The sequence below is a fragment of the Mycolicibacterium doricum genome (genome assembly GCF_010728155.1).
GTDB classification, from domain to species: Bacteria; Actinomycetota; Actinomycetes; order Mycobacteriales; family Mycobacteriaceae; genus Mycobacterium; species Mycobacterium doricum.
In genome coordinates this window covers 3877991-3935661 of record NZ_AP022605.1, presented here as the reverse complement: position 1 = coordinate 3935661, position 57671 = coordinate 3877991, and the positions used below count along the sequence as shown (strand labels likewise).

The 57671-nt window shown below is 65.4% G+C and carries 46 protein-coding genes, 3 tRNA genes and 2 pseudogenes (2 of these 51 running past the window's edge); 20 read left to right on the top strand and 31 right to left on the bottom strand.

Annotated features, from left to right (window positions below; all coding sequences use genetic code 11):
* Positions 1 to 1321 carry the 5' portion of a GAP1-N2 domain-containing protein gene (locus G6N07_RS19220; protein WP_085190682.1) on the bottom strand. The gene continues 1181 nt to the left of window position 1, outside the view, so the window shows 1321 of its 2502 coding nt (coding positions 1-1321); its start codon is at positions 1319 to 1321; its stop codon lies off the left edge, out of view.
* Entirely contained in the window at positions 1318 to 3360 is a 2043-nt protein-coding gene (locus G6N07_RS19215; RefSeq protein ID WP_085190738.1) for a SaeA-related protein, read from the bottom strand. Before G6N07_RS19215 ends, G6N07_RS19220 begins: the two co-directional genes overlap by 4 nt.
* Before the next feature lie 222 nt (positions 3361 to 3582).
* On the opposite strand from G6N07_RS19215, the gene G6N07_RS19210 reads away from it, so the two are divergent.
* The 3 genes from G6N07_RS19210 (at position 3583) to G6N07_RS19195 (ending at position 6491) form a co-directional block, all read left to right on the top strand.
* Positions 3583 to 3987: a TOBE domain-containing protein gene (locus tag G6N07_RS19210; RefSeq protein WP_085190684.1), complete on the top strand. Its 405-nt coding sequence runs from the start codon at positions 3583 to 3585 to the stop codon at positions 3985 to 3987.
* A complete protein-coding gene (modA, locus tag G6N07_RS19205) occupies positions 3984 to 4724 on the top strand; it encodes a molybdate ABC transporter substrate-binding protein (RefSeq protein ID WP_085190686.1) in 741 nt (246 codons plus the stop codon). Before G6N07_RS19210 ends, modA begins: the two co-directional genes overlap by 4 nt.
* Before the next feature lie 231 nt (positions 4725 to 4955).
* Positions 4956 to 6491 (top strand): cytochrome P450, encoded by a 1536-nt coding sequence (locus G6N07_RS19195; RefSeq protein ID WP_085190688.1) that lies wholly within the window; start codon positions 4956 to 4958, stop codon positions 6489 to 6491.
* A 51-nt stretch (positions 6492 to 6542) separates the two neighbouring features.
* Here G6N07_RS19195 and G6N07_RS20630 read toward each other — a convergent pair whose 3' ends face one another.
* Positions 6543 to 6932 (bottom strand): hypothetical protein, encoded by a 390-nt coding sequence (locus G6N07_RS20630; protein ID WP_208859789.1) that lies wholly within the window; start codon positions 6930 to 6932, stop codon positions 6543 to 6545.
* A 338-nt stretch (positions 6933 to 7270) separates the two neighbouring features.
* On the opposite strand from G6N07_RS20630, the gene G6N07_RS19185 reads away from it, so the two are divergent.
* Together G6N07_RS19185 and G6N07_RS19180 are read left to right on the top strand one after the other, a co-directional pair.
* Positions 7271 to 9094, top strand: coding sequence for an alpha/beta hydrolase (locus G6N07_RS19185; RefSeq protein WP_085190689.1), 1824 nt, complete (start codon positions 7271 to 7273; stop codon positions 9092 to 9094).
* Positions 9095 to 9167: 73 nt separating this feature from the next.
* Positions 9168 to 9617: a lipoprotein LppJ family protein gene (locus G6N07_RS19180; RefSeq protein WP_085190691.1), complete on the top strand. Its 450-nt coding sequence runs from the start codon at positions 9168 to 9170 to the stop codon at positions 9615 to 9617.
* 3 nt (positions 9618 to 9620) lie between these two features.
* Here G6N07_RS19180 and G6N07_RS19175 read toward each other — a convergent pair whose 3' ends face one another.
* The 6 genes and pseudogenes from G6N07_RS19175 to istA all read right to left on the bottom strand — a co-directional run bounded on the left by G6N07_RS19175 (position 9621) and on the right by istA (position 16843).
* Entirely contained in the window at positions 9621 to 9935 is a 315-nt protein-coding gene (locus G6N07_RS19175; protein WP_085190693.1) for a type VII secretion target, read from the bottom strand.
* A gap of 1059 nt (positions 9936 to 10994) precedes the next feature.
* Positions 10995 to 11567 carry a hypothetical protein gene (locus G6N07_RS19170; protein WP_085190695.1) on the bottom strand — a complete coding sequence of 191 codons (573 nt, stop codon included), beginning with the start codon at positions 11565 to 11567 and terminating at the stop codon, positions 10995 to 10997.
* Positions 11567 to 12724, bottom strand: a complete 1158-nt coding sequence (locus G6N07_RS19165) for a hypothetical protein (RefSeq protein WP_133055538.1) — start codon at positions 12722 to 12724, stop codon at positions 11567 to 11569. Before G6N07_RS19165 ends, G6N07_RS19170 begins: the two co-directional genes overlap by 1 nt.
* Positions 12725 to 12783: 59 nt before the next feature.
* A complete protein-coding gene (locus tag G6N07_RS19160) occupies positions 12784 to 13836 on the bottom strand; it encodes a hypothetical protein (RefSeq protein WP_133055539.1) in 1053 nt (350 codons plus the stop codon).
* Between the two features lie 583 nt (positions 13837 to 14419).
* Positions 14420 to 15217 (bottom strand): IS21-like element helper ATPase IstB, encoded by a 798-nt coding sequence (gene istB / locus G6N07_RS19155; protein WP_163784285.1) that lies wholly within the window; start codon positions 15215 to 15217, stop codon positions 14420 to 14422.
* Between the two features lies 1 nt (position 15218).
* A pseudogene (gene istA, locus G6N07_RS19150) lies at positions 15219 to 16843 on the bottom strand (IS21 family transposase).
* A 1468-nt stretch (positions 16844 to 18311) separates the two neighbouring features.
* Here istA and G6N07_RS19145 point away from each other — a divergent pair.
* Positions 18312 to 19058, top strand: a complete 747-nt coding sequence (locus tag G6N07_RS19145) for a DUF5131 family protein (protein WP_085192537.1) — start codon at positions 18312 to 18314, stop codon at positions 19056 to 19058.
* Here the strand turns inward: G6N07_RS19145 and tcmP are convergent.
* Positions 19055 to 20158 (bottom strand): three-Cys-motif partner protein TcmP, encoded by a 1104-nt coding sequence (gene tcmP / locus G6N07_RS19140; RefSeq protein ID WP_163784283.1) that lies wholly within the window; start codon positions 20156 to 20158, stop codon positions 19055 to 19057. The genes G6N07_RS19145 and tcmP overlap by 4 nt on opposite strands.
* A gap of 166 nt (positions 20159 to 20324) precedes the next feature.
* On the opposite strand from tcmP, the pseudogene G6N07_RS20625 reads away from it, so the two are divergent.
* Positions 20325 to 20750 (top strand): annotated as a pseudogene (locus tag G6N07_RS20625) (IS1634 family transposase); the annotation flags it as partial.
* Between the two features lie 37 nt (positions 20751 to 20787).
* Here the strand turns inward: G6N07_RS20625 and G6N07_RS19135 are convergent.
* The 3 genes from G6N07_RS19135 to G6N07_RS19125 all read right to left on the bottom strand — a co-directional run bounded on the left by G6N07_RS19135 (position 20788) and on the right by G6N07_RS19125 (position 25502).
* The gene (locus tag G6N07_RS19135; protein WP_372507554.1) at positions 20788 to 24144 is read right to left on the bottom strand and encodes an NACHT domain-containing protein; all 3357 of its coding nucleotides are present in this window, start codon (positions 24142 to 24144) and stop codon (positions 20788 to 20790) included.
* A gap of 151 nt (positions 24145 to 24295) precedes the next feature.
* Positions 24296 to 25222, bottom strand: coding sequence for an abortive infection family protein (locus tag G6N07_RS19130; protein ID WP_085192534.1), 927 nt, complete (start codon positions 25220 to 25222; stop codon positions 24296 to 24298).
* A 197-nt stretch (positions 25223 to 25419) separates the two neighbouring features.
* A tRNA-Leu gene (locus G6N07_RS19125) sits at positions 25420 to 25502 on the bottom strand.
* Positions 25503 to 25741: 239 nt separating this feature from the next.
* On the opposite strand from G6N07_RS19125, the gene G6N07_RS19120 reads away from it, so the two are divergent.
* From G6N07_RS19120 to pknB, 7 genes are all read left to right on the top strand, one after another.
* Entirely contained in the window at positions 25742 to 27145 is a 1404-nt protein-coding gene (locus G6N07_RS19120; protein WP_085192533.1) for an FHA domain-containing protein, read from the top strand.
* Positions 27146 to 27284: 139 nt separating this feature from the next.
* Complete coding sequence (locus tag G6N07_RS19115; protein ID WP_085192532.1) at positions 27285 to 27749, top strand: FHA domain-containing protein FhaB/FipA; 465 nt, start codon at positions 27285 to 27287, stop codon at positions 27747 to 27749.
* Positions 27746 to 29287 carry a PP2C family protein-serine/threonine phosphatase gene (locus G6N07_RS19110; protein WP_085192531.1) on the top strand — a complete coding sequence of 514 codons (1542 nt, stop codon included), beginning with the start codon at positions 27746 to 27748 and terminating at the stop codon, positions 29285 to 29287. Before G6N07_RS19115 ends, G6N07_RS19110 begins: the two co-directional genes overlap by 4 nt.
* On the top strand, positions 29284 to 30696 hold the full coding sequence (locus G6N07_RS19105; protein ID WP_085192530.1) for a peptidoglycan glycosyltransferase RodA: 1413 nt from the start codon (positions 29284 to 29286) through the stop codon (positions 30694 to 30696). Before G6N07_RS19110 ends, G6N07_RS19105 begins: the two co-directional genes overlap by 4 nt.
* Positions 30693 to 32168 carry a D,D-transpeptidase PbpA gene (pbpA, locus tag G6N07_RS19100; RefSeq protein ID WP_085192529.1) on the top strand — a complete coding sequence of 492 codons (1476 nt, stop codon included), beginning with the start codon at positions 30693 to 30695 and terminating at the stop codon, positions 32166 to 32168. The genes G6N07_RS19105 and pbpA overlap by 4 nt, the downstream gene beginning before the upstream one ends.
* Positions 32169 to 32199: 31 nt before the next feature.
* A complete protein-coding gene (locus G6N07_RS19095) occupies positions 32200 to 33531 on the top strand; it encodes a protein kinase domain-containing protein (protein WP_085192528.1) in 1332 nt (443 codons plus the stop codon).
* Positions 33528 to 35402, top strand: a complete 1875-nt coding sequence (gene pknB / locus G6N07_RS19090; RefSeq protein ID WP_085192527.1) for a Stk1 family PASTA domain-containing Ser/Thr kinase — start codon at positions 33528 to 33530, stop codon at positions 35400 to 35402. The genes G6N07_RS19095 and pknB overlap by 4 nt, the downstream gene beginning before the upstream one ends.
* Here pknB and G6N07_RS19085 read toward each other — a convergent pair.
* Positions 35380 to 36066: an aminodeoxychorismate/anthranilate synthase component II gene (locus tag G6N07_RS19085; protein WP_085192526.1), complete on the bottom strand. Its 687-nt coding sequence runs from the start codon at positions 36064 to 36066 to the stop codon at positions 35380 to 35382. The two genes, pknB and G6N07_RS19085, sit on opposite strands and share 23 nt — an antisense overlap.
* Positions 36067 to 36088: 22 nt before the next feature.
* The gene (locus tag G6N07_RS19080) at positions 36089 to 36925 is read right to left on the bottom strand and encodes a DUF881 domain-containing protein (protein WP_085192525.1); all 837 of its coding nucleotides are present in this window, start codon (positions 36923 to 36925) and stop codon (positions 36089 to 36091) included.
* A gap of 65 nt (positions 36926 to 36990) precedes the next feature.
* Here G6N07_RS19080 and crgA point away from each other — a divergent pair, with 65 nt between their 5' ends.
* Entirely contained in the window at positions 36991 to 37275 is a 285-nt protein-coding gene (gene crgA, locus G6N07_RS19075) for a cell division protein CrgA (protein ID WP_085192550.1), read from the top strand.
* A gap of 168 nt (positions 37276 to 37443) precedes the next feature.
* Positions 37444 to 37863, top strand: a complete 420-nt coding sequence (locus tag G6N07_RS19070) for a PH domain-containing protein (RefSeq protein WP_085192524.1) — start codon at positions 37444 to 37446, stop codon at positions 37861 to 37863.
* Positions 37864 to 37876: 13 nt separating this feature from the next.
* On the opposite strand, the gene G6N07_RS19065 is transcribed toward G6N07_RS19070, so the two are convergent.
* Positions 37877 to 38422, bottom strand: a complete 546-nt coding sequence (locus G6N07_RS19065) for a peptidylprolyl isomerase (protein ID WP_167665791.1) — start codon at positions 38420 to 38422, stop codon at positions 37877 to 37879.
* A 92-nt stretch (positions 38423 to 38514) separates the two neighbouring features.
* On the opposite strand from G6N07_RS19065, the gene cwsA reads away from it, so the two are divergent.
* Complete coding sequence (gene cwsA, locus G6N07_RS19060; RefSeq protein ID WP_085192523.1) at positions 38515 to 38925, top strand: cell wall synthesis protein CwsA; 411 nt, start codon at positions 38515 to 38517, stop codon at positions 38923 to 38925.
* Positions 38926 to 39386: 461 nt separating this feature from the next.
* On the opposite strand, the gene G6N07_RS20620 is transcribed toward cwsA, so the two are convergent.
* Positions 39387 to 39650: a hypothetical protein gene (locus tag G6N07_RS20620; RefSeq protein WP_244949086.1), complete on the bottom strand. Its 264-nt coding sequence runs from the start codon at positions 39648 to 39650 to the stop codon at positions 39387 to 39389.
* A gap of 31 nt (positions 39651 to 39681) precedes the next feature.
* On the opposite strand from G6N07_RS20620, the gene G6N07_RS20615 reads away from it, so the two are divergent.
* Positions 39682 to 40176, top strand: a complete 495-nt coding sequence (locus G6N07_RS20615; RefSeq protein WP_244949085.1) for a DUF3800 domain-containing protein — start codon at positions 39682 to 39684, stop codon at positions 40174 to 40176.
* Between the two features lie 156 nt (positions 40177 to 40332).
* Positions 40333 to 40587, top strand: a complete 255-nt coding sequence (locus tag G6N07_RS19050) for an AbrB/MazE/SpoVT family DNA-binding domain-containing protein (protein ID WP_085192522.1) — start codon at positions 40333 to 40335, stop codon at positions 40585 to 40587.
* Positions 40588 to 40657: 70 nt separating this feature from the next.
* Here the strand turns inward: G6N07_RS19050 and G6N07_RS19045 are convergent, their stop codons facing one another.
* A complete protein-coding gene (locus G6N07_RS19045; protein ID WP_085192521.1) occupies positions 40658 to 41839 on the bottom strand; it encodes a Fic family protein in 1182 nt (393 codons plus the stop codon).
* A 265-nt stretch (positions 41840 to 42104) separates the two neighbouring features.
* Here G6N07_RS19045 and G6N07_RS19040 point away from each other — a divergent pair, with 265 nt between their 5' ends.
* Positions 42105 to 42527, top strand: a complete 423-nt coding sequence (locus G6N07_RS19040; protein WP_133055575.1) for a DUF8453 domain-containing protein — start codon at positions 42105 to 42107, stop codon at positions 42525 to 42527.
* Positions 42528 to 42805: 278 nt separating this feature from the next.
* Here G6N07_RS19040 and G6N07_RS19035 read toward each other — a convergent pair whose 3' ends face one another.
* The 13 genes from G6N07_RS19035 to dnaA form a co-directional block, all read right to left on the bottom strand.
* Positions 42806 to 42946, bottom strand: a complete 141-nt coding sequence (locus tag G6N07_RS19035; protein WP_163784281.1) for a hypothetical protein — start codon at positions 42944 to 42946, stop codon at positions 42806 to 42808.
* Positions 42943 to 43599 carry a hypothetical protein gene (locus G6N07_RS19030; protein ID WP_085192519.1) on the bottom strand — a complete coding sequence of 219 codons (657 nt, stop codon included), beginning with the start codon at positions 43597 to 43599 and terminating at the stop codon, positions 42943 to 42945. The genes G6N07_RS19035 and G6N07_RS19030 overlap by 4 nt, the downstream gene beginning before the upstream one ends.
* Positions 43512 to 44198 (bottom strand): ImmA/IrrE family metallo-endopeptidase, encoded by a 687-nt coding sequence (locus G6N07_RS20610; RefSeq protein WP_263858050.1) that lies wholly within the window; start codon positions 44196 to 44198, stop codon positions 43512 to 43514. Before G6N07_RS20610 ends, G6N07_RS19030 begins: the two co-directional genes overlap by 88 nt.
* 643 nt (positions 44199 to 44841) lie before the next feature.
* A tRNA-Ala gene (locus tag G6N07_RS19020) sits at positions 44842 to 44912 on the bottom strand.
* A 291-nt stretch (positions 44913 to 45203) separates the two neighbouring features.
* A tRNA-Ile gene (locus G6N07_RS19015) sits at positions 45204 to 45277 on the bottom strand.
* A 58-nt stretch (positions 45278 to 45335) separates the two neighbouring features.
* Entirely contained in the window at positions 45336 to 46193 is an 858-nt protein-coding gene (locus tag G6N07_RS19010; RefSeq protein WP_085192518.1) for a DUF3566 domain-containing protein, read from the bottom strand.
* Positions 46194 to 46210: 17 nt separating this feature from the next.
* Positions 46211 to 49984, bottom strand: a complete 3774-nt coding sequence (gyrA, locus tag G6N07_RS19005; protein WP_085192517.1) for an intein-containing DNA gyrase subunit A — start codon at positions 49982 to 49984, stop codon at positions 46211 to 46213.
* A gap of 30 nt (positions 49985 to 50014) precedes the next feature.
* Positions 50015 to 52042: a DNA topoisomerase (ATP-hydrolyzing) subunit B gene (gyrB, locus tag G6N07_RS19000; RefSeq protein ID WP_085192516.1), complete on the bottom strand. Its 2028-nt coding sequence runs from the start codon at positions 52040 to 52042 to the stop codon at positions 50015 to 50017.
* A gap of 223 nt (positions 52043 to 52265) precedes the next feature.
* Positions 52266 to 52826, bottom strand: a complete 561-nt coding sequence (locus G6N07_RS18995; protein ID WP_085192515.1) for a DUF721 family protein — start codon at positions 52824 to 52826, stop codon at positions 52266 to 52268.
* Positions 52823 to 53965 (bottom strand): DNA replication/repair protein RecF, encoded by a 1143-nt coding sequence (gene recF / locus G6N07_RS18990; RefSeq protein ID WP_085192514.1) that lies wholly within the window; start codon positions 53963 to 53965, stop codon positions 52823 to 52825. The genes G6N07_RS18995 and recF overlap by 4 nt, the downstream gene beginning before the upstream one ends.
* A gap of 78 nt (positions 53966 to 54043) precedes the next feature.
* Positions 54044 to 54937, bottom strand: coding sequence for a phosphogluconate dehydrogenase (NAD(+)-dependent, decarboxylating) (gnd, locus tag G6N07_RS18985; RefSeq protein ID WP_085192513.1), 894 nt, complete (start codon positions 54935 to 54937; stop codon positions 54044 to 54046).
* A gap of 29 nt (positions 54938 to 54966) precedes the next feature.
* Positions 54967 to 56157, bottom strand: coding sequence for a DNA polymerase III subunit beta (dnaN, locus tag G6N07_RS18980; RefSeq protein ID WP_179960056.1), 1191 nt, complete (start codon positions 56155 to 56157; stop codon positions 54967 to 54969).
* Between the two features lie 576 nt (positions 56158 to 56733).
* A protein-coding gene (dnaA, locus tag G6N07_RS18975) for a chromosomal replication initiator protein DnaA (protein ID WP_085192548.1) crosses the window boundary here: on the bottom strand, positions 56734 to 57671 show its 3' portion. The gene runs 550 nt beyond the window's last position; only the last 938 of its 1488 coding nucleotides appear in the window; its start codon lies off the right edge, out of view; the stop codon is at positions 56734 to 56736.

The following is a 57671-nucleotide window of genomic DNA, read 5'->3' as shown; positions in this document are numbered from 1 at the left end:
CGCGCGCCGCGGCCAGGGCGGATTCGATGGCCTCGCCCAGTTCTCGTGACGGCGGGTGCCTGTTGGCGTCCCGGTCGCGGGTGGGTGTCCGGCCCGGTCGGCTCAACCATTCCTCGTCGGCTACCGCGCGGCGCAGGTAGGTGTCCTCGGCATGGTCCCCGGCGGGCCCGTCGTCGTTGTCCTGCATCGCCTTCCATGCGTCGGCGGTGCTGGTTCCCAACGCGCTGCGCATCACGGCGGCGACGGTGCGGGCGACCACCGAACCACTCGCCGCGCGCGGCGAATGTGCGGTGATCACCGCGTGGGCCTCGGTGAGCGCGTCGGCGAACCGGTCGCGGTGGGCCACCGACATCGCCAGTGGCCAGGCCGGATGCAATCCGGTGTCGGCGACCTGCGCGGAGTAGTGGTCGATGTCGTCCAGGACGGACCGTGCCGATTCTGCGTCGAGCAACACCACCTGCGCCATCGCCGACCATGGCGTGACGGTGATGGCCCGGCCGTCGGCGGTGCGGTGCGGTTCGTGGTCGAGTTCGCCCAGCGACAGCATCGCGTGCTCACTGATCGCGACGACGTGCTCCGGGACGAGCTCGAGGTCCTCGACGGGCACCGCGGTCAGGTGTTGCCTGCTCTGCCGGGCCAGGGCCAGTTGGTCGGCGCGGTCGAATGTCGAGAAGTGCAGCCGAGCAGCGGTTCCCGACGACATCAGGAAGCTGACCAACCCGATCCACTGGGCGGCCGAATCCGCCGATTCCACGCCGAGCACCACCGGCGGGCCACCGTCGAGGGCGGCGGCGACCGCGTCGAGCAGTCCGAACAGCGTCGCGAGCCGCCAGGCTCCGGGGTCGAGCGCGAACTGCACGACGCTGTCCTTGGTCACCACGTTTCCGGGTGTCGGTGGTTCCCCGGGCAGCGCGGCCGCGCTCACCGCGAGCGGGCCGTACGGACACAGCCAACCGTCGGACCGCCACCACTGGATGGGGCGGTCGGACCGCTCGCCCGCCGCACGGTCGAGAAGTGCGTGGGCGAACACGTTCCCGGGCCTGCCTGTGCTGTCTGACCCGGCGGGCACGGTGTGCCAATATCCGGCGCGCTGCCGGTCGAGGCGACCGTACGCGAGCCGGCGCGGGCCGCGGTCGAGTTGCTCTGGTGTCGGGTATGGGGGCAGCGGCTGCGCGGGCTGGAACACCGTGCGCACCCCCGACGTCAAGGCACGCACCTCGTCGGCAGACAGGTCGGCGGAGGTTTGCTTGACCTGCCAGCCGCCCATGCGCGCGGCGGTGTCCAACGAGGTGTAGGTGAGTTGTCCGTAGCGCCCGGTCATGTGGCCACCGGGGTCAGGCGCAGTTGCTCGACCGGCGGATCGAGCAGGGCGACGAGCCGAAGGCTGGCCGGCGACGGCGTGCTGACGAACAACCGGATCCAGCCCTGCCGGTTGCGCACGTTCGCGGCCCACAGTTCGCTGCCCCCGGTGGTGGTGAGCTCCGACCACCTCAGTTCCTTGGCGGGCGGCGCCGCGAGCTGACCCTGCTCGTTGAGCGGTGCGACGTCGACCAGCTCACCGTCATGAACGCTCAACGGGATGCGGTGCGCATTGTTGACCAACACGAACGCCGGTGAGCCGGGCAGCTCGTATTCGGAGCGCACCGCGACGGTAGCGGTGAACGGCCGTCCGTCGGCGTCGCGGCCGACGCGCACCGCGTATTGCAGCCGCAGCAGTCCTTGGTAGTCGATGCTGGCGATCGCGCCCATCACACGGCGTCCGCCGGTGAACGCGATCGGGGCCAGGTGCAGCGAGCATCCGTGTACCGGCAGTTGACCGGAAAGCTGCAGCCCGCCGTACTTCTCGTACTCCTCGAGCGTGATCTCGTAGGTGTGGCCGGCCAGCCCGTTCCGCGGGTCGTGGCCTCGCGGTGCCAGATAGACGACGACGGAGGCGGCGCCGTCGGGCCAGTCGAAGGTGAGCACCTGCTTGTTGCAGTACTCCGCGAGTTCGATGTCGCGGATCACCCCGGTCCGCACGGTGGAGAAGGTCTTGCCCAGCATGGCGCGGCCATCGATGAGGGTCACCGGGGTGAAGTAGGCGCGGCTCCACTGGTCCGGCCACGCGACGCCGGGCATCGCGGTGCGCACTCGCCCGTCCTCGTCGCGGTCTTCGGTGATCGGCTGCGCCAGCCGCATTTCCGGTGGCAGGCCGACCTGATCGAGCGCATCCTCGGGCAACTCGTCGGCCTCGGCACCCGCGCTGGGACCGGTCGGCGTGCGGTAGACGACCGCACGCCCGCCCGGCGGGGTGGTCCAGGCGAGGTCGAGAACGGTGGCGTCCGCGGTGCTTCCCGTGATCACCAGATCGGTGACCGGCGCCAGCACCGCCGAGACGTCCGCCGTGGCTTCCGCGGCCTCCGAGAGACGTAGCACCCCGCCCACGGGCGCCGCGCAGCGCACGCGGTAGACATACCGGTAGCCCCGTCCGACGTCGATGTCGACGAACCCGGCGAGATTGTCCTGCCCGGCCAGAATGCGGTACCGCGGCCCGTCGCGGTGCGCCTCGCCGGCGGGCACCCGGTACACGTAGACCGCGCTGACGCCGGGTGGCGCGGTGTAGCGGCCGATCACCCGGCCGGAGTCCTCCTGCAGCGCGAGGTCGGTGATCCTGCTGATCAGCACCCCGCCGGCGTGCAGAATCGGCTGCGCCGCCAGCGCTTCCGACCGGGTGGCGCCGACGTTCGCCCACACCTGGAAGTGCCGCACCGCGGCGACCGGCGGGCGGTCGTCTGTCGCGGACGTCGAGGTCGTCACGGTGAGCGGGTCGGCGGTGTCGGGTGAACGGGGCTGGACGTCTTCACCGCTGACGACCCGGTAGACGACGGTCTGGTCGCTGGTCTCCAAGGGCGGCCAGCGCAGTTCGAGGGCTCCGGTGCCGCGGCGGCGGTGCAGCGTGACGCTGTGGGTGGGGGCGCCCGGCGTGTCCGACGCGTAGGGCGCGAAATGCGCGGTCGGCAAATGCGGCTGGTACAGCGTGTCGTACTGCGGCGGGTCCGCGGCGGCCTCGTCGACGGGGTCGTCCCCGCGGTGGCGGCCCGCCGGGTTGTCCGCCGAGGAGATCCCCTCGGCGCCGGTGGGACCGGGTTGCGCGGGCAGTTCCGACAGCACGCGGGCCATGTCGTCGGCGTGCTCGGACACCGACCCGGGCAGCATCGCCTGGATCTGCTCGACATCGGTGCGGCCGGACCGCAACACCAGGCGCAGATGCGCCTCCTTGAAGCTGCGGGCGGATACGGCGCCGGAGTCGATGAGCCGTTGCCGCCATTCCAGCAGCGCGCCGAGTCGCGGATCGTCGTCGGCCTGCGGGTGTTCTGTCACCACCGCCACACCGCCCGGGCGCGTAGGCACGACAAGGCACATCTCGCCACGACGCCACCCCCGCTTGTGTGCATTGGCTCCGATTCCACCACCAAGGGCAGCAAGTTATCCACCGATACGGCCGAAGAGGGTGGGCCAGCCAGCCGCCTTCCGGGGCTGGCCTCCGCATCCACGGCTCTAATTTCATAATGTCGCCGAGTATGCGGTTGCTAGTATGCCCGCATGCCGCTGATCCGGGTGCGCCAGGCCGCCGAGTTGCTCGGCGTCAGCGACGACACCGTCCGGCGGTGGATCGACGGCGGAGGCCTCGCGGCATCGGCCGACGCATCCGGCCGCAAGGTCCTCGACGGCGCCGAACTCGCCGCGTTCGCCCGCAGGCAGACCTCGTCGGCGCCCAAGGACCCGCTCGACACCGCCAGTTCGGCCCGCAACCGATTCGCCGGTCTGGTCACCAACGTGGTGAGCGACACCGTCATGTCGCACGTCGAGATGCAGTGCGGCCCCTTCACCGTGGTGTCGTTGATGAGCACCGAGGCCGCGCGCGAGCTGCGACTGGAGCCCGGCAGTGTCGCCGTGGCCGTCGTCAAGGCGACCACGGTGATCGTCGAGACATCGACCCCGCCGTGACCCGCCTCGCACTCGTCGCTCTGCTCGCCGTCGCGCTGGGGGGCTGCGGGGCCCAACGGGATCCGTCGACGCTGACGGTCTTCGCCGCGGCGTCGCTGCGGACGTCGTTCGTCCAGATCGGGGAACGGTTCGAGCGCGATCACCCTGGCACGAGCGTCGAGTTCTCGTTCGCCGGCTCGTCGGATCTGGTCACCCAACTCACCCAGGGCGCCTACGCCGACGTCTTCGCCTCGGCCGACACCGGCACCATGGACCGGGCCGCCGAGGCGAACCTGTTGGACGGCGCGCCGGTCCAGTTCGCCGCGAACACGCTGACCATCGCCGTCGCCCCCGGCAATCCGAAGGGAATCCGGTCGCTGCCTGACCTGTCCGCACCGGGCATCAGCGTCGTCCGCTGCGCCCCGCAGGTGCCGTGCGGCCGCGCCGCGTCCGCCGTCGCGGAAGCCGCCGGGGTGGAGCTGCGGCCGGTGAGTGAGGAGTCCTCGGTGACCGACGTCCTCCACAAGGTGACCAGCGGCCAGGCCGATGCCGGTCTCGTGTACGTGACGGATGCGCTCGACGCCGGCGAGCGGGTGACCGCCGTCGACTTTGCCGAAGCCGCACGGGCGGTGAACGCCTACCCGATCGCGGCTTTGAAGGAGTCGCAGAAGTCCGAGGCCGCCCGACAGTTCGTGAGCGCCGTGACGGGCCCCGTAGGTCGGGCCGTACTGCGCCGCAATGGCTTCGCAGTGCCCTGAGCCAACCCCTCACCGGCCCGGCTCGGGCAACTACGAGGAACCGGCGACGGCGTTGAGGCTGGCGGTCGCGCTGACCGTGGCCGCTGTCGCGATGACCGCGGCCACCACTGCGCTTTGGCCGCGCCGCGGTCGGCTATGAGGAAAGCTCGAAGAGATCGTCGAGCACGCACCCTGGCCTCCAGCCGATACCGGCGGTACCGTATACCACAACGACGACTCCGGGAGTGAGATGTGACTGCCGAGCTGAGGGAGCTGCATCCGCCCCGCTGGGCGCCGGCGTTCATTCGATGGCAGCACACCGAGATCGGCTGGCTGAGTTCATGGCGTTACGCGTTCGGTGCGCTGTGGGCGGGATACCGGCACACCGTCTATGACTACGTCGCCCGGCTGCCCGGGCAGGACGACATCGTGGTGGCGCGCGCACCGCTGGCCAAGTTCGTCGTGGTGCGCAACCCCGACATCGCCCGGCACGTGCTGATCTCCAACCAGGACAACTACGGCAAGAGCGCCGAATACGAACTGCTCGCCGTGGCATTCGGCCGCGGGCTGGTCACCGATCTCGACGATCGACTGTGGCAACGTAATCGACGGCTGGTGCAGCCCATCTTCGCCAAGCGGCAGGTCGACTCGTTCGCCCCTCAGATGACCGCGGCTTGCGTGGCCGCCGCCGAGCGATGGGAGCGCCATGCCGCGACCGGTGAGCCCGTCGACGTCGCCGCGGAGATGAACTACGTCACCCTGGACATCATCAGCCGCACCATGTTCGGCATCGATCTGTCCGACGACCTTGCCAAGCAGCTACGGGTCGACTTCGCCCGGCTGCTCACGCTTTTCGGGTATGGCTTCATCGGCGGGCCGGCCCGGCCGCTGCGGTGGTTCGCCGAGAAGCTGGCCCAATACGGGCCGGACCAATTGGTCGCCAGATCACCCAGACTGGCCATCCGTTCGCTACGCCTGGGCGCTTCGATCATTGCGCCGCGCACGATGCGCGGACTGCGGCGGATCGAGCGGTTCATCGACGGGCTGATCGCCGACTACCGCACCGGTAAGATCGACCGTTCCGACAATCTGCTGGCGCTGCTGTTGGCCACTCAGGATCCTGAAACCGGTTACCGTTACACCGACTTGGAAGTCCGCGACGAGCTGATGACCTTCCTCGGGGCGGGGTTCGAGACGACGGCCGCCGCCTTGGCCTGGACGTGGTATCTGCTCTCCCAGAATCCAAATGCGCGCAGGCGACTCGGTGAGGAGATCGACGAGGTGCTCGGTGGTCGGGTGCCCACCGCCGAGGACGTCGACAACCTGCCGTGGACCAACGCCGTGGTGGCCGAATCGATGCGGGTGTACCCGCCCATCATGGGGGTGGCCAGGGTGGCCAAGAACGACGATGTTCTCGGCGACTACCCGATCAAGGCCGGTACCAGTGTGGCGGTGTTGATCCACAGCATCCACCACAACAGCCGGGTGTGGGACGACCCGGAGGTGTTCGACCCTTCCCGCTTCCTCAAGGACAACATCCAGCCGCAGCATCGCCGCGCGCAGTTGCCGTTCGGCGGGGGTAAGCGGATATGCATCGCGTCCGGGTTCGCCAATTTTGAAGCCGCGCTCGTGATTGCCACGTTGGCGCAGCGGTTCACGCTGGACCTGGTCCCCGGCCAGCGGCTGCGCCGGGAGCTCACCTTCACCGGCGGCCCGGACGGCAAGTTGTCCATGACTGTGCGACGGCGGGCGTTGGCCGGCCCGCTGGAGTGTCCACCGCCGAAGTGAAGGGGGCCGGGCCATATTGCGGCCCGGCCCCGATTGGTTGTTCGTCAGTCGTTACCCGATGCAGCCGACGGCCGGGATGCAGCCTTCGACCCCACCTGGACCGGCAGAGCCGCTCGGCCCGCCGGGGATGGTTCCGGTGACGCCGTCCGGGCCTGCGGCACCCGCCGGGCCACCCGGGATGGCGCCGCTCGCGCCGCCAGGACCTGCTTCACCCACGGGTCCACCCGGGATCTCACCGCTGGCACCCCCGGGACCCGCAGTTCCGGCCGGACCACCGGGGACCGCGGCGCACACGGTGCCGTCGGCGGCCACGCACGGCGGCGGAGGCTGGGTCACGAAGCTTCCTGTGCTACCGAATGCCGCCGGGGCCAGCGCGATCGCACTCGCGGCGACGCCTACGAACAGCGCGGGGGCGGCGGCTCTACTCGTGTTGTTTCGCATGACCAACGGGTTACCGTCCCCTTTGGACTTCAAACCACTCCGCTGACGTGACGGGTTCGACCCGGCGACGCCGCATCGGACTTCTCGCGGGCGTTCTCTACTGCACCTTCCCTCGAAGGGAGGTGCTGGGTGTGTATCAAAGGTGGAATGTTGACTATGCCATCTGGGCGATCTCTGCACTGGACGAATCGAAGGTCTCCGCCGGCGGGTACGCGATTCCGATATCCGCGATGCTCAGGCGCTACGGATGCCGTGCGGGCGACCCGGTGCGACGAATTGCTGCCCAAGCGCCTCGACTCGCCGTGCGACGATGAGACGCAAATGCAAGGGGGCTGGAGTTGTCGGTAACGGTGTCGACGGTGCAGGCGTCTCGGCCTGACCAATTGATTGCATCCGCCGCCGGCCTCGGTACCAAGATCGGCACGCTCGACGCGACGCTGGCCGCGCAACGCGAAGCGCTGGCGCGTATGCGGGCGTCGTGGCAGGGCCAGGCGGCCTCCGCTGCGATCATCAGGGCGGAGCAGAACCTCAACCGGCAAGAGGAGCTGCGAGCCAGGCTGTCCGCGCTGCAGCAGGCGTTGAACAGCGGCGGCGTGCAGATGGCGTTCACCCGCAACGGGCTGCTCGCCATCGTGGAGATGCTGCGCGCCGTCGGCTGGCAGGTATCCGACGACGGCACCGCCACCCCGCCTCCACTGCCACCGATCCTGCGACTGATGGCCCCGGCGTGGACGGCCATCCTGCAGAAACTGCTGGCAATGTTCGCCCAAATCGACGCCCAGACCGCAGCCGCCATCCAAGCGGCGATCGGCGGGCCGGTGCCGGCGACGCCACCGGGCACCCTCGGTGATCCACGCCAGCTGCCACCCCCAGGGACCGCACCCGAGGACGTCAAGAAGTGGTGGGACTCACTGAGCCAGTTCGAGAAAAGCCAGCTGATCGGTGACCATCCACCGGAGTTGGGCAACCTCAACGGGATTCCGGCCGAGGTGCGTGATCAGGTGAATCAGTCCGTCTTGCAGGACGATCTGGCCCAGGTGACCGATGCCGCCGAGCAGCACGGCGTGTCCACCGACGAGGTTCTGGCCAATCCGAGCACCTATGGGCTGACCTCTGCCGAAGCCACCCGCTACACCAACGCCGTACAGACCCAGAATGGTCTGGACAAGATGGCCGCCGAAGGTGAGGAAGACCGTCCGGTGATGCTGTGGGCCTACGACCCGCTGGCATTCAACGGCCAAGGCAAGGCAGCCGTGGCCATCGGCAACCCGGACAAGGCGCAGAACACCGCCGTGGTGGTTCCCGGCACCGGCAGCAGCGTCAAAGACGGCTGGCTGGAAAGCGAGAACGCCACCGATTTGTACGACCAGATGCGCCTCGGCGACCCCGATGAGTCGACATCGGTGATCGCCTGGATGGGCTACGACGCACCCGACAGCCCAGCAGATCCCCGCATCGCCATCCCCCACCTCGCGCGGGCGGGCGGCGATCTGCTGGCCGCCGATGTGAACGGACTGGGCGCAACCCACGAGGGCGTCCCATCCAATGTCACCGTCATCGGGCACTCCTACGGGTCGACGACGGTGGCCGACGGGTTCGCCGGCAGCGGCATGAAGGCCGACAACGCTGTCCTGATCGGCAGCCCGGGAACGGATCTCGCCCAAAGCGCCGCGGATTTCAACCTGCCCGAAGGCGGTCAGGTCTACGTGGGTGCGGCCTCCAGCGACCCGGTGACCTGGCTGGGCCAGGCCGGCCCGGTCCCCGACATCATCAACCGCGAACTGGGCTACCCGTTGGGCGCGGAGGCAGGCCTGGGCAACGACCCCGCCGGGAACGGTTTCGGCTCGGTGCGCTTCGACTCCGAAGTGCCCGGTCGCAGCGGCCTGCCCGACTTCGGCGACCATTCCCGCTACTACGATCTCGGCGGTGAATCCTTGCGCGCCATGACCGACATCGCCAACGGCGACGGATCAACGCTGGCCGACAACGAGCTAACCGCCGAAGGACGCCGCCAGCCGCACATCGGCCTGCCCCACGAACTGGATCTTCCAGGACTCCCTCCGATCGACATGCCCGACTGGGACACTCCCATTCCAGGCACCCCTGCCCTCATCGACCCGGAAGGCGACCGTGGCACCGTCACCAAAGACCACCAGTACTGACCGCGCGCGTCGCCTCCCGGCGCTGGTAGCGACCGCGGTGGCCGGCGTACTACTACTCCTAGGAGGATGCGCGATGGGAACCGAGGGCAAGGCCGACCTGGACGGGCCCGAGATGAGCGACGAACAGACCCGTGCCCAGGTGGTGGACCCGGCCAAGCGACTGGTTCAGGCGGTCGGCTTGCAGCTGCGCGGCGCCAGTTTCCGGTTCTCGGCGTGCACCGACCAGGGCGTCGCTCCGTTCCGGGGCAGGGTGAGTATGGGATTCACCTTCCCCACCGATGCCGACAAGGACGCCTACATCGACAAGATCGTCGCGGCCATGACCGCCGACGGATGGCGTGATGGCGCGCCAGAGGGAAAGCAGCCCCACGGCCGCGCTCTGCATCAGGGCGACGTCATGGCCATCGTGACACCGAACCCCGACCACCCGGACCGCGGCTACATCCAAATATTGGGCGAGTGCCGCAACGCCGCCGACCACAGCGGCGACGACGAGGACATCCGCGCCGAGCTCACCAGCTGAAGGCTAACCGCTGGGAAACTCCCTCTTGTCGATCGACGCGGCCGCGGCCTGATCCTGCGTCTCGTAGTGGCTCGCGGCGCCACCCAGGTTGCTGCCGTAGGTCGTGGCCGCTTCGGCGACCGCGGTGGTGTCGGCAACCACCGCGGACTGCGCCTCCAGGCATGCGCCCGCGGTCGCCAGCTGCGGCACCGCAGCAGCCGCCTCACCCAGCGGACCATCAGCGCCCAGACTGGCCAAACCCGCACCAGCCTGATTGAAAGCAGTGGCGGTACTGGTCAATGCTGCCGGGTCGACGATCAATGTCTCGCTGCTACTCATGTTCGAACGCCTCCGCTATAGCCTTCGGTCTGGCGCGCCAGCCTGCTGCTCCTACCCGAATGTCCGCCACAGTGGCATGCACTTTGGATCGCCAACGATTGAGCTTGGATGCATTCGGTAGAAACGCGCACCGGCTGATTCTACGACGGGTGGGTTCAACACTGGCACAGCAATATTGCTCGCTCTGTGCTGAAATCAGCGGCGGTTCAGTCGGCTCCATGGTTGGCTCGTGGCGCTTCAATCTGTCGCATCAGCTTTCGCATTGGCCGCTGCGCCAGTGACAGACAGCCCTACGGAGAGGGTCCGCTCGTTCGTCGGCGGCGTGCCAGTCACGAAGGTCATATCCAAACTGAAAATCCACCGTCATCGTGATCACAGCTTTCCGCTCGCGCAGCATGATCGGACAGACATGTGTGTCCTTGCCCTTGCCATCCCAAGCTGCGCCGTAATCGCGACCGAGAAACGCTGGGCCCATGTTGCGGGCCAAGCGGGTCTGGATCGCATGTATGGGGCGGTTGTCTGTGGCTCACTCGCCGACTTAGATCGAGCGCTCGAACGACTGGACAACACCGGCTCGACCGACGATCAGTGAGCCGAGCCAAGTTGATGGCCTTCGGGGACTAAAGCCACGAAGTCCCACACCCCCGGACGCGAGGCGCGGTGACCGACAGCCCCCACCCAAACACAAAGGTCACGACCCATTTGTGGTTCGTGACCTTTGTGCCTGGAGTTCGTAGAACTCCTCTCTGTGTGCAGTTCAGGTGCGCTGGTTGACGCAGCAAAACGACGGTCGGTTCCACGGCTTTCCTCGGGTTTTTCCACAGTCTTTTCGTCGAACAGGCCAGTGCGGCGCTGGGCGGTCGTCGGGGCGTGCGGTGCGGCGGCTGGCCCTGGGTGACGCCGCCCGAGGTGAACCGGTGGAGCGAAGTGCGATGAGCGCAGAATCGCCGCAGGCCGTTGAGCTCCGATTTGGTGCCGGTAATTCCACAGGGTTTTCGCTGGCTCCAGACAGCACGACGCGGGCCAGGTGGTGTGGCCTGGCCCGCGTCAGATGGGGTGTCAGCTGCGCGGTGGGATCCGCGCCGGTGGGTGGCCGAGGTCGGCGGTGAGTTGCCGCATTCTGATGTCGATCGATTCGCGGCGCCGGGAGCTGCGGTGGTGGTGGTCCTGTTGTGCGCGGATGTTGGCGGTGACGGCCGCCAGAGCGATGGCGATCTTGATCATCGGTGTCCGTCGGGGTCCGGTGGTCAGCTCGTCGAGCCCGGCGATGTACTTCGATTTGAGTTGGCTGAAGCGTTGCTCGGTGAGCGCGCGGGCGGCTTCGAAGTAGAGGGTGTGCTCCCAGGATCCGGGGACGAGATCCCATTGCGCCAGCCGTAGTTGGTCGGCGGTCAGGGTGACGGTGGTGCTCGATTTCGCGCAGCACGCTAGGTCGTGCGCCGCCCAGTCAGGTTGGGCCAGCGGTATCCCAACCGTTTCGGTGTTCAGCGATTCCGGCTTCAGCGGGCATTTGACGGCGCCGAGTGCTGCCGGACAGACCAATCGGACTTTCGCGGCGATGGGTGCGTCCTCGCCCAGGGGTGGTCTGCCGCGCCGGACGGCGGCGAGGGCGGGTCGGGTGTGGTGGCCCATCAGGAAGGGGTAGATGGCGCGCAGGCGGCGGTCGTGGGCGCGGAAGTTGTCGTGCTTGAGCAGCTCTTCGGTCTTCGGGGTGCGGTGCCGTGAATACGGTCGGCGACTGCGGGACAGTAGAACGCTCCGGCGTAGTGGATGGGCCCCGGGGGTGGCCCGACGGATGCACCGGGCGGGTTGGCACTGGGGAAGCTCACCGACCACGGGCTGGGGTAGCGAACCACAGGTGAATAGCGGGTGGTGAGCATGAGCTCTCCAAATCCGGTTTTGTTGTTGTAGCCCATGTCGGCGGTCAGCAGAGGCCACCGGGTACGGCCTTCTCGGCGGGCGTCCAGGCCGGTGCGGCGGGCATGGGCCAGCGCGGTGGCCAGGCCTTGGATGCTGGCGCCGGTGGGTGCGTGCACGTCCATTCCGATGAATACCGGGGGTTCGGCGTGCAGAGCGTCGCGGCGGGCCACGCGGGTGACGAAGGTGGCGCCGACGCCAAAGCCGCTGGCTTTGATTTCCCGCGGCCCGGCGGGTCCGGCGGTGCTTTCGGTGTTATGCAGGGTGCGGTCTTTCTCGCGTACCCAGTACTTGGCGATCGAGGAGGCGCCGCGGTAGCGCTCGTCTTTAACGCCGAGGGTGCCACCGGGACCCGCGGTGTTGATGATGGTTTCGTCGACGACGGCGTCGCCGTCGCAATCGTCTGGCCGCTGATGTTCGACGGAACCGTACAGCAGGTCGTTGATGAGGCGGGTGAGGCGTTCATCGGCGGCCGCGCAGCGGTGGCGATCCTTTTCGGATCGCTTGCGCAGGAGTGCCTTGAACTCGGCGTTGGTCATCCGTCGCGACGGCAGGTCCCAGTCCGGGTCCAGCGGCTGCATGCGCAGAGCCCAGAATCGGTGGAAGCGTTTGTACTCGCGGGCAGCGTTACTGTGGATCACGGCGCAGTTCTGGTGGGCCATGCCCACCGCGGACAGCTGTTGGGGTGTGAAAGCGCCGATGGTGTCCATCGCGCCGCGCAGGCTGTAGGGCAGGCCCGCCAGGAACCGCACCAGAAGCGCGACGAGCACGGCGGTGCTGGTGTAGCGGATGCCAGATCGTCGACCACCGGGGTGCACGCTGTGCTGGTAGTGGTCGTCAATCTGTTGTGCAGCAGACGATTTGGCTATCACGTTCAGGGCGGTGGTGAAGACGGAATCTGAGAAGGTGCAGAGGGGTTCGCGGTCTCGGATCATCGCTGGTTCTCCTGGAGGGTAGTGATGGCGTGGCGAATGGTGTAGGTGGGCAGCAGCGGGCGTTGATCGACCAGCACGCGCAGGTCACTGACGTCAGCCAGTTGGAGAAGTAGTGCGGCTGGGACGGTGGCGGCCAGATCGAGGATCCAGCGGTTGCGAAGCCCCAGGTGGTTCATTCCGGTGTGGCCGTGGCGTCGCATATCGCCATTGGTGCGGTTAACGATGTTGCGTTCGGGCTGTTTAGTTTTCGGGGACAACACCAGTCCATTGCCGACGGCGACAGACAGGCTCAGCAGCCGGGCCGCGATTGCTGGGTTGACGACGGGGACTTGCCGAACCCCGCCAAGTCGGTTGGGCAGCGCCACCACCGCGATCGCCCGCCCATCGACGGCCAGCGAAGTGATCGATGTCCCGCGTAATGACCTGAAGTCCCCTGCCCTGGCGCCAGCCCCGTAGGACAGGTCAAACAATGCCTGTGCACGCTGGGCCAGTCTGGCCGGCAACCTGGGAATGAGATGTTCCAGACGAGCGACTTCGGCCATGCTCGCCGCCGGCAACCGTTTGCGCCGCGGTGCGGGCACGGTGTGGGAGCGGGGGAACTGTTGGGGGTGCAGTTCACGTCCGATCCCGTACAGAATGTACCGGCGTTGCCGCAGCGAGCGTTCACTGTTGATCTTCGTCCAGGTCAAGTACTCGTCGACGTTGGCGCGGGTAAATGCTCGGGCGGGGTCGATCACATCACCAAACGACGACCACATCAGGAACCGGGCGATCAGTCCGGTCGCCTTGCGGTCATCTTCGCCACCATTACCGCTCTTGAGGCACCGCAACCGCGCGGCCTCGCGCACCGCGCCGGCAGCGAGTTCGCGGTTGTCGGCGCGGATGGTGATCCTCTGCAACGCCTGCAGCCGCTCTGACTGAGTGATCGCGACCGGCGGCGTCGGCCGTACAGCATCGCGTGCTACCTCCACAGCGCGTTCATCGCATTCTGCGGCGATTGTCTGCCGTTCTGCGGGTGGTGCCGTTAAAGGGGTCGCCGCGGTGGACATCTTGCTGAATCGCGCCATCAGACGCGCCACCCCTCAGGCCGCGGGTGTGAGCGGACAGTCCGAGATTGATGCGGCGTGGCTGGTTGACATAGACATGTGGGCACGGTGAAATACACCTATCCCTCCTTGGGGGTCAGAGAGCATGAGAACTCTTGATGAACGCCGAAGCCGGGTTGCCGCCCGGCTTTTGGCATTTGTGGGCTCGGCACAGCCGAGCATGATGAGAAGTTCGCGTTGTGGCGCGAGAACCGTTCAGCAGCTACCTATCCGGGCCTCCTTCGCCTTTCGCGGGACGTTGTCCTCGATCGGGCTCGACCGGTGGGTGCTGAACCTCATCAGACAGGGCGCGGGTCAATAGCCGCTCACCGGTCTGAGATAGCGTCAGCCCTTCGCATTTGGCGTACGCATAGAGACGGTCGGCCAGCGACGGCGATAGCCCGAACTCCACCCTGACGCGACTGCGTCGCTCCATCATTGGTCTTGGCATCGACAGCTCCCCGAATCGGCGCGATCGGCTCGTACTGTCGCTTGCCAGGGTGATGGGACCACCTGGTTGCCAGTGGGATGGGACCACCGTGGCGCGTTATTGAGGATGCTCGTCGGGGTGGTCTGGGTCAAGCCGGCCGCCGCGGGTCCGTTGGCGGTAGGACGGTCCTTCGATGACGAGGGTGTGGGCGGTGGCGGTCAGCCGGTCGATCGCCGATTGGGCCAGCAGGGTGTCGGCGGTCATGGTCAGCCATTCGGCGGGTTCGCGGTTGGAGGTCACGATGGTGGTTTTGGTGCGGTGGCGTTCGACGACGATTTCGTAGAAGTCGCTGGTCTCGGTGGCGTCGAGGGGCCGCAGCGCGAAGTCGTCGATGATGAGGACGTCGGTGGCGGCCAGTCGGCGGATTTCGGTGTCGACGGTGTTGTCGAGGCGGGCGGCGCGCAGCCTGGTGAACAGCTTGTCGGCACGGCCGAATAGGACGGTGTGTTTGCGGCGGATTGCTATGTGTCCCAGGGCTGTTGCTAGGTGTGTCTTGCCGACGCCGACGGGTCCGAGGATGATCGCTGACTGGCCGGCGTCGAGGAATCTCAGTGAGGTGAGGTCGCCGAGTAGGGTGCGGTCATAGCGCAGGTCGTCTTGTGCGGTCCAGGTGTCCAAACGCATGCCCGGGTCGAGTCCGGCTTTGGTGGCTCGTAGTGCGGCTGAACGGGATTCGCGGCGGGACACTTCGTCGGCGAGCAGTGTTTCGAGGAATCCGATGTGGCTGAGTTTGTGTTGGCGGGCCAGGGCGGCGCGTTCGGGCAAGGTGTCGGCCAGCGCGCCGAGTTTGAGGGTTTTGAGCAGGCGGGTCAGGTCAGCGCCGACCGGGTCGGCGGGGGCACGGTGGGTGGTCATGTCAGCAGGTCTCCTCGGAATCGGTAACGGGCACTACGGTCAATGATGTTTTGGTGACGTTGAATTCGGATGGGCTGCGGGTGAACCGGGTGGCTGTTTGGCCGACTGCTTGCGGTAGTGTCGGGGCGGTGTTCTCGGTGGCGCGTTGCAGCATGGAGGCGATCTTGTTGACCGAGACGACGTCGAGGTCCAGCGATAAGGAGCATGCTTGTTCGACGCGCTGCGCGCCGTAGCGGCGCACCAGGCCTTGGAGCCGGTAGACGGTGCGCATCCGGGTCCAGGGCAGCGGGTCATCGAGGATGCGTTCGGCGTAGATCCCGATATTGGGGCCGTGCGCCGCGCACGCGGCGATCAACGCCGCCAGGTCCCGCAGCGCGTAACCCGCTTTGTGTTCGGGCAGGTCAGCACGGTCGGTGCTGCGGCCACCGGCCGGCTGGCGAGGATGGACTTTCACCAGCGTGGCGCGGTGATAGAACTTCACCAGCTCACTGTCGGCGCGTACGTCCAACGTGTGCCCGATCCAGCACTCGGGCAGCGAATACAGGGCTTTGGCGACTTCGGCGTGGAAATCGCGGTGTACCTTGACCGCTTTGAACATCGGCACGTCATAGGTCCCCGGCACCGTGAGTAGCGTCGGTTGTTCTTCGGCGGTGAACACCTCCAGGGGACGTGCGCAGGTGGTGCCGTGGATGCGGGTACCGGCAGTGCGCGCACACCAAGTCATCACAGCCTGCTGCGCCTGTTCGAGACTGGTGAATGTTTCACCGTCCCAGAAGTTTCGGCGCACATACTGCACAGTCCGCTCCACCCGCGGCTTGTCTTTGGGGGAGCGAACCCGGGCCGGGTCGGTGAGGAATCCGGCATGACCGGCGTAGTCGAGCCACCCGCGGGTGAACTGCGGGTTGACCGCATCGGCGGCGGCGATCACCGGCTTGAGATTGTCGGGGATCAGCACCGCGAACACGCCGCCGAAGAATCCCCACGCCGCCTGGCACCCGGCGATCACCGCCGCCAGGGTCTGCGAATACGACAACCACACGAACATGTGCCGGGAATAGACGGCGGTGAAGATCAACGCGTGCACCTTGCGGCGCCGCCCATCAGCAGCATCGGTGAGCATCCCCAGATAGCCGAAATCGATCTGGCATTCCACCCCCGGATCACCATCAGCGACCCGCACCGTGGTGCCTTGCGGCCGAAACCGCAACGCTCACTGGCGAATCGGTGCAACGTCCGATACGGAACCACACACCCCTGCCGGGCCAGCAACGTCTCAATCTTGGTGATCGTCAACGGCCGCTGCTCACCATCGCCGGCCACCCAAACTTTGATCTGCTCCTCGAACCCCAACAGCTGCTCCCAGGCGGCGCCGTGACCATCTGGGCGGGCAGGACGCACCGCGTCGGCGACCACCCCGATCAACCCGTCATCGAGGGCGCTGACATCGCCGTCGCGGCGCAGCCCGGCTGCCTGCGCGGCCTCCACGTAGCGGCGCACCGTTTTGCGGTCCACGCCGCAATGCGCGGCGATCGTGCGGTACCCCGGCTCCGGCGGTAGCCCCGCCACCCCCAGCCACACCCGCAGCACTTCCCTGATCTCGTTCACACTGACCTCCCGAAAAACCATGCCCGCCGCCCATCCGTGACTTGAGCTGTCACAGCGATCGAACGAACAAACGAAGAGACCACCGACGCGACGCGCCGGTGGTCCCATAACTGGCAATCCAGGTGGTCCCATCACCCTGGCAAAATCAGGTCACACTGGTCCCAAGCTCCTGGCAAACGACACGTACCGGCACTCACCGGGAAATATAGCGTGGTGGAACCACGTCGGTATTGGGCCGCGATGCCCACTTCGTAGGTCGCGCAGCTGCAGGTAGCTTGGCGCAGAGCAGCAGCAGAAGCACGTCGTAACGCGCTACACCTCAACTGCGCTTCGCGCCCTAGAGTCGAAATATGTTGCTATACAGCAGAGTTAGAGCCTATAGAGCTTGCCCGTACACGAAGATGCCATTAGGCCCGCCGCTGCGGCGAACTTTAGCGGTGCGCTAAAGTTCAGGGCTCAGAACTTTAGCGGGCCAAAGAGCTTGCTCAACTTCAGAATTGGACTCAACTTCGGCGTGTCGCCTGCGCAATGAAGGGCTCCCGCATGCGCCGCGGCGGACGGCATGGACGCAATCGCTAGCGCCAGGCGCCGTCAATGACGTCCGGGTCTTCGAGATCGACTGCAGCCGCCGCACCCCTGTCCAGATCCTCGATAGTCAGCGCACGCAGGGGTCGAAAGTCAACGTCGAACTGCGCCTGTGTGTCGGTTTCCGACACTCCAGATGCCGGTTCGGGTCGTGGGTCTGTCACACGCACACTTTGCCATGCAAGGCGGTCGTGCGGACAGCAGATTGGTGGCCGACGCCGACGTTCCGACGCATGATCGGGGGGCTTGCGGAGTGGACGGCGTAGGGTGACGATGGTCTGGAATATTCGTCATCCGCTCGTCGGTCGGCATTCCGAGAACGGGTCGGGCTGACTATGGAAGGGCAATCCGTCATTAAATTTGAGGACCGTGGTAGCGCCCGTCTCGAACGAATTCTGGCCGATCCCGAGCGTGCCGAACGCGTCACCAAGATCCGGCAACAGATGCAGGAGGACGATCGGGCTAACCGATCTGAGCAGACATCACCGCCGGGCTGAGATCGTCGGGCTTACAGCGTAAGACCAGGTTTCAGGACGAACTCGAAGCACCGCCGTTCGAGACCTCGATGTGTTGGAGGGTAACGAGAGTCAAACGGAGCGGATGGAGCGCGGCGCTTCTCTCGTCCTGCCTACCTTTCACGTGCCGCGAGTACCACCAAAACAGGAAGTGATTCAACTTCGCTTCGAAGAATCCCCGTCCAGCTTGTCGAGCAGGGTTTCGAGCGACGAGGGCAGCCTGCGGGCGACCTGGCGGGTTGCGGCCGGATTGGACCAAATTTCCAGCGAGACGCCTGCCGGGTAAAGAACACGCGACACGCCACCATAAATTACATTGATGTGATTTGTTGTCGGTGACAGACCATAGAGTGGCCACATAGTAGGAAAGCGCAGGTGGGGAGGCTCCGATGGCGGATCGTTCGGCGATCGAGTGGACCGAGGCCACCTGGAACCCCGTCACCGGCTGCGACCGCGTATCTGACGGTTGCGACCACTGTTACGCGATGACGCTAGCCAAGCGACTCAAGGCAATGGGCTCAGCGAAGTACCAGGTCGATGGTGATCCACGCACCTCAGGCCCGGGCTTCGGTGTGACAGTGCACCCGCAGGCGCTCAGTGAACCGCTGCGATGGAAGAACTCTCGGGTGGTGTTCGTAAACTCGATGTCCGACCTCTTCCACGCTCGGGTGCCGCTGGACTTTATCCGTGACGTGTTCGACGTCTGCCGCGATACCCCGCAGCACACTTATCAGGTGTTGACCAAGCGCAGCCTGCGGTTGCGCCGCGTCGCCGCCAAGCTCGACTGGCCAGCCAACCTGTGGATGGGTGTGTCGGTGGAGAACGCCGACGTTCTTAGCCGGGTCGACCACCTTCGGGAGGTGCCAGCTGCGCTACGGTTCCTGTCCTGCGAGCCGCTCATCGGGCCGCTCGACGGAATCGACCTCACCGGGATCGGCTGGGTGATCGCCGGCGGCGAGTCCGGTCCCCGATACCGGCCGATGGAGTTGTCCTGGGCGCGGGGTATCCGAGATGCCTGCCGTGACGAGGGTGTGCCGTTCTTCTTCAAGCAGTGGGGTGGCCGCACCCCGAAGGCCTTCGGCCGCGAGCTTGACGGCCAACTGTGGGACGAGATGCCCACCGCGGCAACCGGTTAAGCTCCGACTCCGTCCTCGTCATCTTCATCCGGGCCTGTTGCGAAGATTTGGATGCGACTGGTGGCTGGCCACGGTGAGTTCTTCGGCGAGGTCGGCGGCGACAGTCGGACAACCAAGCCTTCGTGGAACAACTCAGTGAGAGCGGTCCGCACGTGCGGTTCCGTATAGCCGACGACCTGCGCTTGCTTGGCGAGCGTCGCGAAGTCGTGGGTACCGATGCGCTGGCGAAAATCCTCGATCAAGGGCTGGATGTCGGGCTCGAGCAGGCTGGGTTGGAAAGCAGTGACGGCGCTGGCCCCGCGGCCACTCGTAGGGTCCGCGGACCACTTGGCAGAATTCCAGCATTCAAGGCCAGCCTGATGATGTGTAGCGAAGATCAGCGCGTACCGGGTGTACCGACGCGCAACGTCCACATCGAATGACGAGGTATGGCACCCAAGTGCTTCGAGCTTGTCGCAGTAGAGCTTCACGAGCGCAGCCTTCGACTGCGCGGTGGTGAGTCCGGCACCAATGTTCTTCCAGGAGTCGTCCCCGTACAGGCTATTCATTACCGACACCATCGCGGGGTTGGTGCGGTACCGGTGCGCTTCGTCGACCATTAGCGTGATCACGGCGTCGTTCTTGGGAAGCTTCACGACTTCCGAGACGACGGACCACGGGATTTGTTTGAGCCCGTATGGGTCGATGATCCACAGAGTCTGTGTCCCCGGCGGTGCGTGCTGCTGGCGCACCTCGCCCACGACGTCCTCGAACTTCTTTGGCCCGAGGGACACGTGGCTGATTCGGTCATCTGCGGGAAGGGCCTTCATTCGCCCGTCCAGGGCATCGGTACGCCGCGGGTCCAGGTCGTTGGTAACGTGAGTGAGCGGCTGAAAGTTCGCACGGCAGATGTGCTCACGGAACAACTTGGCGATCATAATCGCGCTGCCGTCGAGGCCGTCGGAGTACATGCCCGAACCGGCGAACCCGTCGATGATTGTCGCCGGCTTCGCCCACCTGCCCTGCAGGACCTTGCCCATCCAACAAGCGATGTACCGCCGATAGAACGCGTGCTTGAGGCGGGTGTGGGGGTCCGACTCGTAGTCGACCCGCTTGCGCAACTCCTCCTTGCGAGTCATTTCAAGGCCTCCACCTCACCCGACGACCGGCGGCGATCACGTGCATCATTTGGCGCTCCTCCCCGTTAAAGCGCAGCGTATCGGCCTGGGCGGACATGGAGGGTCACCCTCGCCGCGGCTACGGAAGCCGGTGCGCGTCAGCTGGTCGACAGGTAGCCCCAAGGCCGTGACGACACACCTGGAAGCCAAGACCCGCGCAACCGGCGGGCTGGAAAGGGCCACACGGGCAACCTCGTCGGTCGACCCGCATCGTTCGTCACCGACGCCGACCCCAGCTGTGGCACCTTAAGAAGGTCTTTCGGATGTCCGAGCACGACCTGTAGGCCCGACGGATCTGCTACCACCTACGCGAATCGATCGAAGCCCACCTGAGCAGTGTGGTCGCTGCAATGGCCGTCAGCCCCTACGCCGAACCCCAAACCGGCTGCAGCATAGAAAAATTCGAGCGCATCGCACGCCGGTACCGCACCATGAAGACCAAGGCCGAGAATCGGACCTCCCCCGGCCGCCGTACGCTGTCTGATGCCATGCGAGCCGTCCTCGTCAAGAACCCCGCGCCGACGGTTCGCACTAATGCGCCAGGGCCGGAGCCCGCCGGCTGCAAATCTCGCTCAGCGCCAAGTCTCATACTCTTCCGGGTGTCGCAAGTACTGTTCGAGCGGGTCCTCGTCAACGATGACTTCTGACTCGTTCCAATCGTCGTCCTCACTGGGGCCCTGCGGCGATGCACCTGCCTGCAACGAAGTTACCGACGCAACATCGCGATCATTTAATCTAGCTGCCACTCTCTTGAATGCCATGGCACTGATGCTGTCGCCCGCGTGAAAGTCAAATTGGCGCAATTTCGGCAATTCTAAAAGCACCTCTAAATCAGAGATGACATCGCACTGCAATAACGCCACCCGCTTTAGCTTTCTACATGCTGACAGCACGCCAATATCGTCGATACCACAGTCGTCTAATATCAGATACTCCAAATTCGGTAGCCGCGTCAGAAAGGAGTAGTCTTGGATATGGCGCGAGCCCACGATAGATAATGAGCGTAGGTCTGGTGCCTCGCTGATGCCGATAAGTGTGCTCAGATTCTGGAGCTCGATCTCTAGCTGGCGAAGGCCGAAATTTCCAAGACCGGTAAGCTCCCGGATACTGTTGCACCCCCGCAGTATCAACTTTCTTAACTGCAGTCCCCCGCCAAGTTCGGCCGTCTCTCTTAGGGCCATCGGACCCGACAGTTGTAGTGCCTTCATTCTCGGAAACTCGTCAACCAAACCAGACATCGAACCGGCAATGTCTACGTCAAGGGCCAGCGAACGCAGGCCGGACAGAGCAGTTATTGATTCTCGGTCGAGGATGCCTCCACAGCCCTGGACCTGAAGGGCACTTAGATTCGTCAAGGAAACCAGTTGCTCGTAAGTATCAATCTGGTGGCAGTCTTTCAACGAGAGACTCGTTAACGCTTCGAATCGTCGAATCGGCTCCAAGGATGAAATGCTTTGATTATCATTGAGTCCTATTCTTCTAACAATACTGCAGTCCTCGATCTGGGCAAAAATTTCTAGGGCGACCCCTCCAGTGAACTGGAGCGCCACCTCAGATACATTCTTGATATGCTTTAAACCCAATACCACCTGGGGATCTCGGATACTTATGGGCCAAAGCCCCGCATCGCCGAAACACCGCTGAGCATATTGCACAGGATCGAAATGGCTCCAAGCTTCAATCCTTGCACGGTGAACTCGCCCTCTGCGGTCGTCCCGATAAGCCTCAATAAGCGCCAACGCGTCGTCCCCGCCTATCAACCCGGCCGTCAATAACGTGGCTGCAGCCTCTGGCTCGCTCAACTTGTCGCTTTCAATAGGCAGCATCGTGACAATCTCTTCGCCCACGGACGCCAGTACCCGTGCCGTAGCCTGGTCGGCGGGTGGAACAAGCGCCTCCATCCTTGTGATAATCCGTTGGCGAAGCTCTGGATCAATTCGTGTCACAACTTCAGTGCAGGTTGCCGCAAGGAAATTCAGCTTCGCTGCTTTCGACCCTTCCGCCTGATCCGCCGCGTTCAGAATTGCCGTTAAGAGGACCTCAGCTTCTCGTTGACGCGCAAACCCCGAGGCCATTACGATGATCTCCGAGTAGGCATCACGTTCGGCGTTGTTGATAAGTAGCTCGATCGACCCTTCTTGTACTATTCGTGACGCAGCCAGGTATTCCAGGAATGTCTTATGGATGAAGTCGACGCGTTGATTGACGGGCTCCCTGAGCACGCCGGAACGTTCCAGCAAGAAAGCTAGTATCTCGTCAGCAGATTCGCTCACGTGGGGCATATGGTCGACTGACCGTTGCACCTTCTCTACGACACGGCCCCTTTCCGCATCGCTCAACTCATTGACGGCGAACCAGTAGGCGAGATCACTGAGAATCGCAACTTTGTCGTCGAATCTAAGAGAAATAGTGGAACTACTTGGGATGTTTCGCTCGGCGTCTCTTCGATCAAGGAGCATTTCCAATGCAGTGCGATAGATCTCGAGCCGGCGGGTAGGCAACTGCTGGCGTCGGTTCCAATTTAACGCGCACAGGAGGGCGCAAAGAAGGGGATTCTCAGCAAGCTGCCTGAGCGCACGGCTCTTCTTGAATGTTGCCAGAAGCGATCGACGGTACTCGCCAATTTGATCTCTATCATCATGTATCCCATCAAGGGCGATAGCTTCGTGCCATTGACTGATGAAGCGTTCGACGTATGGCCGGGTCATGGGTAGTAGCTCTGCGGTAAAGAATTCAAACTCTTCGAGCCAGTCAGCATTGCTAGCAGATGGCCTCGAGGTAACGATAAACGTCGCGTCCGGGTACGCACCCGTTAGGTCGGCGATCCATTCGTGTAGCTCGTGCCGTCGATTCTGTGAGAATTCGTCGACACCATCGAGAAGCACGACACCTCGCCCTTGGGACAGCAGTGTTTGAGCCCACTTCTCGGGTGCAAGCTCGGCAAGAGGTTGCGACGCGTATTCGACGAACGCCGACACGGCAGGCAAGCTCAAGTCCGCAAACCTTCGAAGCTCAACGACGAACGGTACTGCACGATTCCATGCTTTTAGCGGTTCGGAATGCCTCCGCTGTGCACACAGAAGGGCGAGCCACCGCACTAGTGTCGTCTTGCCGGAGCCAGCTTCGCCCCGCAAATATATGCGACGGGCCTTCGAGATCACGAGGTCCGCGCTGAGAGTTTCGGTAGGTGCGTCGCGATGCGTCCCAGGCATAGACGATGCCGAGACTGAGAGTCCAATGTAGGCGGCGTCAAGAGAATATCGGCGACTAGGACCCGCGTTAGTCACACCGAAAATCTCGACTTTGTCGAGCTTCCGAGCCAGTTCTCGAAGGTACTTCAATTCGAACTCGTTATCTTCGTTATTCCTGGCGCCTAGCGTGTCACCTCGTTTTGGCATACGAGTTAGCACTTCGTTAAGTAGGTCGATGACTTCGCTGTTTCGTGACAATATTTCTTCAATGCCGCGGCCCTGGAAACTGGGTAGGGTAATTATGACCTCAGTTAGATGTTCAATGGCCTCTCGCAGCATGATTTCGAAGAGCTGACGAGCGGGTTCACTCAACACATATTGCTTTTGGAGTTGTTGTGAATACTTATACGCAACCCGGTAAAGGGCCTCGGCGCTCAGATTGCTATCAAAAAGCATGCCGTCGTCAAAGTGCGTTTCCTCAATTGTACGGCTGACAAACAAGATCGTTGCTTCCTGTTCGTTCACCGGGATACGTTGCAGCTCTGGATCCAGTCGTTGGTGCAGTCGCTGGGCAACCGTTTCTGCGAGTTGTTCGAGCTGTCGGTTCAGACTTCGCTGAGGCAATACCCCTAGTTGTCTAGCGCCGGCGAGTTCGATGAGCGTCATCTTGCGCTCGGCGGCTGACCGCCTGCCAGCAATTAGTGACTTGCCGCAGACCGTAGCTATTGATGTCCCCACCTTTAACAGCGCTTCAATTGACACGGCTAACGGCCTCCCTCAGAACCTACTGGTACCGTTCGAGACGGCAAAAAGAGAACAATTCTTGTTGACGGTGCTGGCGCTAACCTTAATACGTTGACTTGCAACGATGAAAACACTGGATGTCCGGTTAGATACGTCCAGCGGCGACGCGTGCTTGCCAAGTATCGAGCACAAACTCTGTAACAGTGACCGTTGCGTTCAGCGCCAGTCGTGCGTGCCTCGTCAGCGCCACGCTGCGTTTCGACTGTCCGTGGCCGATTCCTAGCTCGTTGCGCAACTCGGCCAGCGACTGGATTGTGGTGACCAAAGTCCGCAATATCTGCTGCGCAGATTCGCTACCCTTCGCGCTCTCAGGAACCGAATCCGCCTTCAGCTCAAGCAGATCCGCTACGTGCCGGTAGAGCTGAGGGATGTCCTCGCGCTGCCCGTACGCCACGCCAGAGTGGTCGAGAATGATCCTTAACAAGCTCTCGACCAGGTTCTTCGATGAAGAGATCGCTGCGGCCGGATCTGAGCTGAGACTGTCGCGTATGCGTACAAGATGCTCTTCCAGCACGACCGGGTCGGTCAGAAGTTGACGTTCGCGGAGCCGAAGGTCCGGGCTTGCGCCGTGAAAGGAGTCGCGACGACGCCATCCATAGACGGCATGGCCACTGATCCAGTCAGCTGGGTAGAGCTCGTAGCCGTCTCTGGCGAGGGCTTCGTTGAAAGAGTTGAGAAGTCTGCCGACCTCCTCTTCATCGGGTCGCACCAGCGGGTGCAGCATCTCGGCGAGGAATCGCAGAACGAGTTCGTCGTCACCGTGCTGCAACCCGAAGCGGCTGTCGGTGAACACCCAGTCGTCGGGCCAGTCCGCAGGGTTATTGACGCGGTGCTGTCGGATATCCCCAACAGCGGACTTGTACCTCGAATCGGTGCTCGGCAGAGCGTCCAAGTCGTAAATACGCGCCAAGAAGTCGGGCTCTTCCAACCTTCCTTCCCACAACACCTTTGCCAGGGTGATGATGTCGAAGATTCTGCGGCGCGTGATTGGGGTGATGAGCTTCGTCGGCACGCCTCTACAACTCCTCAAGGCCCGGACCCGACCCCGAGCGGATCAGGTGCGCTTCCATGATTATGGGGATTTGCGCGACCAAGTCCCCGATCCCGCTGAAAGTCGCACCCGCCGCAAACCACCCCACCGAACACAAAGGTCACGACCTCTTTCGAGTTCGTGACCTAAGTGCCCGGAGTCCGTAAAACTCCTCTCTGTGGGCGAAGGGGGACTTGAACCCCCACGTCCCGAAGGACACTGGCACCTGAAGCCAGCGCGTCTGCCATTCCGCCACTCGCCCGGACGACCGCAGGAGCCTATCATCCACGGCGCGCCCACCCCAAAACCGCAGTCGACGCACCGCAAGCGCGTGATCTGCACCGCTGTGACCAGCACGAATGTGATTCTCAGAGTTTCGTTGGTCCCATCGGCCAAACGCGGGTGGATACCATGCAGGAAAAGTCCGGGCCAGCCGACACGCGGCGGTCCACCTGCGTGAGCAGGCACGACGCAACGACGAAGAGTGAGGCGGGCGGTGATATGGGCCTGGTGGACCGCATCGAGCGCAAGCTCGAATCCACCGTCGGCGACGCCTTCGCCCGCGTCTTCGGCGGATCGATCGTCCCGCAGGAGGTCGAGGCGCTGCTGCGCCGCGAAGCGGAGTCCGGGATCCGGCCCCTCGGCCGCGGCTGCATTTTGGCCCCGAATGCATACGTAATTACCCTCAGTGTGCCTGACCATAAGAAGGTAAGCGCCGATCCTGACCTGACCGCGACCACTTTCGCCAAGCATCTGGAGGGATACATACGTGAGCAGGGGTGGCAAACGTATGGTGATGTGGTCGTCAAGTTCGAGCAGTCACCGAATCTGCACACTGGACAGTTTCGCGCTCGTGGTGCCGTCAACCCCGACTCGACCACCGGCGAGCCCGCCCCACCACACCGAAACCACGCGTTCCCCGCAGAAGCAGGAGTACCACCGATGAGCGACAACCCGACGTACCGCGGCGGCGGCCAGGGACAGGGACGGCCCGGCGACGACTACTACGACGAAGGTTACGGCCGTCCGCAGGAGGAGCCGCGTGGCCAGGAGCCCCGCGCCCCCTACCCGCCGGAGCACGGCGGTTACCCGCCTCGCGGGGGCTACCCCGACCAGGGCGGCTACCCGGACCGTGGTGGCTACCCCGATCAGGGCGGTTACGGCGGTGGCGGCTACGAGCAGCGCGGACCTGCCGGCCAGGGTGGCTACGGCCCGCCCGCCGGCCCGCCCGCCGGCGGCTACGACCAGGGTTACCGTCAGGGCCCGGGGGGATACCCACCCCCTCCGGCCGGACAGCCCGGCTACGGCGCGCCCGGCGCGGACTACGACTACGGTCGTCCGCCCGGCGGTCCAGGCCGCCACGAGGACGGCGGCTACGGGCGTCCCGGATACCCCGATCAGGGTGGCTACCCGGACCAGGGTGGGTACGGCGGCGGCTACGGTGCTCCGGCCGGGGCCCGGCAGGACTACGGACAGGACTACGGCCGCGGTTACGCCGAGCCGGCCGGCGGCTACGGCGACCCAGGATACGGCGAGCCCGCCGGCCGTGACTACGACTACGGCCAGGGCGCCGGCGGTTACGGCGGCGGCTACGGCCAGGGCGACTACCCGGCCGGCGGCACCACGGTGACCCTGCAGCTCGACGACGGCAGCGGCCGCACTTACCAGCTGCGCGAAGGTGCCAACGTCATCGGGCGTGGTCAGGACGCTCAATTCCGCCTCCCCGACACCGGTGTGTCCCGCCGCCATCTGGAGATCCGATGGGACGGTCAGGTCGCCCTGCTGTCCGATCTGAACTCCACCAACGGCACCACGGTGAACAACGCGCCGGTTCAGGAATGGCAGCTCGCCGACGGAGACATCATCCGGCTGGGCCACTCTGAGATCATCGTCCGCATGCACTGAACTCACCGCGCGCGCGGTCACGTTCAGGTCAAGCTGTCGGCTTCGCCTTCGCCCCGATCGCCGCCCCAAGTATCGTGACGTTGCCAGCGGGCGCGACCGACGGTTGTACGTGCGGTGAACAGGACGGAGAGGACGTCAGATGCAGGGGTTGGTGCTGCAGCTGACGCGTGTCGGCTTCCTGCTGCTGCTGTGGTTGTTCATCTGGTCAGTGCTGCGCATCCTGCGCACCGACATCTATGCACCGACGGGTGCGGTGATGGTGCGCCGCGGCCTGGCGCTGCGGGGCTCGCTGCTGCCCAACCGGCAGCGCAACGTCGCCCGCCAACTCGTCGTCACCGAGGGCGCGCTGGCCGGCACCCGGATCACGCTCGGTTCCCAACCGGTGCTCATCGGGCGGGCTGATGACTCGACCCTCGTGCTCACCGACGACTACGCGTCCACCCGGCACGCCAGGCTGTCGCCACGAGGGTCGGAGTGGTACGTCGAAGACCTAGGATCGACCAACGGCACGTACCTTGACAGGGCGAAGGTGACGACTGCGGTAAGGGTTCCGATAGGCACGCCGGTTCGAATCGGCAAGACGGTGATCGAGCTGCGCCCGTGACCCTCGTTCTGCGATACGCCGCGCGCAGTGACCGCGGCCTGGTCCGCGCCAACAACGAGGATTCCGTCTACGCCGGTGCCCGGCTGCTGGCGCTGGCCGACGGCATGGGTGGCCACGCCGCGGGAGAAGTCGCCTCCCAACTGGTGATCGCCGCGTTGGCCCACCTCGACGACGACGAACCCGGCGGCGACCTGCTCAGCAAGCTCGACAACGCGGTGCGTGAAGGCAACTCGGCCATTGCCGCCCATGTGGAAGCCGACCCCGAGCTCGAGGGCATGGGCACCACCCTCACCGCGATCCTGTTCGCCGGCAACCGCCTGGGCCTGGTGCACATCGGCGACTCGCGTGGCTATCTGATGCGCGACGGTGAGCTCACTCAGATCACCAAGGACGACACGTTCGTCCAGACCCTCGTCGACGAAGGGCGCATCACCGCCGAGGAGGCGCACAGCCACCCCCAGCGCTCCCTGATCATGCGCGCGCTCACCGGACACGAGGTCGAGCCGACGCTGATCATGCGGGAGGCCCGCGCCGGCGACCGCTACCTGCTGTGCTCCGACGGGTTGTCGGATCCGGTCAGCCACGACACCATCGCCGAGGCGCTTCAGATACCCGACGTCGCCGAAAGCGCCGACCGGCTGATCGAGTTGGCGCTGCGCGGCGGCGGGCCCGACAACGTCACCGTGGTCGTCGCCGACGTCATAGATTACGACTACGGCCAGACGGCCCCGATCCTGGCCGGTGCGGTCAGCGGCGACGACGACCAGCCGCCTCCGAACACCGCAGCCGGCCGCGCGTCGGCGTTCAACCCGAAACGCAATGCGCCCAAACGTGTTGCGGCGCCGCCCGAAGAGCCCGTCAAGAAGCCACGGTCGAGGCGCCGAATTGTCATCGTGGCCACCTTGCTGGTGCTGGTGGTGCTGGCCGGTCTGGCGATCGGCCGCGAGATCGTGCGCAACAACTACTACGTGGCGGCTCACGAAGGCACCGTGTCGGTCATGCGCGGTGTCGACGGCTCGCTACTCGGATACTCGCTGCAGGAGCCGTATCTGCTCGGGTGCCTCAACGCCCGCAACGAACTGTCGCTGATCAGCGCGGGCCAGTCCGGCGAGAACCGCGGGTGTCAGCTGCTCAACGTGCAGGACATGCGCGAATCCGAACGCGCACAGGTGATCGCCGGTCTGCCCGGCGGTTCGCTCGACGAGGCGATCGCGCAGATCGAGGAGCTCGCCCGCAGTTCGGTGCTGCCAATCTGCCCGGCCCGGCCACCGACGACCGCCCGCCGCGCACCGCCGCCCTCGCCGTCGCCGTCGCCGTCGCCGTCGCCGTCGCCGTCAAGTTCGCCTTCGCCTTCGCCTTCGCCGTCACCGTCACCGTCAGGATCGGCCGCGACGAACGGCGTTCCGCGCTCCGGCACGTCCCCCGCGCCCGAGACGCCGACGACAGTGACACCGCCACCCCCTCCCCCGTCGCCGACCGTGACCGCGCTGCCTCCGCCGCCACCACAACCGGGAACGACCTGCCGGGCGGCATCATGACCACCCAGCCGCAGTCACCGGTGACGGTCACTCCGCCGCTGCCGAATCGGCGGAACGCCGAATTGCTGCTGCTGGCCTTCGCCGCGGCCATCACCACCGTCGCCCTGCTGATGGTGGAGGCCAACCAGGAGCAGGGCATCAGCTGGGACCTGGCGCAGTACACTGCCGGATACCTCGCGCTGTTCGCCGGGGCGCACCTGGCGGTGCGCCGCTATGCGCCCTACGCCGATCCGCTTTTGCTGCCGGTTGTCGCCCTGCTCAACGGGCTGGGACTGGTGATGATTCACCGCCTCGACCTGGCCCAGGGCGAGCTGACCGGCCGGGGCCTAGGCGGCACGGCGAACCAGCAGATGCTGTGGACGCTGGTCGGGGTCATCGGATTCGCCTGTGTCATCACGTTTCTCAGTGATCATCGGATGCTGGCGCGGTACGGGTACGTCTGCGGCCTGGCCGGTTTGATCCTGTTGGCGATCCCGGCGGTGCTGCCCGCGTCGATGTCGGAGCAGAACGGCGCCAAGATCTGGATTGAGTTGCCGGGCTTCTCGATTCAGCCAGCGGAGTTCTCCAAGATCCTGCTGCTGGTCTTCTTCGCCGCCGTGCTGGTCGACAAACGGGAGCTGTTCACCAGTGCGGGAAAACACTTCCTGGGGATGACACTGCCGCGGCCGCGCGACCTCGCCCCGCTGCTGGCGGCGTGGATCGCCTCGATCGGCGTCATGGTGTTCGAGAAGGACCTCGGCACCTCACTGCTGCTCTACACGTCGTTTTTGATCCTGCTCTACGTCGCCACCGACCGGGTCAGCTGGGTGGCGATCGGACTGAGCCTGTTCGCGGCGGGCTGCGTCGCGGCGTACTACCTCTTCGGCCACGTCCGTGTGCGGGTGCAGACCTGGCTCGACCCGTTCGCCGATCCCGAGGGCGCGGGCTACCAACTGGTGCAGTCGATGTTCAGCTTCGCGACCGGAGGCGTCTTCGGCACCGGTCTGGGTAACGGCCAGCCGGGGACGGTGCCGGCGGCGTCGACGGACTTCATCATCGCCGCGGTCGGTGAGGAACTCGGCCTGGTGGGGTTCTCTGCGGTGCTGATGCTCTACACGATCCTCGTCATCCGGGGACTGCGCACCGCGATCGCCGTGCGGGACAGCTTCGGCAAGCTGCTCGCTGCCGGTCTGGCGTCAACGCTGGCATTCCAGCTGTTCATCGTGGTGGGCGGCGTGACGCGGCTGATCCCGTTGACCGGGCTCACCACCCCGTGGATGTCCTACGGCGGTTCCTCGCTGGTGGCCAACTACCTGCTGCTGGCGATCCTGCTGCGGATCTCACACGCCGCGCGCAGGCCGATCAGCACCAAACCGGTGCCGCAGACACCGATCGCCGCCGCCAGCACCGAGGTGATCGGCAAGGTATGAACACCTCACTGCGGCGCATCTCGGTCACGATCATGGTCTTGATCGTGCTGTTGCTCGGCAACGCCACCGTCACCCAGGTTTTCACCGCCGACAGCCTGCGCAGCGACCCGCGCAACCAGCGCGTGCTGCTCGACGAGTACTCCCGCCAGCGCGGTCAGATCACCGCCGGCGGCCAGCTGCTGGCGTATTCGGTGTCCACCCCCGGGCGGTTCAGGTTCTTGCGGGTGTATCCGAATGCGCAGGCCTACGCACCGGTCACCGGCTTCTACTCCCTCACCTACTCGAGCACCGGCCTGGAACGGGCCGAGGACGCGATCCTCAACGGCTCCGACCAACGGCTCTTCGGCCGCCGGTTGGCCGACTTCTTCACCGGCCGCGATCCGCGCGGCGGCAACGTGGTCACCACTATCAACCCGCAGGTGCAGCAGGCCGCCTGGGATGCCATGGAGGCCGGCTGCAACGGGCCGTGTAAGGGGTCGGTGGTGGCGCTGGAGCCGTCGACGGGCAAGATCCTCGCGATGGTGTCCGCGCCGTCCTACGATCCGAACCTGCTGGCCGCCCACGACGTCGAACAACAGACCGCCGCGTGGCAGCAGCTGCGCGACAATCCGGACAACCCGCTGGTCAACCGGGCGATCTCGGAGACCTACCCGCCCGGGTCGACCTTCAAGGTGATCACCACCGCCGCCGCCCTGGAGAACGGCGCGACCCCGGACACCCAACTGACCGCGGCACCGCGCGTCCCACTGCCGAACAGTTCCGTGACCCTGGAGAACTTCGGCGGCTCGGCCTGCGGCAGCGGCCCCACCGTGCCGCTACGCGAAGCGTTCGCCCGGTCGTGCAACACCGCCTTCGTCGAGATGGGCATCGACACCGGTACGGAGGCCCTGAAGAAGACGGCGTCGGCTTTCGGGCTCGATATGCCGCCCGCGCCGATCCCGCTGCAGGTCGCCGAATCCACGGTCGGCCCGATCGGTGACGCCGCCGCACTGGGCATGTCCAGCATCGGGCAGCGCGACGTGGCGTTGACACCGCTGCAGAACGCGATGGTCGCTGCCACCGTCGCGAACGAAGGGGTGACCATGCGGCCCTACCTGGTCGACAGCCTGCGTGGACCCGACTTGGCAAACCTTACGACGACCGAACCGGTCGACGAGCGCCGGGCGGTGACACCCGAGGTCGCGGCTACACTGACTGCCCTGATGGTCGGCGCTGAGCAGCAGACGCAGCAGAAAGGAGCCATCGCCGGCGTGCAGATCGCGTCGAAGACGGGCACTGCCGAGCACGGGACTGACCCGGGCAACACTCCGCCCCATGCCTGGTACATCGCCTTCGCACCGGCGCAGGCGCCCAAGGTCGCCATCGCCGTGCTCGTCGAGAACGGCGGCAACCGGCTCTCGGCCACCGGCGGACAGGTCGCCGCACCGATCGGCCGGGCCACCATCGCCGCGGCACTGCGGGAGGGATCGTGAGTTCGCGGGGCGCCGGGTTCGGAGCCGAGCAATGAGTCCGCGCGTCGGTGTCACCCTCTCCGGCCGCTACCGGCTCCAGCGGCTCATCGCCACCGGTGGTATGGGCCAGGTGTGGGAAGCCGTGGACAGCCGCCTGGGCCGGCGTGTCGCCATCAAGGTCCTCAAGGCCGAGTACTCCACCGACCCGGAGTTCGTCGAACGGTTCCGCGCCGAGGCGCGCACCGTCGCGATGCTCAACCACCCCGGTATCGCCAGCGTGTACGACTACGGCGAGACCGACATGGACGGCGAGGGCCGCACCGCGTACCTGGTGATGGAACTGGTCAACGGTGAACCGTTGAACTCGGTGCTCAAACGCACCGGCCGGCTCTCCCTGCGGCACGCCCTCGACATGCTCGAGCAGACCGGGCGCGCCTTGCAGGTCGCACACACCGCCGGCCTGGTGCACCGCGACGTCAAGCCCGGCAACATCCTCATCACCCCGACCGGTCAGGTGAAACTCACCGACTTCGGTATCGCCAAGGCCGTCGACGCGGCCCCGGTCACCCAGACCGGCATGGTGATGGGCACGGCGCAGTACATCGCGCCCGAACAGGCCCTGGGTCATGACGCGACCGCAGCCAGCGACGTGTACGCGCTCGGCGTCGTCGGCTACGAATCCCTCTCCGGCAGGCGGCCTTTCACCGGTGACGGTGCACTGACCGTGGCGATGAAGCACATCAAGGAGACCCCCCCGCCGCTGCCCGCGGACCTGCCGCCGAATGTGCGCGAGCTGATCGAGATCACACTGGTGAAGAACCCTGGTATGCGGTACCGGTCCGGCGGTCCGTTCGCCGATGCGGTGGCAGCCGTGCGGTCCGGCCGCCGTCCGCCGCGACCGAACCAGGCGCCGAGCATCGGACGCGCCACCCCTGCTGCGGTCCCCTCCGCAGCGCAGGCCCGCGCGGCCGCCCACCTCACCGGCCGGGCACCGGCCACCGCGGCCCGAGGGCGTCCGGCGGGCACGATCCACCGGCCGCCGCCACCACGTCGCACGTTCTCCCCGGGTCAGCGGGCCCTGCTCTGGGCCGCCGGTGTGTTGGGCGCGCTCGCGATCGTCATCGCGGTCCTGATCGTGCTCAACGCCCAGGACCGCAAGGAAAGCGAACTGCCGCCGCAGACCGTGACGAACACCATCGTCGAGACCACGCCGTACCAGTCGCCCGCCGCAATGCCCAAGTGGACGCCCGATTGGACCTCTTCTGCGGTCATCGGTCATGGTGGAGACATATTCGGGGCAGTCCGCCCCGACGCGGTTGTTGTATCCGCGCACCTACGGGCGCTGCCCGCCCCAGCACAGACATGGCTTCGAACACAGACATGACCACCCCACAGCACCTGTCAGACCGCTACGAACTGGGCGAGATCCTCGGCTTCGGCGGGATGTCGGAAGTCCACCTCGCCCGCGACACGCGCCTGCACCGCGACGTCGCTATCAAGGTGCTGCGCGCCGACCTGGCCCGCGACCCAAGTTTCTATCTGCGGTTCCGGCGGGAGGCGCAAAATGCCGCCGCGCTGAACCACCCTGCGATCGTGGCCGTCTACGACACCGGGGAAGCCGAGACGCCGACCGGGCCGCTGCCGTACATCGTGATGGAGTACGTCGACGGTGTCACGCTGCGCGACATCGTGCAGTCCGATGGCCCGATGCCGCCCAAGCGGGCGTTGGAGGTCATCGCCGACGCCTGCCAGGCACTGAACTTCAGCCATCAGCACGGCACGATCCACCGCGACGTCAAACCGGCCAACATCATGATCAGCAAGACCGGCGCGGTGAAGGTGATGGACTTCGGCATCGCCAAGGCGCTCGCCGACTCGAGCAGCGTGACCCAGACCGCGGCTGTGATCGGCACCGCACAGTACCTGTCGCCCGAGCAGGCCCGCGGTGAGAAGGTCGACGCCCGCTCCGACGTCTATTCGCTGGGCTGCGTGCTCTACGAGCTGCTCACCGGTGAGCCGCCCTTCGTCGGCGACTCACCCGTCGCGGTGGCCTACCAGCACGTGCGGGAGGACCCGGTCCCGCCGTCACACAAGCATGCGGACATCACGCCGGATCTGGACGCCGTCGTGCTCAAGGCGCTGGCGAAGAACCCTGACAACCGTTATCAGACGGCCGCGGAGCTGCGTGCCGACCTGGTCCGGGTGCACAGTGGCGAACCGCCCGAGGCGCCGAAGGTGTTCACCGACGCCGAACGGACCTCGATGCTGGCCGCCGCACCGCATCCGGACCGCACCGCACCGATTGCGCACATGCCGCGACCCGAACCGCGCCTGGTCGAGCGCAATCGCGGCGGATCGATCGGCCGCTGGGTCGTCGCCGTCGCCGTCCTGGCCGTGCTGACCGTGGTGGTCGCGGTGGCGATCAACACCTACGGCGGGAGCACCCGCGCGGTGCAGGTCCCCGACGTGCGCGGTGAGGTCTCCGCCGAGGCGATCGCCCAGCTGCAGAACGCCGGGTTCACGGTACGCACTCAGAACGAACCGAACTCCGAGGTCCCCCCCGACCACGTGATCGGCACGTCGCCCGCGGCCAACACCGAGGCCGACGCGGGGGATGAGATCACCATCAACGTCTCCACCGGTCCCGAGCAGCGCGAGGTGCCCGACGTCAGGTCGCTGACCTACGCCGAGGCGGTCCGCACACTCACCGATGCCGGGTTCGGGCGGTTCCGCCAGCAGGCCTCGCCGTCGACCCCGGAACTCAAGGATCGGGTGCTGGCCACCAATCCGCAGGCCAACCAGACATCGGCGATCACCAACGAGATCACGATCATCATCGGTTCGGGTCCCGAAAGCCGCGCTGTTCCCGACGTCGTCGGTCAGACGGTGGAGACGGCGCAGCAGATCCTCACCGCGTCGGGCTTCCGCAACTCGGTGCCCGCCGACGTCGACAGCACCGAACCGGCGGGCCAGGTCATCGGCACCAGCCCGACGGCCGGCGAGAGCGTCCCCGTGGACACCCCGGTGCAGCTGCAGGTGTCGCGCGGGAACCAGTTCGTGATGCCCGATCTCACCGGCCAGTTCTGGACCGACGCCGAACCGCGGCTACGGGCGCTCGGTTGGACAGGCGTGCTCGACAAGGGCGGCGACGTGCCGAACAGCGGTCAGCGCACCAACGCGGTGGTCCGGCAGAACCCACCCCCGGGTTCCGCCGTGAACTTCGACAGCAGGATCACACTGAACTTCGCGTCGTAGCGGCGGCGCGGCCGACGTGGATGGCGGTGGCGACCTCGTCCTCGAGGCGACGGACCAACGCCTCGTCCGGGGCGCTGCCGCAGTAGCCGAGCCAGTTTGCCAACATCCGGTGGCCGCCCTCGGTGAGGATCGACTCGGGGTGGAACTGCACACCGTGGATCGGCAGTTCGGTGTGGCGCACACCCATGACGACGCCGCCGGACGTGCGCGCGGTGACCTCCAACTCGTCGGGCATCGTGTCGGGCAGGATGGTCAATGAGTGGTACCGGGTGGCGGTGAATGGGTCCGCAAGCCCCTGCAGCACACCGCTGTTCGTGTGATGCACGACGCTGGTCTTCCCGTGCAGCAACTCCGGGGCGCGGTCGACGGTGCCGCCGAATGCCACGCCGATCGCCTGGTGGCCCAGACAGACACCCAGCAGGGGAGTGCCGGCGTCCGCGCAGGCGTGCACCAGCGGAATCGAGGCGCCGGCGCGCTCGGGCGTGCCCGGACCGGGGCTGAGCAGCACACCGTCGAAGTCCTCTGCGGCTTTGGCGATGCCGGCGTCGGTGGACAGCCGGCTGTCGTCGTTGCGCCAGACCGTCACGTCCACCCCGAGCTGTCCGAGGTACTGGACGAGGTTGAACACGAAGCTGTCGTAATTGTCGACGACGAGGACAGGCATTCGGCCAGGTTACATGCGGTAATCAGTACCCGACGGGCCCGATCGGCTGGGCGAACTTCATCCGTACCGGTTCGGTGTGCCCGACGAGCGCCACTTCGGCGCGTGGTTCCTCGGTGTAGCCGAGGCCGAACCGCACCACGTACTGCTTGTACAGCGACACCAGCGACGACGCCGACAGCGCGGCCTGCATGGCGCCGGCGTCGCCGATCGCGGTGATGACATAGGGCGGGCTGTACGTGCGGCCGTTGAGCAGCAGGGTATTGCCGACGCAGCGCGGCGCGGACGTGGCGATGATCCGCTGGTCCTGCATCTGCACGCCTTCCGCCCCCGCACTCCACAGCGCATTGAGCACCGCCTGGATGTCCTGCTGGTGAACCACCAGGTCGTCGGGGGAGGCGTCCCTGGGGAACCGCCCTTCGGCGTCGCGCTGGGCGTCGTTGAGGGTGACGACCAGACCGGGCCCCTTCACCGGGTTCAGTCCCGCATCGGTGGCCAGGGCCGTCGACCGGTTGGTGATAGCAGTCAGCGCCGCCTCCGCCCCCGGGCTCCCGCCGTGGTGCCCGTCGACCTCCGCCGACAACGCGTCTCGTTCGGCGACGAGGCGGTCGACGGACTGCTGCGCCTCCCGCACCAGGTCGACGAGCCGAGGAGCGTCGCTGCGGCGGATCTCGTCCCCGCCGGACACCCCGTGTGTGGCGGCCAACAACAGACCGGCGGCCAGACACACCAGCGGCACCCCGAACCGCCACCTGGACAGGCGCCCGGTCCCGGCACGCGCGGGGGCCACGGGAGCCGCCGGCTCCGTGGGCGGCTTCTCCGGGTCCGGTCCTACGTTAGGCTCAGGAGGCATCTGCACCATCGTCGCATCTGGGAGCCGGTCAGCGCACCGGTGGAACTGCGACGCCGACAGCCACGAAGGTGACCATGCCCAAGTCGAAGGTCCGTAAGAAGAACGACTTCACCATCAACCCGGTGAGCCGGACTCCGGTGAAGGTGAAGGCCGGTCCCTCCAGCGTGTGGTTCGTCGCACTGTTCGTCGGCCTGATGCTCTTCGGGCTCATCTGGCTGCTCGTCTTCCAGCTGGCGGCGACCAATCCGGTCGACGCGCCGGACATGCTGCAGTGGATGGCCGACCTCGGCCCGTGGAACTACGCGATCGCGTTTGCCTTCATGATCACCGGTCTATTGCTCACGATGCGGTGGCGCTGACTCGCGGCTCGGCGGTTGAGAGAACGGCGAAATGAGTTCGACGTCCGCCCGGTCGGCTGCCAACACGGCAACGACGGGCCCGTGCAATCACATCCGTGTAGTTCATCCCCATTGGGGATAGCACCTGTGGATGACCTCATCGGCAATGGTAAAAGGTGTGCACAACCCATGCAGCAAACTGAGTGGAGCCCGCCCGCGGCTGGAATCGCAGCTTGCGGATTCGTCGGTGCACTGATGGCTACCGCAGCTGTGACTGCTGTCACAGATCCGCCGGGCCGAATTCTGACCGGCATCGCCGCAGTGGGGTTGATCACGTTTGCAATCATGTCGTGGCGTGCACGGCCGAAACTGGCAATCACCCCTGAAGGAGTGGCAGTCCGCGGCTGGTGGCGCACCCGGGTGCTGGGGCGCGCCGACATCACGCTCGTGCGGATCACCGAGTTTCGGCGCCTGGCCCGCAAAATGCGGCTCCTGGAGATCGATACAGCCGATGATCGGCTGCACGTGTTCACGCGGTGGGATTTGGGAACCGACCCACTCGACGTGCTCGACGCCCTCACCGCGGCCGGCTATACCGGCACGCAGTGACACCTTGGGTCGGTCAGCTGATGGTGACCGATTCGATGACCACCGGCTCGGTCGGCCGGTCGTTGCGGTCGGTGGCAGTCGTGGCGATCGCGTCGACCACCTTCTGCGACTGGGCGTCGACGACCTCACCGAAGATGGTGTGGCGCCGGTTGAGGTGCGGTGTCTTGCCCACCGTGATGAAGAACTGTGAACCGTTCGTGCCGGGACCGGCGTTGGCCATCGCCAGCAGGTAGGGCCTGTCGAACTGCAGCTCGGGGTGGAACTCGTCGGCGAACTGGTAACCCGGCCCACCGCGCCCGGTTCCGGTCGGGTCGCCGCCCTGGATCATGAAGCCGTCGATGACCCGGTGGAACACTGCGCCGTCGTAGAACGGACCCGAGGTGCTGCCGGAGGCGTTCTCGCCCGTGTAATCCTTCGTGCCCTGCGCCAGGCCGACGAAGTTCGACACCGTCTTGGGTGCATGGTTTCCGAAGAGGGCGATCTTGATGTCGCCACGATTGGTGTGCAGGGTCGCCGTTGCGGTCTGAATAGGGCTTGTCACGGGATGCCAGTGTGCCATTCCGCCGGTTGGGCACCGACACCCCACCCGGTGATGGCAGGCTGTAGCCACTGTCATCCACCCCGGTCGACGTGCCGAGAAAGAGGTAACGCATGAGCCTGACGCCCCTGACTTCCCGGCAGCGGTTGGCGCGCGGTCTGAAATACACCGCAGTCGGTCCGGTCGACGTGACGCTCGGCGTTCTCGGGGTAGGCGCGGACTCCACCAAGGCGACGGCAGCGGAGTTGCGGCGGCGCTACCGCAGTGGGCAGCTGCGGCGGGAACTCGCCGCCGCCCAACAGAACCTCGTGCAGGAACTCGCTGCCGCGCAGGAAGCTGTCAGCAGTTTTCCCGAAACCCTCACGGGCGTGCACGCCCGGAATCGAGGGCGCAAGCTGCTGGCTTTCGGCGTCGGAGCCGGCGTGCTCGCCGTGGGTGCGGTGACGTTCTCGATCCTGCGCCGCTCCATGAAACCTGAGCCGTCGCCGCTGCCGCCGAGCGTCGAGGTGACGCCCAAACCCTGAACGGGACAGCCGTTTCGAACGGTTCACTGCGGGGCCACTCGAGACGGGTGCTTGCCACACTCCGGTGCGGTAACCTGCAAGCAGTCGGATCAAAACAGCGGCCACGACATGGGTCCACGTCTCGCGCTGCTCTCACGATCCAGTGAACCCGCTACAACGCTGCGCCTCATCGAACCCGGTGCCTCAACCGCGAAGGGTTTCACCCGTGCCGCATTCCTATAACCCCGCCGAATACACCGGCCCTGCGACGCGCGTGTTATCGAACTCTTCGAACGGGTGCGGATCACCTGGGCCCGGTCGATAGAACTGCGGCAGGACGCCCGGTCCGTGCGAATGCAAGTACAAGCAGCTCGCGCGGTGCTCCGGAACGCCCCTGGTTCCCTGGAGGAGGCGTTTCGTCGGGCCCCGGGTTACGTCACTGTGACTCAGTAGATATAGCTGTAACTGTGGGCAGATTGTGGTCACGGTGTGGTCGGATGGCCCGCATGCTCATCGCGTACATCGATGAATCGGGGAATACGGGCGATCCGGGCAACGGCGGGTCGATGACGTTCACGCTCGGTTGCGTGCTGGTCGACGCCGACGCATGGCCGGAGACTTTCGACGGTCTGCTGCAGTTCCGACGCCGTATACGCGACAAGTTCGGTGTGCACATGCGCGCCGAGGTCAAGGCGAACTATCTGCTGCGCAACGGCGGTGCCCTCAGGCGTTACCGCCTCGGCCACCGAGCCCGTCACACGATCTATCGGGCGGCACATGCGAGTGCTCGCGGATCTCGGCGTCCGCGCGTTCGCGATCGTGGTGGACAAGCGGGCGAACTACACGACGCCCACAGCATGTTTCGATCTCGCATGGGAAGGCTTGCTGCAGCGCCTCGAGAGGACCAGCAAATATGAGCGCACGCGGTTCATGGTGGTGCACGACGAAGGGGAGAACGACGCGGTCCGTCGATGGGTCCGTCGTGCGCGCCGGCACCTCACTGCAGGCAGTGCTTACGGCCGCGGGACCATCGTTGCGCCGGCGACGCTTCTGATCGACGATCCGGTGCCGAGGCAGTCGACGCAGTCCTACTTCATCCAGGTTGCTGATCTACTGGCGTACGCGGCGTTCCGCAGCGTTGTGCCGCCAGGGCGCAACATCGAGACCATCTGCCCACAGGGCATGTGGGGCGAAGTGGGAGACGCCACGCATCGTAGAGTCGCCGCACTGAAGCCGCGCGCGGCTGCGGGCATCGTCCTTAGGACCATGTGACCGATGGCGGAGGTACCCAAAGTTAGAGGCCCCGTCCCGCTGTACGCAGGAGACGGGGCTGAAAGTGCCGAGCCGGGCCATTCGGGCCCGGTTCAGCCCTTACCTGCAGACTACCCACCGTTGTAAGAAAAGTAAAACACCTCGCATAATAGCGCAATGGCCGCACTCGACGGGCCCCACCGGGTCAGCAGCAAGTTGCAGGTCCGGCTGCCTTCTCGGCTGGCGAAACAGCTGCATATCGATGACGGTGACTATTTCTACTGGCGAGTGTCTGACGACGACCCCGGCATCCTCCAGCTGATCCCGACCGAGGTTGTCGAGCGGCGGTACAGCGCAGGAGAGCGGTTGGAAGCGGCAGAGCGTGATGTGGGCCAAGAACTCAGTACAGATGACCGAACATCGCCGGGATGAGAATCTGAGAGCCAGGCAACTGCCAACTGGACCGGCATGCCGCCTTCAGGACGACCTCCGCGGCCCTTTCCTACGGGCGCTCCAGAACCCGCATCACGGGGTCACAGATGAACCGTTTCGCGCCGTACGCGTGCCTGCCGCGCATCTCTCTCAGCACTCCCAACTCGACCAGCGTGTGGATGGCGTTCTTCGCCGGCGGATACGTCACGTTGTGCAGTTCAGCTACCTGCGGAATCGTAATGATGGGGTAACCCAGAAGACTGTCGGCAACCGCATTCACAATTCCGCGCGCTTTCGCGTCGTTCAACTTATGGCGAAGATCGGACTGAAAGGCGAGCAGCTCCTCGATCCGCGCCACGCCATCCTCCGCCTGGTGATGTACCGCGTCGCAGAAGAACTCGACCCAAGAGTCGTAATCCCCTGTCGCACTGATGCCAAGCAGTAGGTCCTTGTACTGGTCTTTCCTATCTTCCAGCCACGGCGACAGGTTCAACAGCGGATAAGTCAAGGCGCCTTCGGTGACTAGCTGCAGTGTCACGATAAGACGACCTAGTCGCCCGTTCCCGTCGGAAAATGGATGGAGTGTTTCGAATTGGTAGTGAGCAAGCGCGATTTTGACGAGCAGCGGATAGTCGTCTTCCGCGTGAATCCACTTCTCCCAGTCCGACATGCCCTCTACGAGCAGGTCGCCATGTGGCGGCGGGACGAATCGCGACGCCTCGATGCCCTTCGATCGTTCACCGATGTAGACGTTCGACTCTCTCAAGCGCCCTTTGTCCCAGCTATCTCCTCGAGTCCCGTCGACGAGCGTCGCTTGCAGGGGCGCGATGACATTAAGGCAAATCGGCTTCTTCTGGATTAACCGGAGTGCCTGTTCCGCAGCGCGTACGTAGTTGAGAACCTCGCGAACCTCTGCTCGTCGGTTCGCCTCGTCAACGTAATCGGCTTCGAGGACTTCTTCCAGGGTGGCGTGGGTGCCCTCCAGTGCCGACGTGCTTTGCGCTTCTCGCCGGAGTGCAGGGCGGACGAGTAAGCCAGGATCAGGTAGGCGCTTGACGGCGAAGTCGAGACGCCCAACCGACATGCTTGCCTTGTCGGCGAGCTTGTGCGTTCGCAGCGTTAGATCGATGCTGGGCGGCAGTGCGGTCGGAACGAAGGCGAAGTGCTTGTAGTCGCGATCCAGGTATGCGTCATGTCCGGAGATGGGCACCAGTCGGCCGACGGGTGACGCCTTGAAGACCTCTAGCTGCACGAATATACCTTTCGGCCCGTTTGTTCACTCGTCGCCAAAGCTGTTATAGCCTGGCCCCATCATAGGTGACGTGGTTATAGCTTTTAGCCCAAACCTATAGTAGGCGGTCTAGTTGGTATAGCTTTGTCACCCCGCGCGGTACCAGGGGCGTAAGGCGGGAGCAAGCCGGAAGATCTTGTCTGGTCGCGCTGTGAGGTGTGCAATGCCTGTCGGGGCGCTGTCGTAGCGTTGGTGCCCTTCACACGCGACTGAGAAGGGGCACGCAATGGCTGTCTCCAGCGCCGTGAAGGTTGTCGCAGGAAGTGTCGGCGGATTGGGTGTCCTGTTTTCCCTCGTCGGGTTACTTGCCTCGAATCGATGGGCAGACCCAACAACGACGTGGGCCGCAATGGCGTCCATCGCCACCGTGGCCGCTGCGGTGGTCGCAATCTGGACGTTGATCGCACTAAAGGAAGACAGCGCCGAGCGGACGCGCCCGGTGATGGTGGCGCAGTTAAGTCCTGCAGTGCTCAGCAGCACCGCAGAGCTCATTGTCAGCAACACCGGGCAGTCCGTAGCGGTCAACGTCGACGTCAAGTTCAATCCCCCGCTACCTGTCCTCGAAGGGGAGGATGCACTCAATTTGGTACGCCGTTCCTGCAGAGGCTCTACAGCAGGACGATTCCGACGTTCGCCCCGGGCATGGTGATGAAAAGCGACTACCAGGACGCGGAAGACCGAGATGAGCCCGTTCCTGACGACTTCTCCATCACGTTCCGGTACTCGGACATGCGGGGGCGTAGGTACGAGGACACCTACGAGCTGTCCCTGAGCACCTTGCTGGACCAGACGGGCTCGTATCCGGCTAACACGGATGACAACGGGATGCGGCGGCGACTAGTCAAGGCGCTAGAGGCGATTGCCCGCGGCGTAGGCCGACACTAAGCGTCACTGCCCCCGGAGGTCAGGGAGCACTGGGCAATGTCATCAGCGGCACTCGTGCCTGGGAGAGGTGTCGCGGATCTGGTCGCGCACCGCGGTTTGGCTGTAGCCGAACTGGGCGCCGTTGATGGTGACGCTTTGATCGATTGTCCGTCCACGTTCGCGCTGGCGGATCAGCCGGCTCATCGGTGCGGCATCGATCGCAGAGGGGCGCGGACATTGCGGAGCTGCTGGTTTTGGACCTGACCAGCGACTTCGGTTCTGGAGTAACCGAAGTTGCCGCCATTGATCGCCACCGACATGTCCACCGGGCCTTGATTGCCAGGTCCTAGTGCACCCTTCTGCCCCGACGTGACCGCAGCCAACCCCTCGAGGACGCCCGACCCTCCACCGGATGAAGGTAGAGCGGGCATGAACTGGCCGGGGGCATTAGTCCGCCCACCGGTGTTCAGTTCGCCGAACGCCTGCGGAACCATCGACAGGATGCTCGACAAGCCACCCCCGTCACCGCCCATGAATCCAGGAAGGGAAGCGCCGTCCCCACCACGCGTGGCTCCGGTGTCGCCGATGTTGAGACCCATGAGGCCCTTGAAAACCTTGAACAGCCCGAACTGAGTGGGGTCCTTGAACAGGTCGCCGATACCGGCGATCTCGAACATGCCAGACATGATGTCCTGCCCGAGCTGCGCCCCTCCGCCGAAGGCTTCTTCCTTGGTGGGCATGACGTACACAGGGTTCTGCTTCGTCCCGGTCAGGTGATCCTGGTACGGGGTCGCCGCGGCCGAGTCGGCACCCGGATAGGTGTAGGTCGGCTCCGGATAGGCGGCAGTGATCGGCATGGCATTCGATGACACCGGGTGGCGCATAGCCGGACTTGGTAGCGGTGGTCTGGGTTGTTGGTAGCGGAGTTCTGGATAGCTGGTAGCGCCGGTTGTTGGCCGCTTTGGTCTCCTTGCTGACGGCGGCGCGCTGGGCGTCGCCGTTTGTCTGCGAGGAGGCAGATTTCGTCGAGCTCGCTGGTGGTGTAGCCAGATGTGATGAGCTGTTCAGGGACCGAGCTGATGAGCGGGGGTTCTTCGTCGGCGACGCCGGGTCGGGGACCGTACATGCGGCCGGTCTCGTTGAGCAGCCGGAACATGGATCGGTACTGGTAGTCCGACAGGATGCCGCGCTCGCGGGCGCGGGCAACCAGTGAGGCCACGCTCGCCCCCCAGGTGAGGAGGAGCTCATCGAGTTCGTGGACGGTACGAATGGAGACCCCGTCCAGATCGAAGGCGATGTCGTCGATCGGGGCGAGGAATTCGGCTGCGAAGGCTGTGGCCCGTCGTTCGGTTTCTAATGGGCTGACCAAGGTCATCGCATCCATCACGAGGTGGCCGAGTTCGTGGGCGAGAGTCATCCGCATGCGGTCTGGTGGCATGGCTGCGTTGACATACACCGCTTCGGGTCTCCGGATCGGCTGCGGGCAAGACCATCGTTCCGCACAGGTCACAGCTCGCCAAGGCGCTCAAACGGCTGAAGGACAACCCCGCCGCGACGGATCTAGGGCAGGACGAGCACCGAGACCGATGAGGAGTTGATCTGTGACGGGGTGTTGAGGAAGCGCCAGTCGCAGCAGTGGAGTGGTCGTCGGGTAGTAAGAGCTCGACCTCGTGCGCGAACCGGCGGCGTGCCATCGCCAACCGATGAGGTCGCCAGGCTCCGCGCCGAATGTGAAAATGCGCGAGCTAGCATCCAGGCGTGGCGACAGGCGATTACGATCCTGAACGTGGCAATGGCACAAGCGCTCGCTGCCATCGCTGACGACCCCGGGCAACCCGCCACTGGATAGCCACCGGAACCGGTGAGTGCTGACATCGTCACGTTCTCATATAGGAATGTCATTTGCCACCGCTCATTCGACGCGCATGCAGCACCGAGGAGACGGATTACCTGGTTCGAACGGTTGTTCGACTATCATGTGGCGGTTATACCGCCGAGGTCCGACATCTTCGGGACGCTCGCACAAATCAATTCACAGCCAGGGTTGGCTTGCGGGAGCGCGTGGCAACGATCAGCGGACTTCGCCCGCAAATCAAAAGTGGAGCCACGGGGAATCGAACCCCGATCTGAGCCTTGCAAAGGCCCCGTTCTACCGTTGAACTATGGCCCCGTCACGGACATGACCGCGACGGTATCACCGCTGGTCATCTCCTCTTTCTTCGCGCTCTACTGCAGATAATCTTCGAACTCCTGACAGCTGCCTTGCAAAGGCAGCGCTCTACCAACTGAGCCAAGGCCCCTCGCGAGTCAGGCTGACTGCTCGTCGAGCGCGTGCCACACCTCTGGGCCGTGCCGTGACCGCCACACCAAGACCGCCACCGCCGCCGCAACAAGCACCAGAACGAACCGCACGGTGCCCCCTTCCAGCGAGCCTGGCCGGTGTGACGACCAGCCTGTCCAGTGGGCCTAGGAGGACTCGAACCTCCGACCTCTTCGTTATCAGCGAAGCGCTCTAACCGCCTGAGCTATAGGCCCGTAGTCGCATATGGACGAGCAGCGAGATTACCGTAACCGCGCCGCTGTCCCCAAATCCCTAGTCGCGGTCGGCCAGCGTCACCTCGACACCACCCACGAGGTCGGTGGTCAGGTTGTAGATGAACGCCCCGGCGGTGGCCATCGCGGTGAGGATCACTATGTTGACCAATCCGACAAGCGCGGCACCGCCAAAGATGGTGCCGCTGGAGACCAGCTCGCCGCCACTGGACCCGCTCGCGCTGGTCAACAGGTCGCCGACGTTGCTGTTCAGCTTGCTCCAAACCCCCATGCCGCCGAGGACAAGGTACAGGAAGGCCACCGCGATCATCCACACGAAGAACAGCGCCACCGACAGCACGAGCGACACCTTGAGCGCGCTCCACGGGTCGACCCGCCGGATCTGCATGCTGGCACGGACTGGACCGCGGGCGGCCCGATGACCAACCTGGGCGCGCGCGGCGGGCCGGGTCGACGGTTCAGCCGTCGACCCGTCGGCCACCGGCTTGCGCTGCGGCGGCCGCGGCACGGGACCGGACAGGTCCGGCAGCTCGCTGGGGTACGCCTCGAGCCGCGCAGCGTCGCCGCGTTCGGACGTCCGGACGAACGCGCCAGAAGCTTGCGTCTCCTCGGTCGGCGCCGAACCGCTCACCGGGAACCGGCTCGTGTTCCTGGCCTCGGCGCCGGGGGCGTGGGTGGCGGATCCGCCACGACCCGACTCCCGGGCCGGCCCGCCCTGCGGTGGGCGGTTGGGGCGGCCACGCTGCCAGGGCGGGACGTCCCCGCCTTCGGTGCCGACCCGCCCCGCCGAGCTGGCCGGCGAACCGTTGTCACGGCCGGCCCCCGGCGCAGCAGAGCCGTTCCCGCCTCCTGGGCCGTCGCCCCCGCGCGGGAATCCCGGCTCGTTCGGTGCACTCACCTAAGGCTCCTCACTGATCAGACCGCATCCGGGTCGGTGTTGACCTCGTCGGTGCTGTCGCCCGCCTCGGCGTTGCGCGCGATGGCAATCAGTGTGTCGCCCTCACCCAGGTTCATCAAGCGAACGCCCTTCGTCTGCCGCCCGGCCTTCCGGACCTGGCGGGCAGCCGTCCGAATGACACCGCCACCCGAGGTGATCGCGTACAACTCCGCGTCGTCATCGACGACCAACGCCCCGACAAGATTGCCACGTCGGCGGTCGTACTGGATCGTCAGGATGCCTTTTCCGCCTCGACCCTGCGGCGTGTACTCCTCGATCGAGGTGCGCTTGGCGTAGCCACCGCTGGTCGCGACCAGTAGGTAGGTGTCCGGTCGCACCACATTGAGGGACAGCAGTTCGTCGTCGGCGTTGAACCGCATGCCCTGCACACCGGAGGTGGCCCGACCCATCGGCCGCAGCGCCTCGTCGGTCGCGGAGAACCGGATCGACTGACCCTTGGCCGACACCAGCAGCAGATCGTCCTCGGACGAGCACAGCACGGCTCCGACCAGTTCGTCACCGTCACGCAGGTTCACCGCGACGATGCCGCCGGACCGGTTGGAGTCGAACTCGGTCAGACGTGACTTCTTGACCAGTCCGTTGCGGGTCGCCAACACCAGATAGGGCGCATCCTCGTAACTCTTGATCTGGATGACCTGTGCGATGCGCTCATTGGGCTGGAAGGCGAGCAGGTTCGCGACGTGCTGGCCGCGGGCGGTGCGGGAGGCCTCCGGCAACTCGTAGGCCTTCGCCCGGTACACCCGGCCCTGCGTGGTGAAGAACAGGATCCAGTCATGGGTGGAGCACACGAAGAAGTGGTTGACGATATCGTCCTGCTTGAGCCCGGCGCCCTGCACGCCCTTCCCGCCGCGCTTCTGGCTGCGGTACAGGTCGGTCTTCGTGCGTTTGGCGTATCCGGTCTCGGTGATGGTGACAACCACGTCCTCGCGGGCAATGAGATCCTCGTCGCTGACCTCGCCGTCGGCGGGCACGATGCGCGTGCGGCGGTCATCGCCGTACTTGTCGGCGATCTCCTTGAGTTCCTCACGCACGATCGCTCGCTGGCGTTCCGGCTTGGCGAGGATGTCCTCGAGGTCGGCGATCTCGGCTTCGATCTTGGCCAAGTCATCGACGATGCGCTGGCGCTCGAGGGCGGCCAGGCGCCGCAACTGCATGTCGAGGATCGCTTGGGCCTGGATCTCGTCGATGTCGAGCAGTTCGATCAGGCCGGCCCGCGCGATGTCGACGGTCTGCGACGCCCGAATCAACGCGATGACGTCGTCGAGGGCGTCGAGCGCCTTGACCAGGCCACGGAGGATGTGGGCGCGCTCGTTGGCCTTGCGCAGCCGGTACCGCGTGCGCCGCACGATCACGTCGAGCTGGTGGTCGACGTAGTAGCGGATCAGCTGGTCGAGACGCAGCGTGCGGGGGACACCGTCGACGATCGAGAGCATGTTGGCCCCGAAGCTGGTCTGCAGCTGGGTGTGCTTGTAGAGGTTGTTCAGCACCACCTTCGCCACGGCGTCGCGCTTGAGCTCGACGACGATGCGCAGACCGACACGGTCGCTGGACTGGTCCTCGATGTTGGAGATGCCGGAGAGCTTCCCGTCGCGGACCTGCTCGGCGATCGAGGTGATGAAGTTGTCGTGGTTGACCTGGTACGGCAACTCGGTGATCACGATTCCGGTGCGTCCACGACTGTCCTCCTCGATCTCGACGACGCCGCGCATCTTGACCGACCCGCGGCCGGTTCTGTAGGTATCCTCGACGCCTTGGCTGCCCACGATCAGACCGTGGGTGGGGAAGTCAGGACCCTTGATGCGCTCCATCACCGCGGCGAGCGTCGATTCCTCGTCCGCCTCGAAGTTCTCCAGGCACCAGTACACGGCCTCGGCAAGCTCACGCAGGTTGTGCGGCGGGATGTTGGTCGCCATGCCGACCGCGATACCGCCCGAACCGTTGGCCAGCAGGTTCGGGAACCGGCTTGGCAGCACCGTCGGCTCCTGCACGCGGCCGTCGTAGTTCGGGATGAAATCGACTGTTTCCTCGTCGATTTCGCGCAGCATCTCCATCGCCAGCGGGGTGAGCCGCGCCTCTGTGTTGTGACTGACGAAGCCGTTCGTGACGAATGAATGGTCTTCCGTATCGACACGGAGGCTGTACACCGGTTGAATCCCCGCCTCGACCACCGAGGCGACCGTGGCGTAGTAGAACCGCCCGTCGGTCAACTCCGATGCGATGGCACGCACATCCGGATCTGCGATGTGGCGCAGGATCTGGGCGCCGTCACGCTGCCACCGTGAGATGCGATCGATGTTGTGGGTACGCAGCCATTCCTTGTCGGCCCACCGCCCACCACTGTGTTTGCGGATGAAACGCGCCAGCCCCGGCACGAGGTCGCGGTCGAGACCTGCAGCTTCGCGGGGAAGCGCGGCCATCATATCGAGCAGCCTGGTTTGTTTCGCTCCCCCGAAGCCGATCTGGCGAGCAAACAGCCCAGCCTGGGCGCGGTTCGTGAGCACCACCTTGTATTGGCCCACGGCGTGGCGATACCGCCGGGACACGATGCCGAACTCCAGCAACATCTGCTGGACATCAGCCGCTAAGCGCTCGCTCCGCGTCGAGTACGACACCTCAACGGTGCTGCGCGGCAGGTTCGAGCAGGAGCCGTCGCCCTCGAACAACGCCTGAAGGAAGACCCGCTTCACGGCGACCGGCGACTGCCAAATCCACTCCGGTACATACTTGTCGGCCGAACGCTGACCAATTGCCGCCCCGAGCCGCGACGCGCGAAGGGCCTCGAGATCACGGATGTCCAGCTCGTGCAGAAGCGAACCAGACGCGATCCTGCGACTCGCGACGGCCCGCGGACCACCCACAACAGCGTCGTACGCAGCGACCACCATGTCGAAGAAATCGCGATCGAGATTGCTGAAGCCGGCACGCTTCTCCGAGACGAAGCCCTCGCTGATGAAGGCGCCCGCGAGCAGTCCTTCCAGCGTCTCTTGCCAATCGGTGGGTCCGAATTCCACCGGCGCAGTCCGCTGAAGCACCACCGCGTCACCGGCCTGCACCTCCTCGACCAGCTTCCACAACAGCGTCGGGACACCGCCCACATCCACCAGACAAAGCAGCGGGTGATTCGCGGTGCCGGTGACGGTGTAGCCCTCGGAAGTGGTCACCTTGTACGTCTGATGCTCGCCGGAGTGGAAAAGCCGGTCCGCGGTCACCGGATCGCCGTGGCGGTCGACGACCTTGAGCTCAATCGCGTTGTCGGAGTTCGGATTTGCTCCCGGCATCACGTCACCGATCCGTACGGACTGCCCCAGCGGCAAGCGCACCAGCGCATCACCGGTGACGCAGTACCGCATCGCGGCCGGCGGATCGTTGCCCGGCGAACCGAAGTTGCCCTGTCCGTCGACCAGCGGGTAGCGCAGTGACCACGGCTGGGCCATGCGCACCAACGTGTCGTAGATCGACGCGTCGCCGTGCGGATGATAGTTACCCATGGTCTCGGCAACGGAACGTGCCGATTTCGCGTGTCCACGGTCCGGGCGGAAACCGGAGTCGAACATGGCGTACAGCACGCGCCGGTGCACCGGCTTGAGCCCGTCACGGACCTCGGGCAGCGCACGCCCCACGATCACGCTCATCGCGTAGTCGATGTAGCTGCGCTGCATCTCCTGCTGGATGTCGACCGGCTCGATGCGGTCTCCCGCTTCGTCGCCAGGAGGCAACGTGGTATCAGTCATCGGTGAGTTCCTAAAGTGATGTGACGTCGGCTAGACATCAAGGAAGCGGACGTCTTTGGCGTTGCGGGTGATGAAGCTGCGCCTTGCCTCGACGTCCTCGCCCATCAGGATGGAGAACAGTTCGTCCGCGGCGGCCGCGTCGTCGAGGGTGATCTGGCGCAACACCCGCACCGACGGGTCCATCGTGGTTTCCCACAGTTCCTTGGCGTCCATCTCGCCCAGGCCCTTGTACCGCTGGATGCCGTCCTCGACATTGATTCGCTTGCCCGCGGACCGCCCCGCTTCCAGCAGACCGTCGCGCTCGCGGTCGGAGTAGGCGAATTCGGGTGTACTGCGCTGCCATTTCAGCTTGTACAGCGGCGGCTGCGCCAGGAAAACGTGACCGTTCTCGATCAGCGGCTTCATGAACCGGAACAGCAGCGTCAGCAGCAGCGTCGAGATGTGCTGTCCGTCGACGTCGGCGTCGGCCATCAACACGATCTTGTGATACCGCAGCTTGCTGAGGTCGAACTCGTCGTGGATACCGGTGCCTAACGCGGTGATGATTGCCTGGACTTCGGTGTTCTTCAGCACGCGGTCGATACGCGCCTTCTCGACGTTGATGATCTTGCCACGCAACGGCAGGATCGCCTGAAACATCGAGTCGCGGCCGCTCTTGGCCGAGCCGCCGGCCGAGTCGCCCTCCACCACATAGAGTTCGCACTTGCGCGGGTCGGTGGAGCGGCAGTCGGCGAGCTTGCCGGGTAGGCCGCCGATGTCCGTCGCGCTCTTGCGCCGCACCAGCTCCCGCGCCTTGCGTGCCGCCAATCGGGCCTGAGCCGACGAGACCGCCTTGCTGACGACGGTTTTTGCCTCCGCGGGGTTGGCCTCGAACCAGTGGCTGAGCTGCTCATTGCAGATCTTCTGCACGAACGACTTGACCTCGGTGTTGCCCAGCTTCGTCTTGGTCTGGCCCTCGAACTGCGGCTGGGACACCTTCACCGAGATGACGGCGGCCAGGCCCTCGCGGATGTCGTCACCGGTGAGGTTCGGGTCCTTGTCCTTGAGCAGCTTCTTGTCTTTGGCGTACTTGTTCACCACCGAAGTCAGCGCCGTGCGGAAACCTTCTTCGTGCGTACCGCCCTCGTGGGTGTTGATCGTATTGGCGAACGTGTGCACCGACTCGGAATAGCCGGCGTTCCACTGCATCGCGATCTCGACCTCGTGACCCTCACCCCTACCGTCGAAGTCGATGACGCTGGGCTGGATCGGGGTCTTGGTGCGGTTGATGTGCTTGACGAAGTCCACCAGCCCGCCCGGATAGTGGAACACCCGGTGCTTGACCTTCTGCGGTTTGGCCGCCTCGGAGGACTTATCCTCGGCGCTCCTGGGTGCCTCCGCGTGATCGCTGACGACGTCGTCGACGACCTCTTCGGCGGTGACTCGCTCATCGGTCAGTTCGATGGTGAGGCCCTTGTTGAGGAACGCCATCTCCTGCAGCCGGCGGGCGATCGTCTCGAAGTCGTAGCTGGTGGTTTCGAAGATGTCGGGGTCCGCCCAGAAGCGGATCGTCGTACCGGTCTTCTTCGTCTTCTGACCCTGTTTGAGGGTTCCCGGCACGGAATGGTCGTAGGTCTGGAACCACTCGTACCCGTCCGTGCGGATGTCGGCTTCGAGCCGGGTGGACAGCGCGTTGACCACCGACACCCCCACGCCGTGGAGGCCGCCGGACACCTGGTAGGCGCCCTGTTCGAACTTGCCGCCGGCATGCAGGACCGTCATCACCACGTCCACGGTCGGGATGCCGGTGGAGTGCATGGCGACCGGAATGCCGCGGCCGTCGTCAGTCACCTCGACGCCGCCGTTCTCGAGGATCCGCACCTGCACCTTGGTCGCGAAGCCGGCCATCGCCTCGTCGACGGCGTTGTCCACGACCTCCCAGACCAGGTGGTGCAGACCTCTCTCGCCCGTCGAGCCGATGTACATGCCCGGACGCTTACGGACCGCCTCGAGTCCCTCAAGGACCTTGATCGAATCCGCGCCATACACGGCCGGAGCATTCTTCTTCTGGGCAGCCACGTTGGACGCGTCTCCTCGGGGTTCGCGGGCGAACGGTCGACGGACCGCCGCGTAGTTCCTCTCCAGTCTACCGGCAGATACCGTCAGGACTGACACTGCGGCGGCGTTTTCACCCATCTATCCGTGCCGTGTGCGGAATTTCTCGAAGTTCGGTGCGTCTGGACCCCGAAGCAGCGGCCTTGGGGACCTCAGGCGGCTCTCAGCGCACACTTGTGGACGGCTCTCACCCGTATGTGTCGCGGGGCCCGCGGCCTGCGATGTGATACCGGCCCTTACGCCACGACGGCGCGGTGGGGCCGGTGATCTTCAGGGACGTGACGACCCCGTCACCGACCGCAGCGGCGATCTTGGCCAGCAGCTGCGACTGCACCATCCGCAGCTGCGTGGCCCACGCCGTCGATTCGGCGGCGACCGTCAGCACGCCCTCGCGCAGGGAAGTCGGTGTGGCGTGTTCGGCGATCTGGTCACCGACCACCGTCGACCACTGACCGAACACCGCACCTTCGGCGACCCGGGCCGACCAGCCTCGGGTCCGGGCCAGGTCGCGGGTCGCGGCACCGAGCGTCTGCGGGTCGCGGGAGTCGGGGCCCGGCCCCGACCAGCTTCGTCGCCGTCCTGTGCCGGGGACCCGGCGAGCGGGCGAAGTCCGTCCGCGGCCCACATCCTTACCTTGACTGCGTGCCGCGCCGCGAGCCTCCTCGAGCGTGCGGCGCACCAGATCCATCCCTTTGAACCCGGACAGGTGCGCCGGGGGGCCGTCCCCGTCCCGGTCGCCGTCACTCATGGCCCCACCATCGACACGCGCCCATCGTCGTCGTCCTGCATGTGGATCATGATCGGCCGCGCATCCCAGCCGGCGGGGATGTCCTCGGCCACCGCCGCGGTGACGATCACCTGCTCAGCGGATGCGGCGACCTCGGCCAGAGCGCGCCGCCGGGCGGCGTCGAGTTCGGCGAACACGTCGTCGAGCAGTAGCACCGGATCGCTGCCGTCGGTGCGCAGCAACTCATAGGCGGCCAGCCGCAGCGACAATGCCATCGACCACGATTCCCCTTGGCTGGCGTAACCTTTGGCCATTTGGTCGCCGAGCCGCAACTCGAGGTCGTCACGGTGCGGGCCGACCAGGCACACACCCCGTTCGAGTTCGGCGTCACGGCGCCGAGCCATCGCGTCGAGCAGCGCCGCCTCGTAGTACTCGACGCTGACGTCGTCCTCCGCCTCGATGCTGGTGCGATACCGGATGGCCGCGGGCCGCGAACCGGGCGCCAGAAGTTGGTAGGCCTTCTCGACCTCCGGCGCGAGGTCATGCACGAGGTCCGCACGCGCGGCCATCAGCAACGCGCCGTGCGCGGCGAGGTGACCGTCCCAGACGTCGAGGGTGTCGAGCACGCTGCGATCACCGCGGTACCGGGCCGCCGCGGCGCCTTTCAACAGTGCCGTGCGCTGCCGGATGACCCGGTCGTAATCGGCCCGTACACCGGCGATGGCTGGACGACGGGTGGTGGCCAGATCGTCGAGATACCGGCGACGTTCCCCTGGGTCGCCGCGGACCAGCGTAAGATCCTCCGGTGCGAACAGCACCGCACGCAAAACCCCGAGCACTTCCCGCGGGCTGCGCACCGGCGAACGGTTCAGCCGCGCCTTGTTGACCCGTCCTGTGGTGACCTCGAGGTCGACGGCCAACTCACGCCCCTCGTTGACGACGATGGTCGACACCACCGCACGCGATGCGCCGGCCCGAATCAACGGTGCGTCCGACGCCACCCGATGAGAACCCAACGTAGCGCAATACCACAGGGACTCAATGAGATTCGTCTTACCGAACCCGTTTGGGCCGATAAAGACGGTGCGTCCGGGCTCCAGTTCCAGGTCGGCACGCGCCCAGGACCGGAAGTCGGTCAGCGTCAGGTGCCGGACGAACATCTCATTGCTCCTCGCGTCCAGAGCATCTCATTGCTCCTCGCGTCCGCAGCATCTCATTGCTCCTCGCGTCCGCGGTAGCTATCCCGACTTGCTGATCCTGTGGACGGCGTGCCCGCCGAACTGGTTCCGCAACGCCGAGACCGCCTTCATGGTGGGGGAGTCCTCTTGACGCGAGGCGAACCGCGCGAACAGCGACGCGGCGATCGACGGGACCGGCACACGAAGCCGGATAGCTTCCTCGACCGTCCACCGGCCTTCGCCCGAATCCTCAGTGTAGCCGGAGATCTCGGTGAGCCCGGGGTCTTCACGAAGAGCCTTGGCGAGCAGCTGCTGCAGCCACGACCGGACCACCGTGCCGTTCGTCCACGCCTGGTACACCGCCTGGGGGTCGCTGATCAACTCCTCAGCGGCGAGCAGCTCGTAACCCTCGCCGTAGGCGGTCATCAACGCATACTCCACGCCGTTGTGCACCATCTTGGCGAAGTGGCCCGCACCGACGGGCCCTGCGTGGACGAAGCCGTCCGCCCGGTCACCCGGGGGGCGCAGCGTGTCGAAGATCGGCATGACCCGCTCGATGTCGGTGTCGTCACCGCCGACCATGAGCCCGTAACCCTCCGCCAGACCCCAGATACCGCCCGACACGCCCGCATCGATGAAGCCTATTCCCTTGTTTCCCAACAACTTTGCGTGCGGCCCATCCTCGGTGAATCTCGAGTTACCGCCGTCGATCACCAGGTCGCCCGTACCCAGGGTGTCGGCCAGCGAGACGATCGTGTCGTGGGTGACCGGACCCGACGGAACCATCACCCACACCACCCTGGGAGCCGACAGCGCCTCGGCCAGCGCACCGAGCGACGGAACGTCGCTGACTTCCGGCCGAGGGTCGTACCCGACGACGTCGTGTCCGCCGTGACGCAGGCGTTCGCGCATGTTGAAGCCCATTTTGCCGAGCCCCACCAGACCCAGTTGCATGTCCGCCCCTCTTGGTCGGTTCAGACCGGTCAGCCGGGAAGCCGTACCGGCATCAACAGGTAAACGTAATCGGTGTGCATGGCCGGGAACGGGCCTGCGCCGCCACCGGTGTCCTCGTCACCCGCCGGGCGGAGGACCGCTGGCCGGCTCGGTGTGGTGAAGCCGAATGTCACACGCGCGGAATGCAACGATCCGAGCCCGTCGGTGAGGTAGGTGGGGTTGAAGGCGATGGTCAGCGGGTCACCGGAGAAGGCGACGGCCAGGTCTTCCTCGGCGCGGCCGACGTCGTCGGCACCGGCGGACAGCCGCAGCACGTCGTCGGCGAACTCCATGCGAATCTGGGCACCGCGGTCGGCCACCAACGCGACGCGCTTGATCGCCTCGGTGAGTTCGGCGACGCCGATCGTGGCGACGGCGGTGTGCTCGTTGGGCAGTAGCTGCCGGAACTTCGGGAACTCGGCGTCCAGCAGGCGGGTGGTGCTGCGCTTTCCCTCGCTGCGGATACCGAGCAGACCCTCGGTGCCGACGGCCGCGCCTGCCCCGAGCGCGAGGTGCACCTCGGTGCCGTCGCTGCCGGCCTTGGCGGCCTCGGCGAGGGTCTTGGCCGGAACCAACACCGCCGCCTCGACGTCGGGGGAGCTCGTCGCCCAGGTCAGCTCGCGCACCGCCAACCGGAAGCGATCGGTGGCCGCCAAAACCACGCTGTCACCGGTGATCTCGACACGGATACCGGTGAGCATGGGCAGAGTGTCGTCACGGCCGGCGGCGACCGCCACCTGGCCGATGGCCTCGGCGAACAGGCTCGCGCCGATCATCCCGGTCTCGTCGGGCAGCGCGGGCAGCGCCGGGTAATCCTCGACCGCCATGGTCGGCAGCGAGAACCGGGCACTACCACAGGTCAGCGACACACGCGTGCCCTCGGCACTGACGTCGACGGGTTTGGCCGGCAGCGCCTTGGTGATGTCGGACAACAGCCGGCCCGACACCAGAACGCTTCCCGGCGAAGCAATTTCGGCTGCGACGCGGACCTCCGCCGACACCTCGTAGTCGAATCCGGAGATCGTCAGCCCGTCGTCGTCACCGGTGAGCAGCACGCCGGCCAGGACGGGAACGGTCGGACGGGTCGGCAGATTGCGGGCCACCCAGGCCACGGCATCGGCGAAGTCCTCGCGTACCAGGCGGAACTTCAGGTCGGTGTGACCCGCCGTCGTCGGCACCACGTCCATAGCGTCCCCTCGCATAACACCACAATGAGCTTCTACCAGCGGTTTCACCAGCGCCTCGGAACGCCTCGCCCTGATGCGTCTCGACGACCGTAACGGCTGTCGATGAACCACCGTAGAGGTTTCCACTCGAACTTGAAAGCTAATCGATCGGTCCGACAACGAGCGCACTCCGACAGCGTCGGGTGCGGCGATCGGGTGTGTCCCCAAAGCCTGTGTTCTTAGAAGAGAACTACAGAGATATACAAGCAACAGTAGTAGGGGCTGTGGAAATTGGGGATGGTGGCCTCCGTCGCAGCCTGACAGGCGTGTCGGCATGGGCGACAGCTGTGGACGAACATGCGCGCCAACCGGCCCCGGCTGTGGACGGTGACCGCGTTGTGTGACAACCCGGGTTTCCGCCAAGGCTCGGTCACCGGCTTGTCCCCAGACTGTCCACAGGATCGATGAGTGACGGACGTGACAGCAGGTGCTCGAGGTTTTTCCGGCGCGGCTGCTCGGCACGCTTTCGACACGTGACAGAAGGCCGCCGGATGCACTCGGCGGCGGTAAACCGGTGAACGGAGCGGACGCTCAGCGCTTGGCGCGCTGGCGGATCCGCGTGGTGAGTTCCTTGACGTGATCGAACACCTCGCGACGTTCGGCCATCTCGCCCCGGATCTTCTTCTCGGCGTACATCACAGTCGTGTGGTCGCGGCCGAACGCCTGCCCGATCTTCGGCAGGGACAGGTCGGTCAGTTCACGGCACAGGTACATCGCGATCTGTCGGGACTGCGCCAACGCACGGGTCTTACCGGGGCCACGGAGCTCTTCGATCGTGGTCTGGAAATACTCCGCGGTGGCCGCCATGATCGCCGCCGTCGAGATCTGCATGGTACTGGCGTCGGAGATGAGGTCACGCAGCACGATCTCGGCGAGGGACTTGTCGATCGGCGTCTTGTTGAGCGAGGCGAACGCGGTGACCCGGATCAGCGCCCCTTCGAGCTCGCGGATGTTGCGCTCGATGCTGCTGGCGATGAGCTCGAGGACGTCGTCGGGGACGTCGAGGCGGTCCATCTGGGCCTTCTTGCGCAGGATCGCGATACGCGTCTCCAGTTCGGGCGGCTGCACGTCGGTGATCAGCCCCCACTCGAACCGCGTCCGTAGCCGATCCTCCAACGTCGCCAGCTGTTTGGGCGGGCGGTCGGAGGAGATGACGATCTGCTTGTTCGCGTTGTGCAGCGTGTTGAAGGTGTGGAAGAACTCCTCCTGGATGCCTTCCTTGCCTTCGATGAACTGGATGTCGTCGACCAGCAGCACGTCGATGTCGCGGTAACTCCGCTTGAACGACGCCTTGCGGTCGTCGCGCAGCGAGTTGATGAAGTCGTTGGTGAATTCCTCGGTGGAGACGTACTTCACGCGCATGCCGGGGAAGAGGCGTTGGGCATAGTTGCCGGCCGCGTGCAGTAGATGTGTCTTGCCCAGACCGGACTCACCCCAGATGAACAACGGGTTGTACGCCCGAGCCGGTG

What these genes read in the sequence shown, in the direction of transcription:
- G6N07_RS19040 (WP_133055575.1), top strand. Translation starts at nt 42,105, where the DNA reads ATGGCTGTCTCCAGCGCCGTGAAGGTTGTCGCAGGAAGTGTCGGCGGA.
- G6N07_RS20615 (WP_244949085.1), top strand. Translation starts at nt 39,682, where the DNA reads ATGCGAGTGCTCGCGGATCTCGGCGTCCGCGCGTTCGCGATCGTGGTG.
- G6N07_RS19080 (WP_085192525.1), bottom strand. Translation starts at nt 36,925, where the DNA reads ATGGTGCAGATGCCTCCTGAGCCTAACGTAGGACCGGACCCGGAGAAG.
- recF (WP_085192514.1), bottom strand. Translation starts at nt 53,965, where the DNA reads ATGTTCGTCCGGCACCTGACGCTGACCGACTTCCGGTCCTGGGCGCGT.
- G6N07_RS19170 (WP_085190695.1), bottom strand. Translation starts at nt 11,567, where the DNA reads ATGGGCCACCACACCCGACCCGCCCTCGCCGCCGTCCGGCGCGGCAGA.
- G6N07_RS19095 (WP_085192528.1), top strand. Translation starts at nt 32,200, where the DNA reads ATGAGTCCGCGCGTCGGTGTCACCCTCTCCGGCCGCTACCGGCTCCAG.
- gyrA (WP_085192517.1), bottom strand. Translation starts at nt 49,984, where the DNA reads ATGACTGATACCACGTTGCCTCCTGGCGACGAAGCGGGAGACCGCATC.
- G6N07_RS19210 (WP_085190684.1), top strand. Translation starts at nt 3,583, where the DNA reads ATGCCGCTGATCCGGGTGCGCCAGGCCGCCGAGTTGCTCGGCGTCAGC.
- G6N07_RS19035 (WP_163784281.1), bottom strand. Translation starts at nt 42,946, where the DNA reads ATGAGCCGGCTGATCCGCCAGCGCGAACGTGGACGGACAATCGATCAA.
- G6N07_RS19070 (WP_085192524.1), top strand. Translation starts at nt 37,444, where the DNA reads ATGCAGCAAACTGAGTGGAGCCCGCCCGCGGCTGGAATCGCAGCTTGC.
- G6N07_RS19105 (WP_085192530.1), top strand. Translation starts at nt 29,284, where the DNA reads ATGACCACCCAGCCGCAGTCACCGGTGACGGTCACTCCGCCGCTGCCG.
- G6N07_RS20630 (WP_208859789.1), bottom strand. Translation starts at nt 6,932, where the DNA reads ATGCGAAACAACACGAGTAGAGCCGCCGCCCCCGCGCTGTTCGTAGGC.
- G6N07_RS19085 (WP_085192526.1), bottom strand. Translation starts at nt 36,066, where the DNA reads ATGCCTGTCCTCGTCGTCGACAATTACGACAGCTTCGTGTTCAACCTC.
- pknB (WP_085192527.1), top strand. Translation starts at nt 33,528, where the DNA reads ATGACCACCCCACAGCACCTGTCAGACCGCTACGAACTGGGCGAGATC.
- G6N07_RS19065 (WP_167665791.1), bottom strand. Translation starts at nt 38,422, where the DNA reads ATGGCACACTGGCATCCCGTGACAAGCCCTATTCAGACCGCAACGGCG.
- G6N07_RS19160 (WP_133055539.1), bottom strand. Translation starts at nt 13,836, where the DNA reads ATGTCCACCGCGGCGACCCCTTTAACGGCACCACCCGCAGAACGGCAG.
- istB (WP_163784285.1), bottom strand. Translation starts at nt 15,217, where the DNA reads ATGACCACCCACCGTGCCCCCGCCGACCCGGTCGGCGCTGACCTGACC.
- G6N07_RS18995 (WP_085192515.1), bottom strand. Translation starts at nt 52,826, where the DNA reads ATGAGTGACGGCGACCGGGACGGGGACGGCCCCCCGGCGCACCTGTCC.
- G6N07_RS19120 (WP_085192533.1), top strand. Translation starts at nt 25,742, where the DNA reads ATGGGCCTGGTGGACCGCATCGAGCGCAAGCTCGAATCCACCGTCGGC.
- G6N07_RS19050 (WP_085192522.1), top strand. Translation starts at nt 40,333, where the DNA reads ATGGCCGCACTCGACGGGCCCCACCGGGTCAGCAGCAAGTTGCAGGTC.
- cwsA (WP_085192523.1), top strand. Translation starts at nt 38,515, where the DNA reads ATGAGCCTGACGCCCCTGACTTCCCGGCAGCGGTTGGCGCGCGGTCTG.
- G6N07_RS19180 (WP_085190691.1), top strand. Translation starts at nt 9,168, where the DNA reads ATGGGAACCGAGGGCAAGGCCGACCTGGACGGGCCCGAGATGAGCGAC.
- crgA (WP_085192550.1), top strand. Translation starts at nt 36,991, where the DNA reads ATGCCCAAGTCGAAGGTCCGTAAGAAGAACGACTTCACCATCAACCCG.
- G6N07_RS19115 (WP_085192532.1), top strand. Translation starts at nt 27,285, where the DNA reads ATGCAGGGGTTGGTGCTGCAGCTGACGCGTGTCGGCTTCCTGCTGCTG.
- pbpA (WP_085192529.1), top strand. Translation starts at nt 30,693, where the DNA reads ATGAACACCTCACTGCGGCGCATCTCGGTCACGATCATGGTCTTGATC.
- G6N07_RS19175 (WP_085190693.1), bottom strand. Translation starts at nt 9,935, where the DNA reads ATGAGTAGCAGCGAGACATTGATCGTCGACCCGGCAGCATTGACCAGT.
- gnd (WP_085192513.1), bottom strand. Translation starts at nt 54,937, where the DNA reads ATGCAACTGGGTCTGGTGGGGCTCGGCAAAATGGGCTTCAACATGCGC.
- G6N07_RS19030 (WP_085192519.1), bottom strand. Translation starts at nt 43,599, where the DNA reads ATGCCGATCACTGCCGCCTATCCGGAGCCGACCTACACCTATCCGGGT.
- G6N07_RS19145 (WP_085192537.1), top strand. Translation starts at nt 18,312, where the DNA reads ATGGCGGATCGTTCGGCGATCGAGTGGACCGAGGCCACCTGGAACCCC.